The sequence below is a fragment of the Bacillus sp. FSL W8-1143 genome, assembly GCF_037965155.1.
In the GTDB taxonomy this organism is placed as follows: domain Bacteria; phylum Bacillota; class Bacilli; order Bacillales; family Bacillaceae; genus Bacillus; species Bacillus pumilus.
The window spans coordinates 3,112,806-3,170,476 of the sequence record NZ_CP150182.1 but is presented as its reverse complement, the minus strand read 5'-3'; the positions used below and the strand labels follow the sequence as shown (position 1 = coordinate 3,170,476).

The following is a 57,671-nucleotide window of genomic DNA, read 5'->3' as shown; positions in this document are numbered from 1 at the left end:
GAGATTTGTTCATCACGCCTATCATCATCTCATGCAGCAGGATCACTTGTGATTGATCACCAGTATACGTCACAAGCATGTCTTCAATCATAGCCGATAAAATGACTTGAGGTATGACAATATCAAAATGATCATCGTATGCTTGTATATAAAAAGTCTTTAATTCTTCGAAGCCGACCATGGCGTCTTCTATGGTCATCGTTTCCTTCATTTTATGATCGAGTTTTTCGTAAAAGGGAAAGAAATTTTTCTCTAAAATCTCATACATACGTTCACTTAAATGCGGAAATAACTCAAATATGCTCTCATCAAAAACTGGTGCAGCTTCTGCACTTGCTTCAGGCAGTGACGGTGATGAATACAGGTGACCTCTATAAAGCTTGATATCTTTAATATTCAGATCAGGCACTTGATATTTTTCACCATTTTTCTTCATACCGCTTTTTAATGCTGGGATGATCAGGCTTGAAAAGAGAGGACTTGTTGGGCCCGGCAGATGATCGTCCATTGAGATCCAGAAATCCTGCAGCTCGTCTGGCTGCATTTGAAAAGAAGCGCCCGCTGTCTCATCTGCTGCTTTTGAGAGGGCTGCGGTAATCGGCCTGGCTTGAAGTAAATAAAATGTGCCATTTGCTATTCCAAATTCGATATCGACGCTATGACCATAAAGTGCTTCTACTTGTTTGGTGATTTGCGTGATTTCTTCTAATTGGTCATCATTCAGACAAAACTGACCAGCCATTTCTTCCGTTACTGCTTGTTCAATGACACCTTCTTGATAAGGGATAATTTGCAGCTCTTTCGTTCCAAGTGATTTTTCAATAAAAAGTGTCTCTTTGTCTATAACAAATGTGTCAGGCGTCACAAGCCCGGAGACGATTGCTTCTCCTAGTCCATAGCTTGCTGTGAGCATCATTTCATTTGTTTTTCCTGTTACGGGATTCTCGCTAAAGATGACACCGGAGACGTCAGAATGAATCAATCCTTGAACGACAACAGCCATGAGCGGCATCTCTTCCTCGTTTTCATCCATCTCTTCCTCGTTTTCATCCATCTCTTCCTCGTTTTCATCCATCTCTTCCTTATATTCTGTCACTCTTGCTCCAAAATAAGAAGACCAGCATTCTTTGACAGCCTGTAAGAATTCTTCATTTGTTTTGATATTTAAATAGGTCTCGTACTGTCCTGCAAATGAGGCGCCTTCGAGATCTTCAGCAACAGAAGAGGATCGAACTGCAACTGAGGGATAAGTCTTCCGCAATGATTGAAAGGACGAAAGGAGTTCTGCTTCCATTTGAGAAGGAAACGATGCTTTTTTGATTTTGTCAGCAAGGTTTTGTTCAGTTGGATGCAGGTTGTGATATGAAAGAAAGCTTGAAAAGCTGTTGGTTTTGATAATAAATCCATCTGGGACTGGCAGGCCGTGATTGTTTAATTTGATTAAATTCAGGCCTTTTGCCCCTGCGAGTGCTGCGGATTCTTCAGCCGCATGAAATAAAACTGAATACATGGGAATGCCCCCTTATCCAAATAGCCAATGGTTTGTCTGTCTCTCTATCGTTTCTAAAATGATAGTGCGCACTATCATTTTAATCATAGGATTTATTGGATGTTACTGTCAAAGACGGAAAGACCTATCTTTACAAAGGGGACATTCTCACTAATTTCCTTCTATATCTATAACAAAAGTCTCCGAACAGAAAGAAAAATAGGTGAAATTGAAAACTGTGAATTGTTCAATATGCCAATCTTTACTATAATCAAGGGAGTAGACCAAGAAGAGGGAGGGTTTTTGTGATTACAAAAGCCATATTTGCACTTGTTTTTCCTTTCCTGCTCGTTATTTTATTTTCAAAGGTTACTTATAATCATTATGTGGGCATTGCATTAACAGCAGCGCTTTTATTTGCCTCGTACATGAAGGGCTATACAGAAACCTACTTTATTGTGGGATTAGATATCATTTCTTTAGTAGCTGGGGCATTATATATGGCTAAAAAAGAAATTGAAAAGAGAGAAAAGGCTGAAAAAAATCATTGATATCATCATCAAGAGCGTGTTAGGCAGAAAGATGACGTTTTATAAGCTGTGCTTACGAATTCTAGTGAGTGCAGCTTTCTTTTGTTCTCTTTTTCTGCTCATCGAATATCTCTCACCAAAATGTTCCATACTGAAAGGAAGGTTTTCGCAAGAGGGTTATTTGGTATTGAAGAGAGGGTATGACTGTATTGGAAATAAAAATCAAGTAAGAGCCGAACTTTAGTTCGTATTTTTGTGTTCTTTTATGATAATATATTCATTAGATAGATTTCGTAACGAAACGGAGGCTTTGATGTGAGTGACCGCTTTGAATTAGTTTCTAACTATCAGCCCCAAGGAGATCAGCCGAAGGCAATTGAAAAGCTTGTTGAGGGGATCCATCAGGGGAAACAGCATCAAACGCTGTTAGGTGCTACAGGTACGGGAAAGACCTTTACTGTATCCAACCTGATCAAAGAAGTGAACAAACCGACACTTGTCATTGCGCATAACAAGACACTTGCCGGTCAGCTATACAGCGAGTTCAAGGAATTTTTTCCGAATAATGCTGTCGAATATTTTGTGAGTTACTATGATTATTACCAACCAGAGGCGTATGTGCCTCAGACTGATACATTTATTGAAAAGGATGCCAGCATCAATGATGAGATTGATAAGCTGAGACACTCCGCTACGTCCTCGTTATTTGAGCGGAGAGATGTCATCATCATTGCCAGTGTCTCCTGTATTTATGGCTTAGGTTCGCCAGAGGAATACCGAGAGCTTGTGCTGTCTTTACGTACTGAAATGGAGATTGAACGCAATCAGCTTCTTCGTAAGCTGGTGGACATTCAGTATTCTCGTAATGATATAGATTTTCAGCGCGGAACCTTCCGAGTACGAGGAGACGTCGTTGAAATTTTTCCTGCTTCACGTGATGAACATTGTATCAGAGTGGAGTTTTTCGGTGATGAAATTGAACGTATTCGTGAAGTGGATGCACTCACTGGAGAAATACTCGGTGATCGTGAGCATGTGGCTATTTTCCCAGCATCTCACTTCGTCACAAGAGAAGAAAAAATGGAAAAAGCGATTATTAATATTGAACAAGAGCTTGAAGAGCAGCTCGAAAAACTTCGAGATAATGGAAAATTGCTAGAAGCGCAGCGCCTTGAGCAGCGGACAAGATATGACCTTGAGATGATGAGAGAAATGGGCTTTTGTTCAGGAATCGAGAACTACTCAAGGCACCTGACCTTGCGTCCTCCTGGTTCAACACCTTACACATTGCTTGATTATTTCCCGGATGATTTTATGATTGTTGTTGATGAGTCACATGTGACGATCCCGCAAATCCGTGCGATGTACAACGGGGACCAAGCAAGAAAGCAAGTGTTGGTTGATCACGGATTCCGTCTGCCTTCAGCACTTGATAACAGACCGCTCACCTTTGATGAGTTTGAAAAGCATATTAATCATATTGTGCATGTATCTGCCACTCCTGGTCCTTATGAGCTTGAGAAAACACCTGAGGTTGTGGAACAAATTATTCGTCCAACAGGTTTACTTGATCCAATCATTGAAGTGCGTCCGATTGAAGGGCAAATTGATGACTTAATTGGAGAAATTCATGCGCGGGTTGAGAAAAATGAACGTGTGCTTGTGACGACGCTGACGAAGAAAATGTCTGAAGATCTTACAGATTACTTAAAAGAGATCGGAATCAAAGTTAATTATCTGCATTCAGAAATTAAGACCCTTGAGCGGATTGAGATTATTCGCGATTTGCGTCTTGGAAAATATGATGTGCTTGTGGGAATCAACCTTCTTCGTGAAGGACTGGATATTCCAGAGGTCTCGCTCGTGACGATTTTAGATGCAGATAAAGAAGGCTTCTTACGCTCTGAAAGATCCCTCATCCAGACGATAGGCCGTGCCGCGAGAAATTCGGAAGGCCGGGTCATTATGTATGCAGATAAAATGACCAAATCAATGGATATTGCGATTCAAGAAACGAAGCGAAGACGAGAGCAGCAAGAGGCGTATAATGAGAAATATGGAATTACTCCGCAAACCATCCATAAGAAAATTAGAGATGCCATTAAAGCAACAAAGATACATGAAGAATCGGAAGAATATGAAACAAATGCAGCACCAAAGCTGTCAAAAATGAGCAAAAAAGAACGAGAAAAAGTGATCGAAAAGGTCGAGATGGAAATGAAAGATGCAGCAAAAGCGCTTGATTTTGAAAAAGCAGCAGAATTAAGAGATCTATTGCTAGAGCTAAAAGCGGAAGGATGATTGCCTGATGGCTATGGAACGAATAGAGGTGAAAGGTGCTAGAGCCCACAACCTTAAAAATATTGATGTGAATATCCCGCGTGACCAGCTAGTGGTCATCACGGGTTTATCTGGTTCAGGAAAATCGTCTCTTGCCTTTGATACCATTTATGCAGAGGGTCAGCGCAGGTACGTTGAATCTCTTTCAGCGTATGCGCGCCAATTTCTCGGTCAAATGGATAAACCGGATGTAGATGCCATTGAAGGTCTTTCTCCGGCGATTAGTATTGATCAGAAGACGACGAGCCGGAACCCTAGATCAACAGTTGGAACCGTTACTGAAATCTACGATTATTTACGACTCTTGTATGCTCGAGTTGGGAAACCTATTTGTCCGATACATGGGATTGAAATTACGTCCCAAACGATTGAGCAGATGACAGATCGTATTTTAGAATATCCAGAAAGAACGAAATTGCAAGTGCTTGCGCCGGTCGTATCTGGCCGCAAGGGAACACATGTTAAAGTACTTGATCAAATTCGAAAGCAAGGCTATGTGCGAGTAAGAGTCGATGGAGAGATGGAAGATCTATCAGAAGAGATCGAGCTTGAAAAGAACAAGAAGCATTCCATTGAAGTCGTGATTGACCGAATCGTGGTGAAGGAGGGCGTTGCGGCTCGGCTGTCTGACTCCCTTGAAACGGCGCTGCGACTAGGTGAAGGCCGTGTGATGATTGACGTGATTGGACAAGAAGAGCTGTTATTCAGTGAACATCATGCCTGTCCGCACTGCGGATTTTCTATTGGTGAGCTTGAGCCGAGAATGTTTTCATTTAATAGTCCTTTTGGTGCATGTCCGAGCTGTGATGGGCTTGGCTCTAAACTAGAAGTTGACCCTGAGCTTGTCATTCCTAATAAGGATTTGACATTACGACAGCATGCCATTGCCCCTTGGGAGCCGCAGAGCTCACAATACTATCCTCAGCTTCTTGAGGCAGTATGTACACATTACGGCATCGACATGGACATTCCAGTGAAAGATATACCGTCGCATTTATTCGATAAAATTTTATATGGTAGCGGCTCTGAACGGATTTATTTCAAATATGAAAATGATTTTGGTCAGGTACGTGAAAATGAAATTGAATTTGAAGGTGTTCTTCGTAACATTGAACGACGCTATAAAGAAACCAGCTCTGATTATATTCGTGAGCAAATGGAGAAATATATGGCGAACCAGCCATGTCCGACATGTAAAGGATATCGTCTGAAAAAAGAGACGCTTGCGGTTCTGATCAATGGCAAACATATTGGAGAAATCACTGATTTGTCTGTCTCTGATGCCCTTGATTTATATGGTGAAATCGAGTTGTCTGAGAAAGATTTGCAGATTGCTCAGCTCATTTTACGTGAAATCAAAGAGCGCTTGTCCTTCTTAAATAATGTGGGATTAGATTACCTCACATTGAGCCGTTCGGCTGGCACACTATCCGGAGGAGAGGCGCAGCGGATTCGTCTGGCGACTCAAATCGGGTCAAGGCTGACAGGTGTTCTTTATATATTAGATGAACCATCTATTGGTCTGCATCAGCGTGATAATGACCGATTGATCGGGACATTGAAAAACATGCGCGACATCGGGAATACCCTCATTGTCGTAGAGCATGATGAAGATACGATGCTAGCCGCTGATTATTTGATTGATATTGGACCTGGAGCAGGAGTTCATGGAGGAGAAGTGATTTCAGCTGGAACGCCGGAAGAAGTCATGAAGGACAAGAAATCTTTAACAGGACAATATTTATCTGGAGAGAAATTTATCCCGCTGCCGATCGAAAGAAGAAAGCCTGACGGCCGCTATATTGAGATCAAAGGTGCAAAAGAAAACAACCTGAAAAACGTCAATGCGAAGTTCCCTCTAGGCGTCTTTACAGCTGTGACTGGGGTGTCTGGTTCAGGGAAAAGTACGCTTGTGAATGAAATTCTATTAAAATCACTTGCGCAAAAACTGCACAGAGCGAAGGCGAAGCCAGGACAGCACAAAGAAATCAAAGGAATGGATCATTTAGATAAGGTGATTGATATTGATCAATCTCCAATCGGCCGTACGCCAAGATCCAACCCTGCCACGTATACAGGTGTATTTGACGATGTGCGGGATGTGTTTGCACAAACCAATGAAGCAAAGGTACGAGGGTATAAAAAAGGGAGATTCAGCTTTAACGTCAAAGGTGGACGCTGTGAGGCATGTCGCGGAGATGGCATCATTAAAATCGAAATGCACTTTTTACCTGATGTGTATGTGCCTTGTGAGGTGTGCCACGGGAAACGGTATAACCGCGAGACACTTGAGGTCACATATAAAGGGAAGAACATTGCTGATGTGCTTGAAATGACCGTGGAGGACGCACTCCAATTTTTCGAGAACATCCCGAAAATTAAGCGGAAGCTTCAAACGATTTTTGATGTTGGACTAGGGTACATTACACTTGGACAGCCTGCGACGACATTGTCCGGGGGAGAGGCCCAGCGTGTGAAATTGGCATCTGAGCTTCACCGCCGTTCAAACGGAAGGTCTCTTTATATTTTAGACGAGCCGACAACAGGTCTGCATGTGGATGATATTGCCCGTTTATTAAAAGTGCTTCAGCGTTTGGTCGAAAACGGAGATACGGTGCTAGTGATTGAGCATAACCTTGATATTATCAAGGCTGCTGATTACCTCGTTGATCTCGGACCAGAGGGCGGTGCTGGCGGCGGAACGATTATTGCCTCTGGGACTCCTGAGCAAATTGCAAAAGAAAAAGCTTCTTACACTGGTCGATACTTAAAGCCTATTTTAGAGCGTGACCGTAAACGAATGAAACAGTTGGTCAAAGAAACAGAAAGTGTGACTTCATCATAAAAAAACCCCTCGTTAAGAGGGGTTTTCTTTTATTGCGCATCTTCCTTTGGCATTAAATGACTGAGCTGCGTTAAATCCTTTAAAATATGCGTGCTGCTGCTGTCGAGCAGTACTTTTAAATAACGGATATCACCATACTGTGGATGAGACGGATGAATGGTCTCAAGCTCCCTGATCATATCGCTGTTCATGCTTTTTTGTTTCTGTATAAGGTCTAAAAGCGTTTGAGCCGTGTGGTTAGTATTATGATGATCTGTCAAAATAATTACCCCCTATAATGATAATCACCATCTTTTCAACATATTTTAAAGGGTAATCCGTGAAGAATCTACACTTAGGTGCAAAAAGATGTAATTTGTGTCTAAGGTCATATGTAAATTGAATGATTTTGAAACTTTTGATACGCAATAAACGTATGAGTTAGAAAGGAATTTTCATCATGAAGGAGCGAATATATATGAATAGAGATCAGTCGATCATTGCATCAATTTGTTATTTCAGTGTATTTTTTATGCCGTTTATTGTACCGATCGTGGCATATTTTGTAGTCGACCAAAAGGAACCGAAACGGCACGCGTTGCGGGCATTATGGTCACATGTTTTGCCAGTCGCAGCGTGCGTGTTGCTGGTTTTTGGGTCTATCCCATTTTTATTGTCGACACAGGCAAGTGACTCACTTATGCCAGTGATCACGATGCTCATCTTGTCCTTTTTAGTCGCTATTGGCTTTTTGATCTCTGTCATTTGGAATATCATTCAAGGTATTAAAGTACTTCAATCCATCAAATCGTAGGAGGGGCTTTGTATGAATGAAAAAGAACGCATTTTAAAATTAGTAGAAGACGGGACATTATCTGCAAAAGAAGCGATTACGCTGCTTGAAAAATTGGAGGAAAATCCATCTGTTTCATTAGAAAAATCAACGGTTGATCACACCTTTCATGAAGAAAAAGCAGGCACGGAGAGCAAAGGAACTGGTACAGAAAATCTTGGTGCAAAGCTGTTTGGCTGGTTAGATTCTGCGGTGAAAAAGGTGAAAGACGTAGATCTTGATTTGAACTTTGGACAGTCGGTCGACGTTGAGCACATTTTTCAGTTCAAAGACGCCTCACTTTCTCATTTAGATATTCAATTGGCGAACGGCAGTCTCAATGTGATGCCTTGGGACGATGGCGATATTCGAGCAGAATGCCATGCGAAAATCTACCGTGCAGAAGACGGAGAGCAGGCAAGACAGCAATTTCTCAATCAATTGGACTGTGGCCTCGAAGGAGATAAATTTTTTATCCGGACCGAAAAGAAGACAATGAAAGTCAATGTCACTTTATATGTGCCACGTATCCAATACGATAAAATCAAAGTTAAGCTGTTTAATGGTCCGATCCGCGGGGAAAAGCTAAAGACAAAAGAACTTACTGCGAAAACCACCAATGGTGTTGTCTCTTTTGCCTCTTTACAGGCGGAAAAGGTTGGAATTGAAACAGCAAATGGACAAATTAAACTGGCGGATCACGAGTGTGGTATGATTGAAGTAGAAACCATTAATGGGCTTATTGACCTGCGCGGGAAAAGTGAGTCAATTGATGCCCAAAGCTTTAACGGAAACATTGCTGTTCAGCTGTCGGATGAGAAGTGCCGTTCCATTTATGCGAAAACGACAACAGGCAGTGTGGACGTCCAGATCCCGCGTGCTTGTGCAGTGACCGCTGAGCTGAAAAGCAATCTTGGGTCTATTTCTCACGATTTGCTTGATGCAGAGATGATTAAAGAGAAAAATGAGACATTACAAAAAGAGAAAATGATCAAAGCCAACCAACAGGCAGTGAACAGTATATCCATTTTTGCAGAAACAAAAACAGGTTCAATACAAGTAAAGCACCAATCAGACAAGGAGTGATTCTACATGAAGAAGCTTTATCGTTCAGCAACAGATAAAAAAATAGCGGGTGTTGTTGGTGGACTTGCCGAATACTTAAGGGTCGATGCATCTCTGCTTCGCATATTAACGGTCATCATCGGATTTATGACAGCATTTATGCCGATTTTCTTGGTCTACTTCATCTGGTATTTTGTTGTTCCGGAAGAAGGCACTAACTAAATGCTTAGATGGATCGTCAGTATTTTAGTCAATGCATTACTTTTAATCGTCATTGCTGGATATTTTGATTCAGGCATTCTGCCAGGGCTTGGGAGCGTATATATTGAAGGGTTTGGCGCAGCCATTGTGGCAAGTATCATTTTATCCTTGCTCAATATTTTAGTGAAGCCGTTTTTGATCATTTTAACGCTTCCAGTAACCGTTCTTACACTAGGATTGTTCTTATTTGTGATTAATGCCATCACACTTATGATGACATCAAGTTTTATGGGCGATAGTTTTAATATTGATGGGTTTGGAACGGCCATTTGGATGGCTGTCATCTTATCCATTTTCCATCTGTTGATACAAAAAGGAATTGTGGAGCCGTTAGCGAAAAAAAGCTAACGGTTTTTTTTTGACCCATTTTGTATCGATTCTCCGTTTCATCTGACATAAAAACTTCCTTCAGGAGACACAATATCCGAAGGGAGGCGGTGCACGATGGTGAACGTGAGCAGACAAATCATGCTTTTATGTTTTTTTATCATTCTTTTTTGTTTCAATCAGCCTGCTTCAGCAGGGCCTTTTATTCAAACACAGGTCAATATACCGGACAAGCCTTTTTCTCCTTTTATCTTTGATCCCTTTCATGTGGATGTCCGTCCAGTTCTAGGGGAAAAAAGCCGTGATCTCCAGTTTCGTGCGTCGATTACGGATCCGGAACAAATTTTGTCTGCGAACTTGTATTATAAACAAAGTGATGAGCTAGGGTACCGTTTGATCCCAATGGAACGGCTGCCAGGTATGAAGCCAGAATTTACCGCGAAAATTCCGCCAGATCAATTATGGAATTCAACCGTTCGTTACTATACAGAGTTTCTTACGCAAAAGTCCGTGATCAAAACGGCAGAACAATCTGTCCACTTAAATGGATTTGAAGAGGATCTTTCGCGCATTCCGGACTTAGTCATCACAGAAATTGTTGTCAATTCAAAAAATCGCAAAGGCAAAGATGCATTTGAATTTATTGAGGTATATAACACAACACATGAGCCTATCTCTCTTAAACATTATCAGCTTCGCTACCGCAATCCTGCACAAGGAACCGAAATGGATGATGTGTATTCCTTTCACACAAATCCAGTCACTCTTTCACCTGGAAAACCGTATGTTTTCTGGCTGAGGAAAAAAGGACAGGAGCATTTAACTGTAGCGGACTTCAATGCCATGTACAAAAGTCAATTAAAAGAGGGAGAGCATGTATCTGTCATCGAAAGCAAAGGGCTGTCCAACTCTAAATCTCGTCTTGTTTCCATTACAACGAATATAGGGGAGGAGATTTCTTCAGCAGCATTTCGCTTGAAGCCATCATGGTTTAGTGAGCATAAATCTTTGCTGTTCAAATATCCAATGGACGGTACTTCGCAAATGAAGCTAATCTCGAAAATTGAAGAAGAGCCTACGCCTGGCAAAGTGCTAAAAGCACAAATTCCATCTGAGAAAAAAGAAATTTCTCAAGATATCCATAAACCTGTGATTGAAGATATGACAGTGAGGAAACCAGTGAAACCAACTGAAAGCATAGAGATTAAAGCAGATGTACAGGATGATCAGGTCGTCAAAACCGTCAAGCTTCGCTATCGAACAAATCGAAAAGATGATTTTAAGGAAATACTGCTTCAAAAAGATCATAATGACCGATTATTTCATCATATTATTTACTCACCTGAGTTGATTGGTAAAGAACAATTGGAATATCAGCTTGAAGCGTCAGACGGTGAAAATACAGCAATGACGATGAAAAAAATGATTGATGTGGAGCAAGTTAGCAAAGCTCATGGCCTTCGATTCAATGTAGAAGAAGGAGATACGGTTTCAGGATTATATCCATTAAAAGCAACGTCTGATCAGAAAAAAAGCATTGAATTATTGATAGATGGAAAGCGGAATCAGCAAGTGTTTTCTGCCCTTGAAGCAGATCCATATATTGCATTTGATGTCAAAGGGACAAATTTATATTTTAAAAATGGTGTGTCCATAGGTAAGCACTTACTTTCAATTTTTGATGATTCGACAAAAGTGTATCGTACCTATACAATGCCAATACCAGAAGCAGAGATGAAAAAAGCAGGTCTCCAATCGATCTCCTTCCATGCAGGAACAAAATCTTCTCCAGTTGATCGGTTGCCTGGTGAGAATCACGATGATTTTGAACTAAAAAACGTCCGGATGATTTTATCGAATGGAACTCAAATTCCTCCAATCAATGCAAAGCCGGAAAAAGAATGGAGAATGGGAGACAGCGGTAACGCCAAAAAGGTCAGAACATTTCAATTTGAAATACCAAAAGAAGCTTATGTTTCAACGTTTATGAAGTGGGATACAAGAAAGTTGAAAGAGGGGCCGCACCTGATTGAGGCCAAAACATCAGACGAGCATGCATCTGTACATGTGATGGTCGATAATACGGGTCCAAAAATTAAAACCAACGTCCAAACAAAGGATCCATATAAAGGAGCCTTTACGTTAAAAGCAAAGGTAACGGATCGTTGGAGTAGCATAGAAGAGATGAAAGCATATGTAGATGGCAAGCCAATTTCCTTGCCATACCAGACGTCCTCTAGCGAATTAAACCCGGGGGAGCACACGTTGACAATTAAAGCAAAGGATGCAGCGGGAAACATGTCAACGTTGAAAAAGGAATTCAAGACGGTACATGAACATCCTGAGCCACCAGAGCGTGTAGCAGATAAGACGAAAATGAAATCGTCAAAGCAAACTGTGCTCACCAAGGATCCAACGAATGATAAGCTGGATTATTCCTTTTACCGTGCGTATCAATATACATCGTTGCATCCATCAATGAACATTTTGAAATATGCAGCGGAGACAGAACCGCCAAAGAGCTTTAACGAAAAAGGAGAAATGATCTTTTCTCATGAAGAAAGGAATCGCATTGCATTTGCTGATGGTAAGTCAGTTGAAACGAAGGATTTACATCGTTTTCCCTATCATCGTTTTCAAATCAAGGTTCATCAAGATGTACGTGAAAAGGATGTCGTCGAAGCGATATGGAAAGGGAGTTCATTGACAGGGAGAAAGGTGACCATGTATGCATGGAATCATCAGCAAGAAAAGTGGGATAAAATTACTCATCATTTTGCTAAGGATCAAAAGGAATTTTACCTGAAAGGACTGCTGTCCGTCAGACAGTACATGAAGAATCATACGTTTGATTTGCTTGTACAGGATGAAATCAGTAAAGCGCAAAAGCCATATAAGATGGTTTGGATGTCTGACACACAATATTATGCAAAGAGCTATCCTCATATCTTTAAACAAATGGTCGAGTGGATCAGAGACCAGAGAGAAAAGTTAAACATTCAATATGTGTTCCATACAGGTGACATTGTGGATGATTCAAAAGATAAACAATGGCAACGAGCCGATACGTTTATGCGCGTGTTAGATGAGCATCAGATTCCTTATGGTGTTTTAGCAGGAAATCATGATGTTCGACATAAGGACGGTTTTTATGCGGAATATGGGAAATATTTCGGTGAGAAACGCTTTGCAAATAAACCGTACTATGGTGAATCCTATCAAAACAATCGAGGTCATTATGATCTCATCTCTGCCAGTGGCAATGATTATATGATGGTATACATGGGCTGGGGGATTAAGCAAGATGAAATTGATTGGTTGAACCGTGTGATTTCTGAGCATCCAGACCGTATCGTCATTTTAAATTTCCATGAGTATTTGTTGGTCAGTGGCAACCGCAGTCCGATTGGCGACCTCATCTTCCACCAGGTAGTGAAACGCCATCCCAATATAGTGGCGGTATTTAGCGGTCACTATCACGGAGCGAGCAGGAAAGTAGATGAGCTTGACGATGACAAGGATGGTAAAGTAGACCGGAAAGTATATCAAATACTCGCCGATTATCAGTCAGGGCCTGAAGGTGGACAAGGGTTTATGCGATTGATAACAGCCGATCAAGAAAAAAACCAGCTTCATTTTACGACATACTCACCTTACATGAATCAAGAGCATTTCTACGATCCTAAAACGTATGGAGATCAGGATGAATTTTCAATCGATGTGGATTTGACGCCGAAAATGAAATCTGTCAAAACCAACTATTTTGAACTCAATGTGTACACAAATGTTTTGTTAGGAGAGGCGCGCGGCGTAAAAAGCGGCAAAAAAGCAAGCTTTGAGTGGAAAGGCTTAAAGCCAAACGAAGATTATTATTGGTACACCGTAGCAAAAGATCGTTTTCAAGGAAAAGCGATTTCACCGATATGGAAAATTCATACAAAAAATGATCGTGAAGAAACATTTCTTAGGAAATAAAAACAGTGCTCCTTTTATAAGGGCACTGTTTATCTTTCCATTGTATGAATGAGCTTGTAACGATCTCCTCTATAAACGGAAAGAACATATTCAAACGGAATATCATTCTGAAAATAAGTCGTTCTTGCGATTGAGAGCACGGGATCGCCTGTTGAAATAGACAGCACGTGTGCTTCTTCATTTGAAGCCACATTCGCTTCAAGCTCTTGTTTTGCATGAGCAATTGTAAGGCCTGTTTGAGTCTCTATATATTCATATATAGAGCCAGTTAAATGTTCCCTTGTTAAATCTCCTGCAAATGCTTCAGGGATATAGCTCGTTTCAATCGCCATCGGTTCATCATTTGCGAGGCGTATCCGTTTGAGTTCAAATATAGCATCGCCATTTGACAGTTGTAAGACAGGCAGCAAGTGATCTGGACAGACGGTTTTTGTGAAATCAATCAGCTGGCTTGAAGCTTTAAGACCACGCTGACGCATATCCTCTGTAAAGCTTGTTAAACCTTGAAGCGGCTGTTCAAATTTTTTTCGGCTCACAAAGGTGCCTTTTCCTTTTTGTCGATACAAATATCCTTCATTCACAAGGTTCGATAAGGCTTGTCTGACAGTCATTCGACTTATACCAAAGCGTTCGGCATATTCTCTTTCAGAAGGAATGAGTGTATCAGGTGCTAATGTTCCATCCTCAATCTGTTTTTTCAAGTTCTCCATAATCTGATGGTACATCGGAATAGGTGACTGCTTATCAATAAACATGTGAAAATCCTCTCGTGTTTAGCTTTAGCGTAGTGACCCAGCTTCTCGATCAATCAAAATCGTCACATCTTCATGAAGTTTCAGAGCAGATGCTGGGAAGTCTGGATGTATCTCAGTCTGTTCTAAATATTGTATCACTTTCGCTTTTGATTTTCCTGATGCAAGAAGGAGAATCTTTTTACTAGAAAGAATGCTCGCAATGCCCATGGTGATGGCATGTGTAGGCACTTCATCAATAGAAGAAAAGTATCTTGCATTGGCCTGCCGGGTATTTTCATCTAGTTGCACGACATGAGTCTTTGAGTTAAACGGGGTACCGGGCTCGTTAAAACCAATATGTCCATTTTGACCGATTCCAAGAAGCTGAAGGTCGATGCCGCCTATGTCTTGAATGAGCTGATCATATCTTAAGCATTCCTTTTCTAAATCAGGTGTAGCGCCATTTGGAAGGAAATACTGATCCTGTGGAAGATCAATATGATCAAATAAATGACGTTTCATATAGGTCATATAACTATTTTCATGATCTGGATCAAGGCCTGCATATTCATCTAAATTGACTGTTTTTGTTTGTTTGAAAGACAATTGTTGTGATTGATGAAGGTGAATTAACTCTTGATACGTATCAAGAGGTGTACCGCCCGTTGCCAGGCCGAGTACGGCATCTGGTTTAGAAGCGATTGTGCGCGCGATCAGGGCTGCTGCTTCTTTTCCTAATTGTTCTTTATCTTCAAATTCAATGATGTTCATTAGTGGTTGGCCTCCTTTTTCTCAAAGACGATTTGTCCATGGCAGATCGTCATCATTAGTTCACCAGACTCATCCCAGATCACAAGGTCTGCTTGTTTTCCAACTTCAATCGAACCAAGCTGCTGATCAAGTCCTAGCTGAATGGCTGCATTAGTTGAGGTCATCTTTGCGATCTCTGTCCATTCGCAATGTGTGATCTGTTTCATCCGTTTGACGCCATCTTTCATTCGCAGAATCGATCCTGCAAGTGTACCATCTGCCAGTAAAGCTTGTTCGCCGCTCACTGTGACTGTTTGACCCCCAAATTCATACGTGCCATTTCCAAGTCCTTTTGCGCGCATCGAGTCTGTGATCATCATTAAACGATCACTTCCTTTTGCCAAATACGCAAGCTTGATGGAAAGTGGGTGGGAGTGTATCCCATCCGTAATCAGCTCAGTATGGAGATCCTCGTTTGTAAGAGCCGCTCCTACAGCGTTTGGTTCACGATGCTGAAACGAACTCAGTGCATTATAAAGATGCGTGACATGGCGTGCACCATGCTTTGCTGCTAATTCAATCATGTCATGATGGGCATTCGTATGTCCAATAGAAGGAATAATGTTTTTTTCTTGCAACAAGGAAAGAAAAGCAAAATCAGGGTCTTCCTCAGGTGCGAACGTGACAATTCGAATAAGCCGTTCAGAAGCATCCAACCATTTTTCAAAAAGAGGGCGATCGGGCTGCTGTATCCATTGAACAGGCTGTGCCCCTGCTTTATCTTTAGAAATAAAAGGACCTTCAAGATGGATACCTAAACATTGTGCCTGAACGCCTGCTTGTTCTTCATTGTATTGTTTCCACTTGGCGACATTTTTAAGTGCTTGCTCTATCTCATGATGGTTTTGAGTGATGGTTGTGGCTAAAAAACTTGTCGTTCCTTCTGACGGTAAGTTGTCAGCGAGTGTATTCATGGCTTCTGATGTCGCATCCATCATATCTGCTCCATATCCGCCATGGATGTGAATATCAATCATTCCGGGAAGTAGATAAAAGTTTTCCCGGGAAATATATACTTTTTCATAATTTCCTGTCGGTGGTGTTGTTGAAATATAGTCAATCTTGCCGTCGCGTAAACCGACAAAACCGTTTGCAATCATTTCAGTCTTTGTCACAATATGAATATTGGAGAGCAATAAAGAGCTGCTCATGGTTGTGCCCCCTTATTCGTTGTCTTTGAATTTAGTTTACCCTTTTTAAGTATAGTTGTCTATACCAGTAAATGAACTGAAACAGGATCAGGATAAAATACTGTTTTGGGATCATCATTGAAAGTGATAAAATAGAGCTGTATTTCTGAATCGCCTGTGATAAAAGGAGGAAGAAGCGTGCCGAAAGTTCGTACGAAGGACATAATGGAACAATTTCATCTTGAACTGGTAAGTGGGGAAGAAGGGATTAATCGTCCCATTACAATCAGTGATCTTTCCAGACCAGGTATTGAAATGGCTGGTTATTTTACATATTACCCAAAAGAAAGAGTTCAACTTTTAGGGAAAACAGAGCTTTCTTTTTTTGAACAGCTCCCAGAACGCGAACGAAAGCAGAGAATGATGTCTCTTTGTACTGATATTACCCCTGCAATTATTTTGTCACGAGATCGTGAAGTGCCGAAGGAATTAATTGAAGCTTCAAATGAAAATGGTGTACCTGTGTTACGTTCAAGCCTAAAAACGACAAGACTTTCGAGTCGTTTGACCAACTTTTTAGAAAGTAAGCTTGCACCAACGACCGCAATTCATGGTGTGCTCGTAGATGTATATGGTGTAGGAGTATTGTTAATTGGAAAAAGCGGAGTAGGAAAAAGTGAAACAGCCTTAGAATTAGTGAAGAGAGGACACAGGCTGGTCGCAGATGATTGCGTGGAAATCCGTCAAGAGGATCAGGATACGCTAGTCGGAAGCGCACCAGAGCTGATTGAACATCTTTTAGAAATCCGCGGGTTAGGCATCATTAATGTGATGACCTTATTTGGAGCTGGGGCTGTCAGAAGCTATAAGAGAATTACGATTGTCATGAACCTTGAGCTTTGGGAACAAGGCAAACAGTACGATCGTTTAGGACTTGAAGAAGAGAAGATGCGAATCATCGATACAGATGTACCGAAGCTGACCATTCCTGTCCGCCCTGGTCGAAACTTAGCGGTTATCATTGAGGTGGCTGCGATGAACTTCAGGTTAAAACGCATGGGACATAATGCGGCGGAACAATTTACAAGTAAACTAGCCGATGTCATTGAAGACAATGGCCAAGATGAATAGGAGTTGTCTATATGAACGAAGCGATTCAGCCAATTGATCCGATTGCTTTTCAGCTCGGACCTCTTTCGGTTCATTGGTATGGTGTGATCATTGGGGTCGGAGCCTTACTAGGACTCTGGCTCGCACTGAGAGAATGTGAGAAAAGAGGAATCAATAAAGATACGTTTATTGATTTAATCTTATTTGCCATTCCAATAGCGATTATTTGTGCACGAATTTATTATGTATCCTTCGAATGGGATTACTATCAGCAGCACCCAAATGAAATCATTAAGATTTGGCATGGCGGAATTGCCATTCATGGCGGGCTGATAGGTGCTGTGCTGACAGCGATCGTCTTCACAAAAGTGAAAAAGGTGTCCTTCTGGAAAATAGCCGATGTAGCAGCACCTAGTATTTTACTAGCGCAGGCCATTGGACGCTGGGGGAACTTTATTAATCAGGAAGCGCATGGTGAGGCTGTTTCAAGAGCCTTTTTAGAGAATTTGCATTTGCCTGAGTTTATCATTAATCAAATGTATATTGATGGGACGTATTATCACCCAACTTTCTTATACGAATCATTATGGAATCTTGCCGGTGTTGTGATCTTGATTTTATTACGTAGAACAGCGATGCGCAGAGGCGAAATCTTCTTGTCTTATTTAATTTGGTATTCAATCGGTCGTTTCTTCATAGAAGGTATGAGAACGGACAGTTTGATGCTGACAGAACATCTTCGAATCGCTCAAATGATTTCGATTGCCATTTTTGTAGTGGCTATTCTGCTGCTGATCTTTAGAAGAATAAAAGGTCACGCATCGATCCCGTATAAAGAGAACAACTCATCGAATTAAAGCAGGGGGGATCAGAAAGATGCAGGAGACATGGAAAAACGGCTTAAAAGCAGGGCTATCGACAACTTGGACACTTGGAAAAGTCATCTTTCCGGTTACCATTCTCGTCAGTATCTTGCAGCATACGCCTGTTATGGATTGGATCATTCAATTCATACGGCCATTTATGGGATTGTTTGGTCTTTCAGGAGAAGCAGCCATTCCGCTTGTGTTAGGAAATGTGCTGAACTTGTATGCGGGCATAGCGGCCATTTTGACTCTAGATCTTCCTGTGAAGGAAGTGTTTATTTTGGCCGTGATGCTGTCCTTTTGTCACAACCTGATCATCGAATCGACTGTGGCAGCAAAGGTTGGACTGAGAGTGTCTGTCATTTTGCTGGTCAGAATCAGTCTTGCTGTTGTTTCGGCTATTGTCATTCATCTCGTTTGGCAGGGAGGCCAGGAGCCGGCACAATATGGACTGCTGACAGCAGCCCAAACGGCTGATGTGCCTTCCAGCTGGTACATGATCGTCCTTGTCGCTTTACAAAAAGCCGTACTCGGTGTGCTCCAGCTCGCCTGTATCGTCATCCCTCTCATGATCATCATTCAATTCATGAGAGATTTAGGATGGCTCCATACGCTGTCTAAGTGGCTGTCTCCATTTACGAGAATGCTTGGAATGAAAGAAAATACGTCGATGACGATGGTCGCTGGGTTAACCATTGGTCTAGCATACGGAGCTGGCGTGATGATGAAGGCAGTGGAAGAGGACGGCGTGAGTAAAAAGGATTTAACCCTTGCTTTCATTTTCCTTGTTGCCTGCCATGCAGTAGTCGAAGACACGCTGATATTTATTCCACTTGGGATTCCTGTGTGGCCGCTTCTTGTCATCCGTCTGATATCTGCTATTTTATTAACAGCTGCCATTAGCTATATTTGGCGAAAGCGCGAGCTCGCAGTTGTTAGAAAGGAAGCCATATGAACGAATCAACTGTTAACACCGTGCTATTTGATTTAGATGGCACATTAATCAATACGAATGAATTAATTATTGCTTCATTTCAACATACGCTTGATCATTATTACCCTGATCAGTACAGCCGTGAAGAGATCCTCCATTTCATTGGTCCGTCATTATTTGATACATTCTCTGCGATGGACCCTAATCTAACGGATGACATGATTCAGATGTACCGTACGTTTAATCATGAACAGCATGATCTGCTCGTGACTGAATATGAGACTGTTATAGATACATTGAAGGTTTTGCAGGATCGAGGATTTAAGCTTGGAATTGTCACAACAAAGATACGTGACACAGTGTTAATGGGATTGAAGCTGACCGGTTTAGAGCCATTCTTTGAGGTGATTGTGACGCTCGATGATGTCCAAAATGAGAAGCCGCATCCGGAGCCAGTCCAGCTGGCATTATCCAAGCTTGGCAGTGATCCACATGAAGCGGTGATGGTCGGCGATAATTATCACGATATTTTGTCTGGTCAAGCGGCAGGGACAAAAACAGCAGGTGTTGCTTGGTCAATTAAGGGAGAAGAGGCCCTTTTAAAGCATCGCCCTGATTTTATGCTAAAGAAAATGAGTGATCTTCTGGCGATTGTTGGAGCTGATTGAGTTGAGAAAAACAGATCGATATCCTGTAAAAGGGGTCAATTCGTTACGACAAGTCTATCGGACGGTCCCCTTTTTCAAAGTGGTGAAAAACTTTATTTTCATTCAAATCGCACGGTACACGCCTTTTATGGGAATGAAAAATTGGATATACCGAACCTTTCTTCGTATGAAGGTTGGCGAAGATACAGCGTTTGCCTTAATGGTCATGGTGGATCTCATGTTTCCTGAGAAAATCACGGTCGGTCGAAATTCGGTGATTGGCTATAACACAACCATTTTGACCCATGAGTATTTGATTAAAGAATACAGACTTGGGGAAGTCTATATTGGGGATGAAGTCTTAATTGGAGCCAATTCCTCCATTTTACCTGGTGTGACCATTGGGGATGGGGCGATCGTGTCGGCTGGTACACTTGTTCATAAGGATGTTCCAGCAGGCTCATTTGTTGGAGGAAATCCAATGCGCATGATTTATACGAAAGAAGAAATGAATGCACGTCAATCTACGTCTGCTGAGTAGCTCGGCAGACTTTTTTGTTGACAATATGTTATGGTGTAACTATAATGATTACAACAGAGGTGAGAAAACATGAAAATCAGCAGCAGATTTACTGTCGCTGTCCATATTCTGGCCTTGCTATCACTTGAAAAAGGATCATTACAGACATCGGAGGATATCGCGGGAAGTGTAAATACAAACCCAGTGGTCATCCGCCGTATTATGAGTAAATTAAAAAAAGCAGGCCTAATCTCAACGAGTCTTGGCAAAGGCGGTTCTCAGCTGAACCGCAGTGAAGACGATATCACGCTGCTTGATGTGTATAAAGCGGTTGAGGTGGTGGATGAGGGAGAATTGTTTCAAATCCATGAAAGCCCAAATCCTGACTGTCCGATCGGTGCAAATATCCAGGCTGTGCTTGAGTTAATCTTGTGCCGCGCTCAAAGTGCGATGGAGCAAGTGCTTGCTGAGATCAAATTAAGTGAACTAACGCAGGTGTTAATCAAAAAAATTGGATGATCTATTCAATTTTTTTTACCTCTGTTGTAACTAAATCGGTTACACCTTTGTTTATTAAATAAAATCATTTTACAGGAGGAATTCATATGAAAATCGGCATTATTGGCGCTACAGGTAAAGCAGGACAGGAAATTGTAAAAGAGGCTCAATCAAGAGGACATGAGGTAACAGCCATCGTTCGAGATGCGAAAAAAGTGACAGATTCATCCGTAGCTGTTATTGAGAAGGATGTGTTTCATTTACAAGCAGAAGACATCAAAGGCCTTGATGTCTTCGTCAATGCATTTGGCGCACCTGCTGGACAAGAGCACCTTCACGTAGAGGCAGGGAAAAAGCTGATTGATATTTTGAAAGAGGTACCCGGTACCCGTTTAATCGTTGTGGGCGGAGCGGGCAGTCTTTTTGTTGATGAAGCCAAAACAACAAGACTTGTTGATACACCGGAATTTCCAAAGGAGTATGTGCCTACTGCTTCACAGCAAGGTGAAAACTTAAAAGACCTTCAACAAACCGAAGGATTAAAATGGACTTTCCTCAGCCCTGCTGCATTCTTTGATCCAGCTGGCAAACGCACAGGTTCTTATGTGAAAGGGAAAGACCAACTGATTGTCAATTCTAAAGGTGACAGCTATGTGAGCTATGCCGACTACGCCATTGCGCTTGTCGATGAAATTGAGCAGGCTGCCCATGTTGGAGAACGTTTTACCGTTGTATCTGAAGCAGAATAAGCGATTCGTTGCCGCTAAAAACGATGAGTGGGGAGTTTAACGATCAAGAATTATCTCTCATTTTTATTAAAAAAGGTTGAATGCTTCAGTGTAGGCGGAGGAGTAATGACAGCTGAAAAGCTTGAGAACAGTCTGAAGGAAATACTATCATCATGAAAAACCCATCCTCTATTCGGATAGAGGATGGGTTTTCATGTTTTCAAAGAGAAATTGTTCTATGCTTTAATGATAATCGCCTGCCTGCCCATCTGTTCCCAAGAATCTTCAAACTGATCGCGATCGACTTTTTGATTCTTTTCTCCATATGGGTTATTTAAGTAGACATGCTCCTTGTCATAGCCTGTGATGACCACGCTATGCATATTAAAGCTTACATCTATTTTGCCATTTGGTGTATTCCATGTTTCGATGTTATCTATTTTGTCAAAGGTGGATGTGGTAATCACCCAAACAGGATACCCTTTTTCAAGTGATTGATAGATGGCCTTTTTGACAGGTTTTCCGCTTAAGTCGACGACTTGAGCGCCCGCATATTTTTTCGCAAGCTGATAAATAGGTTCATGGTATACACCAAGACCTGGTCCATTCTCCATATCGCCTACAAATCCGTCATGGGGGTCTCCTTTTAAGCCATTTTCATAATTGAGTGGAACACGTTTAATTTCATTTGCCAATGCGTCTTTCGTCACTTGCTCGTAGCCGCTGTAATGAAGAAGCATCGCTAAGCTTGTAACTTCGCATCCATTATAAAGCTTTGGGGCATCCATTTGATTGTAAAGGATGACGTCCATGGCTTTTTTGCTTCCTTTTAAGGAAGAGTAGGTGGTGTCTGTTTTTTTCGTTGATCGTGTTTCTTCAGCTGCGAGTGCTGTATCGTTTTCTTTTTCTTTGGCTGCTTCGTGTGGTGAAGCTGTCTTTTTGACTTGGTCGATTTGTGTCACGTATATAAAGCCGAAATAAACAAGGCATGCGCACAACAAAGTTAAGATTAATGTCTGGATGAACTTCACTGTAATCTCCTGTTTTATTCAATATTTTTATGTATTATAGCACGTTCTTTCATCGAACATATAGAAAAGGGACAGGTGTCACTTGAATGTAATAATTCCACTAATTTTTCATGAAAATAGAGAGAAAATAAAAATGATTGATTTAATCACTTTATTTTGTTAGCATATTATCATATTAGCGAACTAAAGGATTCGGAATTTTTTGTTTTAATGTGTTGGAGGTGCAGAAGAACATGTTTATGTTTGAGAAACCATATGGTATGCGGGATTCATTACCAGGATTGTATGAGACGAAGAAAAAAGTGAGACATTCCTTAACAGAGGTCATGAATGGTTGGGGTTACCGGTTGATGGAGACACCAACGCTTGAATTTTACGATACAGTCGGTGTTCAATCGGCGATTACAGATACACAGCTCTTTAAGCTTTTAGATCAGAACGGGCAAACCCTTGTACTCAGACCTGATATGACGGGACCTATTGCGAGAGTGGCAGCATCAAAGCTTCATGAACAGGCGTATCCGCTTCGCGTTGGGTATGCGGCCAATGTGTTCCGGGCACAGGAAAGAGAAGGCGGAAGGCCATCAGAATTTGAGCAGGTCGGAATTGAGTTAATTGGAGACGGTTCGATTAGTGCAGATGCTGAAGTGATCGCGCTTGTCGTATTCGCATTAAAAAATGCTGGGCTCAAATCCTTCAAAATCGCGATTGGGCATGTCGCTTTAGCAGAGACGTTATTTGTAGATGTACTGGGAAATACAGAGCGTGCCAACGTTCTTCGCCGATTTTTATATGAAAAGAATTATGTAGGGTACCGTCAGCATGTGAAGCAATTGCCACTCTCCTCCATCGATAAAACGAGGCTGTTACAGCTTTTAGAGTTAAGAGGCGGCCAGGAAGTCACAGAGCGGGCAGAGGAAATCGTCGTTTCACAAGAAGGAAAAGAGGTGCTTACGCAGTTAAAGTCGCTTTGGGAGACACTTGAAGATTACGGCTGTACAGAATATATCCGTCTAGATTTAAGCATGGTGAGTCATATGAGCTACTACACGGGTATTTTGTTTGAAGTATTTGCAGATCATGTTGGGTCAGTCATCGGAAGTGGCGGCAGATATGACCAATTGCTTGCTCATTTCGATGCACCTGCGCCAGCTACAGGATTCGGACTTCGATTAGATCGTCTGCTTGAAGCACTTGATGCAAAAGAAATCAATGAACCGCAGGAGGCAGTGATTTTTAGTAAAGAACAAAGACTGGAAGCTTTTGCTTTTGCAGAAAAGGAGCGGTCAAAAGGGAAAAAGATCGTCTTGCAAGACTTAGCAGGGATTGAAAATATTGACGCGATGACCAAGGCATTTGAGCAGGTGACTTATTTTATCGGCGCTAGAAAGGGAGAACAAAATGGGTAAAGTGTTGACGATGGCGATGCCAAAGGGCCGAATATTTGAAGAAGCCGCAGGGCTGTTAAGGCAGGCAGGATATCAACTGCCAGAGGAATTCGAGGATTCAAGAAAGTTAATCATCGATGTACCGGAAGAAAACCTCCGCTTTATTTTAGCGAAGCCAATGGATGTGACGACTTATGTAGAGCACGGTGTAGCAGATGTTGGCATTGCAGGAAAGGATGTCATGCTCGAAGAAGCTCGTGATGTGTACGAGGTGCTTGATTTAAACATCAGTAAATGCCATTTAGCGGTTGCCGGATTGCCGGGAGCTAGCTGGGGCGGTGTCGCACCGCGTGTGGCAACAAAGTACCCAAATGTTGCATCTTCCTATTTTAGAGAGCAAGGGGAGCAGGTGGAGATCATTAAGCTGAATGGTTCCATTGAATTAGCACCGCTCATCGGACTCGCCGATCGTATTGTAGACATTGTCTCTACAGGTCAAACACTCAAGGAAAACGGACTTGTTGAAACGGAGCATATTTGTGATATTACGTCACGGTTTATTGTCAATCCTGTGAGCTATCGGATGAAGGATGCGGTGATCGATGAAATGGCGCAGCGCCTTGCAAGAATCATTGAAGGGGAGGAAACATCATGAACATCACCTATATACAAGAAGGTGAGACAGAGACACTCTCGCTCAAACGGACTTTAGATACAGGCACGGAAGAGCAGCGCCTGGCTGTTCAGCGGATTATACAAGAAGTGAGGCTAAATGGTGATCAAGCGGTACAGTCTTTTACAAAGCAATTTGATGGGGTGCTGCTTGAAGATCCGCTTGTCACAGATGAGGAAATGACAAAAGCCTCCGAACGTTTGGACCCAGCCATGATTCATGTGATCCAAACGGCTATCCGTCATATTCGCACATACCATGAGCGTCAGCTGACATCCTCTTGGTTTTATCACCAGCAGGATGGCTCGATGCTCGGACAAAAGGTGACACCACTTGATGCAGTCGGTGTGTATGTCCCCGGCGGAACAGCTGCTTATCCATCATCTGTTTTGATGAATGTGATTCCCGCGCTTGTCGCTGGTGTTCAGCGAATTGTCCTTGTGACACCCCCAGGGAAAAGCGGCTACCTCTCTGACGCTGTACTCGTTGCTGCGAAGGAGCTCGGCATTACAGAGATGTATAAAATGGGCGGTGCACAGGCGATTGCGGCACTTGCCTATGGAACAGAAAGCATCCAGCCTGTTGATAAAATCACAGGTCCAGGCAACATCTATGTCGCACTGGCAAAGCGGGAAGTATTTGGTCAGGTAGACATTGATATGATTGCCGGTCCTAGTGAAATTGCGGTTCTAGCAGATGACACGGCCATAGCATATGAGGTGGCGGCCGATCTACTTTCTCAGGCAGAGCATGATGCGCTAGCATCTAGTATTTTGGTGACCCCGTCTAAGACACTTGCTGAAAATGTGCGAGCTGAGGTGCAAGCGCAGCTGGACACCTTGCCAAGAAAATCAATCGCTGCACAATCCATACAACATCATGGCCGTATATACGTGACAGATTCCATGGATCGTGCAGTAGACGTCGTCAATCAGTTAGCGCCAGAGCATTTAGAGGTGCTGACAGCATATCCAGAATCATTTCTTGGTCAAATCAAGCATGCAGGGGCGATTTTTTTAGGGCGTTATAGCCCTGAGCCGGTGGGAGATTATTTTGCAGGACCGAATCACGTGCTGCCAACCAACGGAACAGCCAGATTTTCTAGCCCGCTTGGTGTGACGGATTTTCAAAAGAAAACAAGCATTATTTCATATAGTCAAGAAGCCTTTGAGACACACAGGGATAGCATTGCGGCTTTTGCTAGGTTAGAGGGGCTCGAAGCACATGCAAGGTCGATTGAATCGAGAAAGCGGGGGGAATCGTCATGAGACAGGCGGAAACAGCGAGACAAACAAATGAAACGAATATTTCGTTATCGTTAGAGATTGATGGGGAAGGAACAGCGGATATTCAAACAGATGTCCCTTTTATGACACACATGCTCGATCTATTTACGAAGCATGGACACTTTAATTTGACCGTCGATGCGAAAGGAGATACAGATGTTGATGATCACCACACAACAGAAGATATCGGCATCGTGCTTGGGCAAATGTTTAAGGAAGCGTTAGGTGATAAAAAGGGAATCAAGCGATATGGCTCCAGTTTTGTTCCAATGGATGAAACGCTTGCTCAGGTCGTGGTCGATTTAAGCAATCGTCCTCATTTAGAAATGAGAGCGGCCTTTCCAAGTCAAAAGGTCGGTACCTTTGATACAGAGCTCGTACATGAGTTTCTTTGGAAGTTTGCGTTAGAAGCTCGTATAAATCTTCATGTAATTGTTCACTATGGAACCAATACACACCATATAATTGAAGCTATTTTTAAAGCGATGGCACGTGCTTTAGATGAAGCAACAACCATTGATCCACGTGTGAAAGGGATTCCTTCAACAAAGGGGATGCTCTAATGATCGGAGTCATTGATTACGGAATGGGAAATTTGTTCAGCGTATCAAAAGCACTGGAACGAGCAGGTGCCCGTTATATCGTCTCCTCTGATGTGGAGGAGCTCAAAAAGGCAGATGCTTATATTTTGCCTGGGGTCGGTTCGTTTCGTGATGCGATGCAGCTGTTAAAACAGACAGGGCTTGAGGCGTTTATCCACCAAGTAGTGGAGGAAGGAAAGCTGCTATTTGGCATTTGTCTTGGGATGCAGCTATTATTTGAAGAAAGTGAAGAGGCAGGGTGTACGAAAGGTTTGGGGCTGCTAAAAGGTCGTGTCGTTCTTTTAAAGGATCGTGACCAGAATGGGCAAAGGCTTAAGGTGCCTCATATGGGGTGGAATGAGCTCACATTTCATCAGCCCTCCCCATTGTTTGACGGGGTACCGGAAGGATTTGCGTACTTTGTTCACTCTTACTATGTGAGGGATATGAATCCAGAAGAACAATTAGCAAGCGCAGACTATGGCGTTCAAGTACCAGCAGTTGTTGGCAAGGGAAATGTGCTAGGCGCACAGTTTCACCCTGAAAAAAGCAGTACAACGGGCATGGCGCTGCTCAAACAATTTATTCAATTAGCAAACGAACAGAGGGTGAACAAATGAGTGAATTTACATTGTATCCAGCGATTGATATGAGAAATGGCAAATGTGTACGGCTCGTGCAAGGAGATTATGATCAAGAAACCATTTATGGAGATTCGCCGCTCGATATGGCGACGCGATTTGCAAATGAAGGAGCAAAGTGGATTCATCTCGTTGACCTAGATGGTGCGAAAGCGGGGAATCGCGTCAATCATGAGCATGTGCTGGCGATTGCTTCATCCTTAGAAGTAAATGTACAAATTGGTGGCGGCATTCGAACAGAAGAAGACGTTGCCTTTTATATAAACAATGGTGTAGCTAGAGTCATCCTTGGCAGCTCGGCTGTTTCTAACCCTGCCTTTGTGAAAAAAATGCTTGCGCAATATGGGGAGAAAATAGCGATTGGCATCGATGCGCGAAATGGCTTTGTATCGACTGAGGGGTGGCTTGAAACGTCGAAAGTGAAGGCGGAGGATCTCGGCAAAGAATTGGCAAAGGAAGGCGCGGAGGTCTTTATTTTCACAGATATTCAAATGGACGGCATGCTGGCTGGTCCCAATGTAGAAAGTACAGTTCGCTTAGCAGAAGCTACTGGCAAACAAGTCATTGCTTCAGGCGGTATCAGTTCGGTAGCCGATCTCCAAAAGCTGTCATCACAAAAACAGTCAGGCGTTTCTGGTGCAATCATTGGAAAGGCACTTTATACGGAGCGGTTTACTTTAGCTGAAGCAATTGAAGGGCTTGACCGCGTATGATGACAAAACGAATCATCCCATGTCTCGATGTGAAGGAAGGTCGTGTGGTCAAAGGGGTGCAATTTCTCGGTTTAAAGGATGCTGGTGATCCGGTAGAATTAGCGCAGATATATGATGAGGAAGGGGCGGATGAACTCGTCTTTCTTGATATTTCTGCCTCTCATGAAGGCCGGAAAACGATGGTGGATGTGGTCAAGCAAGTGGCGTCCACTCTTGCCATCCCTTTTACGGTAGGCGGCGGAATTAATCACCTTGATGACATGAAGCGCATATTAAGAGCGGGTGCAGACAAAGTATCTGTGAATACAGCGGCAGTTTTAAGACCAGAACTCATTTCAGAAGGCGCCGATTTTTTTGGTTCCCAGTGCATCGTCGTCGCAATAGATGCAAAGTACGATGAAGAGAAAAAAGCGTACATGGTTTATACACACGGAGGGCGTCGTCAAACGGATATAGAGGTTAGCGATTGGGCAAAAGAAGCCGTGCTGAGGGGGGCAGGAGAGATTTTGCTGACAAGTATGGATGCCGACGGTGAGAAAAAGGGCTTTGATCATCAATTAACAAAGCTTGTGTCAGAAGCTGTCACCGTACCTGTCATTGCTTCAGGAGGCGCTGGCAATGCTCAGCATATGCTGGAGGCATTTACAAAAGGAGAAGCGGATGCAGCTTTAGCAGCTTCCATTTTTCATTATAAAGAGACTTCAATTCAAGAGGTAAAGACATACTTGAGAGAACACGGGGTGAAGGTCAGATGAAACAGGCAAACGAATTATCCTTTAATGAGGCAGGCCTGATACCTGCGATTGTACAGGATGCTCAAAGTAAGGAAGTATTGACATTGGCGTATATGAATCAAGAATCCTATGAAAAAACACTAGAAACAGGAGAAACATGGTTTTACAGCCGGTCAAGAAACGAGCTTTGGCACAAAGGCGCCACATCTGGACATACTCAGCGAGTCACATCCATTCGATATGACTGTGACAAGGATGCTCTGCTTATTCTTGTCACACCAAGTGGACCAGCGTGCCACACTGGCAGCTATAGCTGCTTTTCGGAAGAAGGCGTGAAGCGTCAAACGGAAGAGCAGGATCGTTTTGCTATTTTAAATGAACTTGAACAGGTGATTGCGAAACGTCAGGCAGAAATGCCAGAAGGCGCTTATACAACCTATCTATTTGAAAAAGGGGTCGATAAAATCCTGAAAAAGGTAGGGGAAGAAGCGTCAGAGGTCATCATTGCGGCAAAAAACCGGGATCAAGAAGAATTGAAATGGGAAACAGCTGATCTTCTGTATCACCTGCTTGTGTTATTACGTGAACAGCAATTGCCGCTTGATGATGTATTAAAAGTATTAAAAAAACGTCATCAAAGTGAGTGAAAAGCCGGGGGCACCTCTGGCTTTTTATTTCCCAAGTGAAAAACAAATCCTTCCTTTTCTTTTGTTCTATGTGACGACTCTTGAAGTATGTTATACTACACACGGTACACTGTTCGAAATGGAGGGTATCAGTGAGTAAATACACTTCTCAAAATAATCACACACAAGTCGTCCAGCTATTCCAAGATGGGCATTACTTTTTTCATAAAGGTCTAAAAGCTTATAGAGAAAGAAATCTATCTAAAGCGAGTAAGCTCATACAGCGGGCTATCGTACTTGAGCCTGAAAATGTAGAAATGCTGTCACAGCTTGCTATTATTTATACTGAAATGGGTCATTTCCAACAATCAAATGAACTGCTTGATTTCATCCTTGAACATATTGATGAAAATATGTCTGAGTGTCACTATTTTAAAGCCAATAATTATGCGAATCTAGGACTCTTTCAAGAGGCATATAAGTCAGCGACTGCCTATGCTTCACTAGAAGAGAACGGGGAATTTGCAGATGAAAATGATGACCTTCTCGACCTGCTCGATATGAGTGACGAAGAGGACGAAGATTTTCCTTACGATCAGGATGACCTGATTGTGAAGCAGGATCAAGCAAATCACTTACTGGAAAGCGGCAGGCTTGATGAAGCCATTGAGATGCTGGAACAGATGATTGTTGAGTATCCAGAATTTTGGTCAGCGTATAATAATCTCGCATTGGCCTATTTTTATTCTGGTCAAATCCATCAGGCAAAAGAGATGCTGAACCGGGTTCTACATGAAAATCCGGGTAATCTGCATGCCCTTTGCAACCAGCTAGTCTTCTATCATTATGAAAAAGAAGAAGAGAAGGTCAATACGTTAGCAAAGCAATTAACGCACGTGTATCCAATATTAAGTGAACAGCGTTATAAGCTTGGCGCAACATTTGCCCTAGTTGGAGAATTTGAATGGGCCTTTAAATGGCTTTATTCTTTGTACAAAACAGGCTTTCAAGGAGATAGTACATTTTTATACTGGCTCGCAAGCGCAGCTTATTATACAGGTCACAAAACGCTTGCACAGACGGTTTGGGATAAGATGGTCGAAGAAGATATCGATGCAGATGAAATCAAGCCGTGGCAGGATAAACCTGAGGAGACTGAGCCAATGGTCTCCATTGAGGAGCGGCTGACGGCGTACTATGTAAGCAAACAAAAAGGGGAACGTGACGTTCTTCAATCTGTCCTTGATGCACGCGCAGCGAAAACAGCTTTTGAACAGCAATTCATTGAACTGCTCTTATACGAAGATGAAATGGAAGAACGGTCTTTTTCAGAAGATGCGGTTTTCGCAAAACAGGCGGCATCCAGCTTGGAAGAAGCTGTTCAGCCTGACAGCCATATGCCTTATTTTTGGTTATTCCATATTATTCAGCAGGCACGTGCTTCTGGCGTAGATAAGAAAAATGCGCCTGCATGGGCAGCAGCATCTTATTATTTATGGATACAGGAGCAAGAAGAATCTATGAGCAAAAAAGAGATCGCAGCCTCTTTTCAAATCAGTGTTCAAACACTGTCTAAATATGAACAAGTCATTTGTACATTAATTGATTAAATAGGTAAATAGATTTAGAAGATTGCAGCATGGCCGAAAAGGTCATGCTTTTTTCTTGGATAAAAAGGTGGGATTTGCAAGGATTTGGCGAAGTATGACAATCACGACATGTTTTTGAAACATAAATGTAATAAAAATATTAGCTCATTTTGTCGATGTCTCATGTATAATGAAAATCGTGGATTAAAACAAAGACATATATTTAGATATTTTACTATACATAATGAAACACCTAGTGATAGAAACAATCTGGTCAACATCTGACTGATCAATCAGGAAGAAAGACATAGATAGCACAGATTGGTCGCAGAGAATTTGCTGCTTTCTCATGTCGCTTGGAAATTGTCAAAGGAGGAACTATTCGTGAAAAAGTTTATTACTTTCGGTTTAGCTTCGGTCATCGGAGCGAGCAGTTTATTTATCCCATTTACTCATGAAGCAAACGCACAGAACTTTGAACAAAAGAAACAAGAGCTGGACAGCAAGCAATCTGAGGTCAACAAAAACCTTCAAAAGAAAAAAGATGAGCTTTCAAAGCTTGAAGCAAAACAAGAGGCACTTGCACTAAAGCTAAAAGAAATTGACGAGAAAGCTTTAAAAACAAGTGATCAAATCGAAGAAAAACAAAAAGAAAATGAACAAACGAAAAAAGAAATCAATGCACTGAAAAAAGACATTGCTGATACTGAAAAACGTATTGAAGATCGAAACAAATTCTTGAAAAAGCGTGTACGTGCGCTTCAAGAAAGCGGCGGTTCTACGAAATACATAGATGTATTACTAGGAGCGAAAAGCTTTAGCGATTTCATCAGCCGTGCAGGTGCAGTATCTACACTCATCAACGCAGACAGCGAAATCATTAAAGAGCAAGAAAAAGACAAAGCTGAGCTCCAAAAGTCTGAAAACGAATTAAACACAAAGCTTGAAGATGTTCAAAAGACACTTACAAAGCTTGAAACACTTCAAACAGACTTGAATAAACAGCTTGATGAAAAAGACAAGCTATTCAAGCAAGTGAAAAAGCAAAAAGGAAGTGCTTCTTCTCAAATTAGCGAGTTAAACAGTGAGGCTAACAGCATTGCATCTGAAAAAGACGCAACAATCACTGCTCAAAAACAAGCTGAAAAGGAAGCAAGAGAAGCAGCTCAAAAAGCAAAAGAAGAAAAAGTACAAAGACAACAGCAGCGTCAAGCTAGTGTTCAAGCAGAAGACAACAGCTCAACGAACGACAGCAGCTCGTCTTCAAATAACAGTAACAGTGGATCTTCAAACAACAATAATAACAACAGCAGTTCACCAAGTAAGAAGCCATCTACTGGCGGTGGATCACCTGTCAGCAGTAACGTAGGCGGAATCGAAGGTGCAATCAGCACAGGTTCTTCCATTGTTGGACAATCTCCATATAAATGGGCTGGTGGCAGATCACAAGCTGATATTGACGCACGTCGTTTTGACTGTTCTTCATTCGTTCGCTGGGCATTTGCATCAGCAGGCATCAACCTTGGACCAGTTGGCGGTACAACAACAGATACGCTTGTAGGTAAAGGAAGAGCTGTAAGTGCATCTGACATGAAACGCGGAGACCTTGTGTTCTTTGATACGTATAAAGTAAATGGACACGTTGGTATTTACTTAGGAAACGGTACATTCTTGAACGATAACAGCTCTCGCGGTGTTTCAGTTGACTCTATGAGCAATGTTTACTGGAAAAAAGCATTCAATGGCGTTGTAAGAAGAGTCGTTGAATAAATCATTACTTACTATATAACCGTAAACAGGCTTCCTTAAACAGCAGTTTAAGGAAGCTTTTTCTTTTTTTGAACATATGAGCAAATGATTCGCTTATTATCCGCAGATTTAATAGGATATGGGTAAGGAATAAAAATAAGAGTGGAATGGATGCTTTCTGTCATGAATGGAAGCATCACCCAAGGGCATTCTAATAAGAAATGCTAGCAGCAATTGAAGAGGGAGTGACAGTTGTGTCAGAAGAAAAAATCTACGATACGATCATCATTGGAGCGGGACCTGCCGGAATGACAGCCGCTGTTTATACATCTCGTGGAAATCTTTCAACATTGATGATTGAAAGAGGGATTCCAGGCGGTCAAATGGCTAATACGGAAGATGTCGAGAACTATCCTGGCTTTGAAAGCATTTTAGGGCCAGAACTTTCAAATAAAATGTTTGACCATGCGAAGAAATTCGGTGCTGAGTATGCATATGGCGATATCAAAGAAATCGTAGACGGTGAAGAGTACAAAATCGTCAAAGCCGGTTCAAAAGAATACAAAGGACGCTCTGTCATTATTGCAGCAGGTGCGGAATACAAAAAAATCGGTGCACCAGGTGAAAAAGAACTTGGTGGTCGAGGCGTCTCTTACTGTGCAGTATGTGACGGTGCTTTCTTTAAAAACAAAGAGCTCGTCGTCATTGGTGGAGGAGACTCTGCGGTAGAAGAGGGTGTGTACCTCACACGCTTTGCGTCAAAAGTAACGATCGTTCATAGACGCGACAAGCTTCGTGCCCAAAGCATTTTACAAGCACGTGCTTTTGATAATGAAAAAATCGACTTCATGTGGAACAAAACCGTTAAACAAATTAATGAAGAAAACGGTAAAGTCGGCAGTGTGACTTTGATTGATACGGTGACTGGTGAAGAAGAAGACTTTAAAACAGATGGCGCCTTTATCTATATCGGAATGCTGCCACTGTCTAAACCATTTGAAAATCTCGGCATTACAAATAAAGAAGGCTACATCGAAACAAACGAAAGAATGGAAACGAGAGTGGAAGGCATTTTCGCCGCTGGTGATATTCGTGAAAAAACACTCCGTCAAATTGTGACAGCAACAGGTGACGGAAGTATTGCCGCACAAAGCGCACAGCATTATGTAGAAGAGCTTGCTGAAAAACTTAAAGCAACGAAATAAAAGGCTGTCGTAAATCCTTAATATAGCGTCATGGGCTTTTAACTGGAATGTAACACGGGTGAAACAATTTTCCGTTATGATAAAACTAGTAATTGACCCCCTTTTATAAGGAATACATGTTTGGCACGGATGAGAATCCGTGTCCTTTTTTTTGCTTAAAATCAGAAATTCATGAGATGTTCACAAATGACGCATGGAGAACCATTGGTTGCTGTAAAATAAAGAGTAGAGAAATTGCCCGCCACTCCTTTCAGACGAAATTCGGTCTGTTTTCGGTGAAGAAGGGGCATGTTCATTGTGGACGTCAGGATGAACCTGTATAATAAGTTAAAGACATAAAAGAGTAGGTGACAGCTGATGCAACGAGTAACCAATTGTGTGCTGCATCACGAAGATCAAGTTCTCTTGCTGCAAAAGCCAAGACGAGGCTGGTGGGTAGCGCCGGGCGGAAAAATGGAAAGCGGAGAATCGGTCAAGGATTCAGTCGTGCGAGAGTATAGAGAAGAAACAGGAATTTATATTTTAAATCCACAGTTAAAAGGTGTTTTTACCTTTATCATAAAAGAAGGCGATCAAATCGTTCAAGAGTGGATGATGTTCACCTTTATGGCAGATTCATTTACTGGAAAAAACGTGACAGAGTCAGAGGAAGGCATTTTAAAGTGGCATGAAGTAAAGGATGTGCCGCATTTACCGATGGCACCAGGGGATTCCCATATTCTTGATTTCATGCTAAAGGGAAAAGGACTTCTTCACGGTACTTTTACGTATACACCTGATTTTGAATTGATTGCTTATCGGTTAGATCCTCAAGGAGACTAATACATGAACCGTTTTTATAAAGAAGGAGAGGAAGCAGGCATGAATACGCACAAACAAGAAGATATTCAGCTTGTGATTATTACAGGAATGTCAGGTGCGGGGAAAACCGTTGCCATTCAAAGCTTTGAAGATTTAGGTTACTTCTGTGTAGATAACTTGCCGCCATCACTTTTACCAAAGTTCCTAGAACTCATGAAGGAATCGAATTCGAAGATGAGTAAGGTTGCCCTTGTGATGGATTTGCGCGGACGAGAATTCTTTGACAGCTTGATTGCAGCCTTAGATGAAATGAGTGATCTTGGCTGGATCACACCAAGAATATTATTTCTAGATGCAAACGATAAGGTGCTTGTCTCAAGATACAAAGAAACGAGACGTTCGCATCCTCTTGCGACTACAGGTTTGCCGCTCGAAGGAATCGCAATGGAACGCGATCTGTTAGAAGAGTTAAAAGGTCGGGCTCAAATGATTTTTGATACATCGGATTTAAAACCAAAACAGCTTCGAGAAAAAATTGTCGCGCACTTTGCCACGACCCAAGGGCAGGTGTTTACAGTGAATGTGATGTCTTTCGGTTTTAAATACGGTCTGCCGATTGATGCTGATCTTGTATTTGATGTGAGATTTCTGCCGAATCCTTACTATATTGAGAGCATGCGTCCACAGACTGGAAACGATGAAGAAGTGCGCTCCTATGTAATGAAATGGAGCGAGACACAAAAATTCACAGAGAAATTAATTGACCTTCTCAGCTTTATGCTTCCGTCCTATAAACGAGAAGGAAAAAGCCAGCTTGTGATCGCTATTGGCTGTACAGGCGGGCAGCACCGATCAGTGACGCTAGCGAACTACTTATCGGAGTATTTTAAAAATGACTACTACACTCATGTCACTCACCGGGACATTGAAAAGAGAAGCAGAAAATAGATGACGACACTTCCAAAGGTGGTCATTCTTGGCGGGGGCACTGGCTTATCTGTTTTGCTCAGAGGGCTAAAAACAAAGCCAGTGGACATTACCGCTATTGTAACGGTTGCTGATGACGGAGGCAGCTCAGGCAGACTGCGGCATGATTTGAATATTCCGCCTCCAGGCGATATTCGAAATGTCCTTGCAGCTCTCTCTGATGTTGAACCGCTTGTAGAAGACTTATTTCAGCACCGTTTTAACAAAGGGAATGACTTAACAGGCCACTCTCTTGGCAACCTCATTCTTGCGGCCATGACAAATATAACCGGTGATTTTTTTCATGCCGTCACAGAAATGAGCAAGGTCTTAAATGTGAGAGGAAAAGTCTTGCCAGCAGCGAATTCAAGTGTTGTTCTACATGCTGAATTAGAAAATGGGCAAGTGGTAACAGGAGAATCAAAAATCCCAACATACGGTGAGCGAATTAAACGAGTGTTCCTCACACCTGATACGATTGAGCCGCTCCCAGAATCGATTCAAGTCATTCGTGAAGCCGATTTGATCGTCATTGGACCTGGCAGCTTGTATACAAGTATCTTGCCAAACTTGCTTGTACCGCATATTGGCGAAGAAGTGATTCGTTCTAAGGCGAAAAAAGTGTATATTTGCAATGTCATGACGCAGCCAGGGGAAACGCTTTCCTACAGTGCAGCTGATCATGTGCAGGCATTAAACGATCATATGGTTCGTCCATTTATTGATACCATTTTTGTAAACAATAAAGAAATTCCAGAAGAGATCAAAGCAAAATATGCAGAAGAACAGGCACAGCCTGTACAGTTCGACACAGATGTACTCAAGGCAATGGGACTGGAAGTCATCCCTGGGGAAATCATTACATACGACCAGCATGTGATTCGTCACGACACGCTGAAAGTAGCCGCGCTGCTTGTCGACCTGCTGCATAAGAAAAAATAGGAATGGGGGTGGCAAGGATGTCATTTGCATCCGAAACAAAAAAAGAGCTGACTAATCTGGACGTGAAGGACTGCTGCACAAAAGCAGAGCTTTCTGCCCTCATCCGTATGAACGGTTCATTATCTTTCTCTAATCGAAAATTAATTCTAGATATACAAACAGAGAACGCAGCCATCGCAAGACGGATTTATACGCTGCTAAAAAAGAAATATGATGTCACAGTCGAGCTGCTCGTTCGTAAGAAAATGAGATTAAAAAAGAATAATGTGTATATTGTCAGACTGGTAGAACGAGCGAAAACCATTTTAGAGGATTTGAAAATATTAGGTGAGCAATTTGTATTTGAGCGTAACATTTCAGAAGAGCTTGTAAAGAAAAGATGCTGTAAGCGCTCCTATATGAGAGGTGCTTTTTTAGCAGGCGGTTCTGTAAATAATCCAGAAACGTCTTCCTATCACCTTGAGATTTTTTCACTATATAAAGAACACAATGATGCCCTTTGTGAGCTGATGAACCAATTTCATCTCAACAGTAAAACACTTGAGCGTAAAAAAGGCTACATCACATATATGAAAGAAGCCGAAAAAATCACCGAATTCTTAAGTGTTGTAGGTGCGCATAATTCACTTCTTCGCTTTGAAGACGTTCGAATCGTCCGTGATATGCGGAATTCCGTGAACCGGCTCGTCAATTGTGAAACAGCAAACTTGAATAAAACGATTGGTGCATCCCTGCGCCAGGTCGAGAACATTCAATTCATTGATGAAAAAATTGGACTTGATGCCCTGCCAGATAAGCTGCGAGAAATTGCAAAGCTGCGAGTCGACTATCAAGAGGTCACGCTAAAGGAATTGGGAGAAATGGTGGAAAGCGGCAAGATCAGCAAATCAGGCATTAATCACCGCTTAAGAAAGCTAGATCAAATTGCAGAACAATTACGAAACGGACAAGCTGTTACACTTAAATAGGAGAATGAAAAAGGGAGGCAGATCATATGGTGGAAAAAACGGTCACCATCCAGTTGAAAACAGGCTTGCAGGCACGTCCCGCTGCTTTGTTCGTACAGGAAGCGAATCGCTTTGGGGCTGAAATTTTTCTAGAGAAGGACGGAAAAAGAGTCAATGCGAAGAGCATTATGGGTCTCATGAGCCTTGCGATCAGCTCTGGGATCACTGTCAAACTGATAGCAGATGGTGCGGATGAACAAGAAGCCATTGATGCGTTAACTGATTTTATCAATCAAGAAAACTGAGTCTCTTCACAGACTCAGTTTTTTTAGAAGGGAATGAACATGATGCAATCAGCATTTTTACAGAAGATCGGATACGAAGGACAGTCCATCACCTTTGATGACCTGCCTGCATTATTAAAAAAGATGGCCTACACCTTTCCATTTGAAAATAGATCTGTGCTGAACAAACAATCCTATGCCTTGAATCAAGAAGGATTGAAGCAGCACCTTCTTGAAGGAGGCAGAGGAGGTCTTTGTTACGATCTCAATCCTCTTTTATATTATGTGTTAAAAGAGGCAGGACTCGCTGTACAGCTCGTTCAAGGGACCGTGTATAACAAGGAAGCGGGCACATGGGCAATCGATGGCACGCACGTAGCCATGACGTTGAATCATCACAACGAACGGTATCTGATTGATGCGGGTTTTGGTGTGAATTTACCTCTTCAGCCTGTACCCTTTACTGAAGAATGGGTCGAAGGAGCGTCTATTCGGTTTCGAGTCAAAGAAGAGAAAACCGAAAAAGGTACGCATCTTGTCCAATTAGATAGAGGAGAAGGCGCTGAGACAGGCTATGCATTTACATTGGAAGAGGTGAGTGAGCCTACATTGGTCCAAATGAGAAAGCAGATTTATGAAAATGAAGCCTCTCCTTTTAACAAAAGACCGCTTGCTTCAAAGCTCACACCAACAGGACGTGTAATCGTCACCGAGGATCATGTCACCATACATGAACATGAAGAAGTGTCGAAAAAACCGCTGCCTCTGCCTTTTGAGGAATACGTGAAAACCCTGCTGCCATAAGTAGCATCAAAAAAACAGCCCTGCGTCAAATGGGGCTGTTTTTTGATTGATTATCGAATACGTGTGAATGTAGCGTAATGGTCTGTTGTTTTGTAAATGAGCCAGTCGCTTGAATACAAGAGGCGGTCAGCATTGCGGAAGCCTGAGACGTAGTTGATATCTGCCTCACGCCATGTGCGGCCGCTTGCTGAAGGAAGACGTCCCTCCCGGTTAGAGAAAACATCTCCACCGATGCTTTTGCCTGGGGCAACCTCTGCTAGATTTCCCTTTGATGCCACCCATCCAAGAGCACTTGCTTGTGATTTTGTGATGTAGTTATCAGGCAGTCGTTTGTAGCGAATCAAATAATCGGCTACACCATCAAACGTATTAATGACGGCAAGGGTATGAACATCTGATGTCAGTTGAACAGAAGCTGTTTCATTTGTGGCGGTCGGTGTAAGTGGTGTTTCGGCATAGGCTTGCTGCGGAATAAAACCAGAAAACAGAATAGCAGCGATCAGAGCAAACATAGTAAAAACCGAACTGATTTTTTTCATCTTCATCCTCCTATTAAGGAAATCGGAAGCTGTCCTCTTGATGCTTGTCTACCTCATATTATAGCACCCGAATATGAAGGAAATGTAAAGAAACAGGATCTTTGCTAAAATGAGGCTTTTTTCCTGATATCCTTCTATTGAAATAAATAAAAAGACGCAGCTCTGAATCCTGCGTCTTTTCCGATTAAGATGAAGCAAGCTCCTTCACAATATCTACAGGGGCTTTGCCATCAATTCCATGAATCACATTATGAATGGCTCGTTTCAGCATAAGATCCCGTGTTGTTTCAGTAGCGGAACCGATGTGGGGAACAAGGGTGACATTGTTCATTTCTTTGAAAGGATGATTCTCCTGAAGCGGTTCCTGTTCAAACACATCAAGACCTGCGCCTTTGATCCATCCCTCTTGAAGCGCTTGAATGAGGCTTTTTTCGTCCACTGTTTTCCCGCGGGAGATGTTTACAAATAAAGCCGTTTGCTTCATTAACTTCAATTCTCGTTCGCCAATCATATGATACGTTTCATCGGTCAGCGGTGTAATCAACACAATGATATCAGCTTGCTTTAGCAGGTCATCAAGTGTGCAATATAAAGCGCCATATGCTGATTCAGCCTTTTCATTCCGGCTGCGGTTATGATACAGAACATTCATATCAAAACCATGTGCAGCTCGTTTGGCGACTTGCTCTCCGATTCGTCCCATGCCAATAATGCCAAGCGTTTGATGATGGACATCGATGCCAAAGATATCCTCTTCCTGTACAAATTTCGTCCATTTCCCCTCACGGATCAAACGATCAAGCTCGGCAATTCTTCGCGCAGAGGAAAGAATGAGTGAAAATGCAAGGTCAGCCACAGTATGGTCGAGTGTATGAGGCGTGTGCGTACCAATTACGCCTCTTTGCCTCATCAATTCTATATCGAAATTGTCATAGCCGACAGAGTTATTGCTCACTACTTTGAGTTTTGGTGCGTGATCTAATAGCTCTTGATCGATTTTCGTCCCAGACGTTAAAAGACCATCAGCATGCTGCAGTTTTTGAAACAAAATATCTTTTGGAATGGGGTCCTTGGATTGCCACACCTCGTATGTACAATGTTCCTTTAGTATTTCCTCAAATGAAGCAGGTAATGGTTTGGCGACAAAAATGTGTGGTTTCATTGTCAACTCGCTCCTTTCACATGATCATCTTGCTCCTTTTATTATAAAGCAACCATTTCGGCTGAACACGTTTGAAGGTTATCTGCTCAATATTTAATATACTAAAATAACGGAAAAGAGAGACATTTTCTTAGTGAAAAAGGGTATTCATATGCCATCTGATGCATTTTTTACTTAGATGAAAATCAGCTAATAGGAGTTGTGACATATGAAAAAGCCGGTTTTTCTGAGAGATTATCTGACAAACTGGAAAATAGATCGAGATTTTTTGATAGAAAAATGATTATATTTGAAACATATTAAACGGGAAGGTCGTTTTCTACTAAACCATTTCATCGTCTTTTGGCGAGTAGAGAACGATAGATTGAAAGGAAGACCGCGTCCCCCTTGCGATGAAGCGTAAATGAGAGAAAATGATCACATTTCTTCTCATCGTTTTCTCATTTTTTTCTTTTTTTTCTATCATTTTTCATCTTTATGCTTGAGAACACACGAAAGAAAAGGAGGACAGGCATGAGCTTACGTGACTTATAAAAAGATGGGAGATGGCAGGATGGGATCAAAATTAGAACAGATTCTTCAGCACAATTCAAAGTTCGTACAAGAGAGACATTATGAGCCTTACAAAGCGGGGAAATTTCCTGAAAAGAAACTCGTCATATTAACTTGTATGGATACACGTCTTTTGGAATTATTGCCGCAATCCATGGGGCTACGTAACGGTGATGCGAAGATCATTAAAAATGCGGGCGCCATCGTCACACATCCTTTTGGCAGTGTGATGCGGAGTATTCTGCTAGCAATCTATGAGCTAAAGGCAGAAGAGGTATGCATTGTAGGACATCATGAATGCGGAATGGCAGGTCTTGCGGCAGATCCTTTACTTGAAAAGGCGAAAGCGCGTGGCATTGAAGAGAAATGTTTGAGCATTGTGAAAAACTCAGGAGTTGATTTAAAGGGATGGCTGACAGGCTTTGATTCGGTTGAAGAGAGTGTGTCCCAAAGTGTGAAATTGGTTAAAGAGCATCCATTGATGCCAAGTGATGTGGCTGTTCATGGACTTGTCATTCATCCAGCAACGGGAAAGCTGGATGTCGTTGTGAAAGATAATCAGATTGATGCGCAGTATACCTAAATCATCTACACATACTTGAAGGAGGCCAACACATACCATGCGTTTTTATGGAAGATTTGAAGGATATGATTCATCAAAATTTAGACGTGATTTAATCGCTGGGCTTGTCGTGGGCGTTGTGGCAATTCCTTTAGGCATGGCTTTTGCCATTGCATCTGGTGTCGGACCAGAATATGGATTATACACAGTCATCGTTGCCGGCATTTTGATTTCATTGTTTGGTGGTTCAAAGTATCAGATCGGCGGGCCGACTGGGGCGTTTGTTCCGATTTTATTTGGTATCGTCAGCCAATACGGTATCGAAAACTTACTCATTGCCGGTTTTATGGCAGGGTGTATGCTTGTATTATTCGGGATATTCAAACTAGGGAAGCTCATGAAATTTATTCCTCGTCCGGTTATCATCGGCTTTACTGCTGGCATTGCTGTCATTATTTTTTCAGGACAGATTGCCAATTTCCTCGGATTAAAGGGTGTTGAAAAGCATGAAAGCTTTTTCCTCAATATGAGAGAAATTGTGGTCCATCTCGGTACCGCAAACAGTCTTGCCATCATCACAGCTGTTATTGGGCTTATTGTGATTTTGGTGGCACAAAAATACATTCCCAAAATACCTGGTGCTCTATTAGGTCTATTGGCTTCAACGTTTCTAGCTGTTCTCTTTTTCCAAGGACAAGTTGAAACGATCGGCTCGGCATATGGGGAAATTCCTCGTCAGCTGCCAAGCTTTGCTTTTCCTGAATTAACGATTGAAAAAATGATCTACCTCCTCCCTCCAGCGATTGTCATTGCGCTTTTAGGCGGAGTAGAATCGATCTTGTCCGCAATGGTTGCTGATAATATGAAAGGCTCTAAGCATGATAGCAACAAGGAGCTTGTCGGACAAGGGATCGCCAATATGGCGGCACCGCTGTTCGGAGGAATTCCGGCGACTGGGGCGATTGCCCGTACGGCAACAAACATCAAAAATGGCGGAGCAAGCCCGATTTCAGGTGTTGTGCATGGCGTCGTCGTGCTGCTCATCTTAATGCTCTTTGCGCCATATGCGTCGATGATTCCACTTGCTGCGATGGCACCGATTTTAATGTTTGTGGCTTGGAATATGAGTGAGAAAAAAGAGTTTATCAATATTGTAAAAGTGAAAAATGCGGATTCCCTTGTACTTGTTGTGACCTTCCTGCTTACGGTCATCGGTGATTTGATTATTGGCGTCACCGCAGGTCTCATTTTAGCCTTTATCGCTTTCATCAAAAAAATGAGCCAGACGACCAGCATTCATCCAAACGTTGCGGTTCCCCAGATGGAAACAGCAGCTGCTTTAGAAAAACAGACAGACCAGCAAGGCATCAGTATGTACGCCATTGAAGGGCCGCTGTTTTTCGGAACAACAGATTCACTCGAAAATTCGATTCTTGACCATGTTCAGACAAAGCCGAAAACGCTCATTCTGCTCATGAATAAAGTCAACTATATGGACACATCAGCAGAAGCGGTGCTGATGAATATCTCCAATCGGTTAAAGCATCATAATGGCAAGCTGATGATTGTCGGACTTCAATCACAGCCGAAAGAGCTTTTGCACAGAACAGGTCTTTTCCATCATATTGGAAAACAGCATTTCTTTGAACGAACAGATGATATCTCACCACAGCAGCTATAAAGGTGGAAAAAAGCACGTGACGATGTGGTCACGTGCTTTTCAGTTCTGAAAAACGCTTTGTGAGTTTCTGTTGATGAGAGGAGAAAATCTCTTCTACTGTGACATCATAGAGATCGGCTAAAATAAGTAGATTCGCTAACACATCTCCCATTTCTTCAACGAGTTCTTTCTTCAACTCAGATGATTTTTGTTTTTGCTCGTCAGGCCGGTCACGTCCGATCTCGATGGCTCTAACAGCGCGAGCGAGTTCTCCTGTTTCTTCCATCAGGAACCCTAACCGGATAAACGGTCCGTATTCTGTCCAATTTCTCTTTTTGTAAAAATCCTTGATCCATTTCTCCATCTCATTTGTTTGCATTCTCTTTATACAGCTCCTTATATGGTGTGTACCTTTTGATTTTACACTATATATAGATGAAGCGGCTGTTTTTTTAAAAACAATTATAGTAGAATGAGTGGGTGAAGAAATCATAGAGAGAGATGGAGCTGTTTTGATGAAAACGATTTGTGTGTTTGCTGGTTCAAATCCAGGTGTGAAGGACGTCTACAAAGAAAAGGCTGTAGAGCTGGGGACTTATATGGCAGAGCATGACATCCGTCTTGTATACGGCGGTTCACGAATTGGATTGATGGGTGCCATTGCAGATGAGGTCTTAAGACATGGCGGGCAAGTCATTGGAGTTATGCCTAAGGGGCTTTTTAGAGGAGAAGTTGTACATCAAGAGCTGACAGAGTTAATTGAGGTAACGGGAATGCATGAACGAAAAGCGAAAATGAGTGAGCTGGCTGATGGATTTATTGCGATGCCAGGCGGCTTTGGTACATATGAAGAATTATTTGAGGTGCTATGCTGGGCACAAATCGGCATTCACCAAAAGCCAATCGGCTTGTATCAAGTGAATGACTATTTCAATCCGCTCATTGACATGGTGAAGTTTAGTGTACAGGAAGGTTTCTCGAATGAATCACACCTCCAATTGTTACATGCCTCCAGCGAACCGGAGGAATTAATCACGCAGATGGCTTCTTATCAAACACCATCTCTTCAGCAGAAATGGACGGAGCTGTCTTAAAGTAAAGCGTATTTCAACCACAAAAAACCGTCTGTTCAAGGAGCAGACGGTTTGTTTTGTCATATTATTTTTGTTCTTCTGAATTACGGGTCAAGACTTTGTCAATGAGTCCGTATTGAAGTGCTTCTTCTGCTGTTTTGAAGTTGTCACGATCTGTATCGCGCTCAATGACTTCGATTGGCTGACCAGTACGTTCAGCAAGTACTTGGTTCAGTTTATCGCGTAAAGAAAGGATTCGTTTTGCCGCAATTTCAATTTCTGTTGCTTGACCTTGGGCACCACCTAGTGGTTGGTGAATCATGACTTCACTGTTTGGAAGAGCATAACGCTTACCTTTTTCACCAGCAGCAAGCAGGAACGCACCCATAGATGCAGCCATACCAATACAAATGGTTGATACCTTTGGTTTAATAAATTGCATCGTATCGTAAATGGCCATACCAGCTGTGATTGAACCGCCAGGGCTGTTAATGTAGATAGAAATATCTTTTTCTGGATCTTCAGCTTCTAAGAAAAGCAGCTGTGACACGATGGAGTTGGCAACATTGTCATCGATCGCAGAACCAAGCATGATAATACGGTCTTTTAAAAGACGAGAATAAATGTCGTAAGCTCTTTCCCCACGATTTGTTTGTTCAATGACTGTAGGTATTAAATTCATAATGTTCCTCCTTCACCTTTTAGGTAAGTATGTAATTCAATGATACATTTTTGGTCAATAAAGGTCAAACAAAACGCAATCAAAAAATTCGACAGCCACATGTTATTTTTCCCAAAATTTATTTTTCTTAAACCATGGAAAAGTTTTAAAAAAATATGGTAAAACTTTCTGTTATGAGGTAATATTACCTATGTTATTATTATATATAGTCAGAAAGAAGGAAGAATAGTGGATAATCTTTTGGAGAAAAGTAGTTTGACTGATCAACAGCGTATTGTTGTATCAACTGAACTTCAAGCCAAAAAAAAGTCGAAATTAGTTGTATTTATTTTGTGGTGGTTCCTTGGAGCTATTGCCGTTCATCGTTTTTATCTTGATGAAAAGAAAGGCTATGCAGTGACCATGCTTCTACTAGGATGGTTGACATTGTTCATTTGGCCATTTATTGATGGGATCATTTGTCTTGTCAAAACAGTGGATGAAGTAAATGAAAACATGGAACGAAAAATTATTGCATCTGTTAAAAGTGCATAAGTCGACATGTCTGCATCTTTTCGGTGCAGGCTTCTTCTTTGAAGTCATCAGAATATCATTGCTTTCTTGCAGCATTTCCCTTATAATTTGATATGCTGACGTTCAAAAAACATATCGTGCGCTCGTAGCTCAGTTGGATAGAGCGGTGGTTTCCGGTACCACGTCTGCCGGGGGTTCGAATCCCTCCGAGCGCGTCTATACTATCCGATAGGATTCGTTTTATCAATTATGAAAAAAGCTGAAAACCCTTTGAAATAAAGGGTTTTTTGTTTTTTTATGAGCGGTATTGTGTGAGTAAATTGAGAGGAACTTCACTATTTATCATCGTTTAAGTGAAGTAGTTCATTTTGTACCAAAAAGCACGGAGTAAAATTGTTAAAAAGACAAATTTTTTTTATGATAGTGATTAAGTAAAGTTAATCTATAATTGGAGTCTAAAATCATTGAATCAACAATATTCTCAAAGCTTGTTCAACTAAAAGGGCAGAATCCTTTAATAAGGAGGCACTCATGAATTGTGAAAGTGTTTTACATCAAATTGAAGTAGCTGTTAAAACATTAATAGAAATAGTAAGTCAATTAGAAGAAGATGATTTACAAAAAAAACCAACTCCTCATAAGCAGTCTATCGGAGAGTTGCTGGAACACATTGCGATCATTTGTGAAGCGGACTGGCGTATTGCTAATGAGGCTACCCAAGAAGAGATGGAAAAGTTTTATGCTAATGTATCATATAGAACTTTAAAGTCGATAGAAAATGGCTTAATGACTAATTTTCATTCATTAAAAAATAATTATATGAAATTATCGGACACAGAACTACTGTCTCGTACCACTTCATATTGGGGTGTGACATATACAAGGTATGAATGGTTGTTAGAAATATTAGCACATGTATATCATCATAGGGGACAATTACATGCTATGCTTGTTCACTGTTACAATAAAGACCTCAAAATTTTAATGTTTGAATAATGTTCTTCAACTTCAATCAATGAATTTATCTATGCTGATCCGATCTCTATTGAAAACAGTCTGCTGCGTTTAAACAAATGCTGCTCAAAAAATAATAGAAAAAGGACAAAGCACTTAACTTGGGGCTTTGTCTTTTTTCTTCTAGTCATCTCTTAAAATACTAGCCATAAGACTCATTTCTTCCCTTTACAGGCGTATTTGTTGAGCCTGCTGGCTGTATATGATTAACATGGAAGAGAATTGACAATGAGGAGGGATTTCTTGTGGCGAAGATTTTATTGATTACATTTCCCGCTGAAGGGCATGTGAATCCTATGTTAGGGATCATCAAAGCTTGGGCGGATCGTGGAGATGAAGTGCATGCGGTCACAACTGTACATTATGAGGAACGAATCAAACGCTTAGGCGCTCACGTACATAAACATCCAGACTATATTCGGACATTACACGTGGATGAAGGAAATCTCGATTCCATGCAGCCATTCTTTCATGCCATGCTGCAAACATCATTTGATATTTTAGAGGTGGTGGAAACACTTTCTCAGCAGCATTCATTTGATTTTGTCTATTTTGATATGTTTGGGGCAGGGGAGCTTGTTCGAGATTATTTACAAATTCCAGGGATCGGTTCAAACCCATCTTTTGTACTGCAAGAGGCGCATTTTGATACACCACTATACAGAAAAGATGAGAAAGCCGATCATCTGTTAGAAAGCATACAAGAGCGCTTTGGCGTTCAGCCAACGCGTTTGATGCAATTCATGAAAAATCGCGGAGAACTGAATATCGTGTATACAAGTGAGTATTTTCAGCCGTCTGTCGATGCAGTGAACGATTCATTTGTTTTCATTGGACCGAGCTTTCTAAAAAGGGCAGATCAGCATGATTTCCCGCTGGAAGCACTTGAGCAAGATAAAGTCGTCTTTATTTCGATGGGCACCGTTCTTGGGGATACAGAAGCATTTTTTAATATGTGTATTGATGCCTTTGCCGATTTTGATGGAAAAGTGGTGCTCGCAACAGGTGAAAAAGTGGATCGGTCTCTCTTGAAAGAAGCACCTTCTCATTTTCTGATCGAGCCTTATGTGCCGCAGCTTGAAGTGCTTGAGCTGACAGATGTGTTTGTGACGCATGGCGGAATGAACAGTGTCAATGAAGGCATTCATTATCACGTTCCGATGGTTGTCATTCCTGTCGACAAAGATCAGCCGATGGTCGCACAAAGACTGACCGAGCTATCTGCTGCCCGTGCACTTGATAAAGAACAGCTGACAGCAAAGCAGCTAAGAGAAACCGTGGAATCTGTTCTGGGAAGTAACACGTACCGTGCTGGAATCGAAAAAATTGAAGAAAGCTTCCAAACAGCAGGTGGAACAGAAAAAGCATTGCGGGTGATCGATCAATTGTTGCAAACGAAACAGACTCAATCGTGAGTCTGTTTTTTTGATAAAAAAGAGATTGTATTCCCCATTCCTGTATGCTATTATTCATTTCGTAATCATTTCGATTAATAATCGTAATGATTACGATAATATAAGATTTGGGGGAAGTACATATGAGTGATCAGCCTGTTTACATAAAGAAAAAGCAATCCTATGTGACATACACCTTGATGCTGTTTTCAGTCATGGCTTGTTTTTTATTGGCATCATGCTCTGATAACAAAGCGTCTTCCGGTATGAATGACAGAGAAGAAGATGAGCTAGTGTATGCAAGTACAAAAGATATAAGGGATATCAATCCCCATTTATATGCTGGAGAAATGGCCGCTCAAAATATGGTGTTTGAATCGCTTGTTGTCAATACTGAGAAGGGCGTTCAGCCTGCCTTAGCGAAAAGCTGGGACATTTCAAAGGATGGGAGAACCTATACCTTTCACCTTCGAAAAGACGTAACTTTTTCAGACGGTGAGCCTTTTAATGCAAAAGCAGTGAAAATGAATATGGACGCCATCGTTAAAAACATTGAAAAGAATGCTTGGCTGAATCTTGTATCCGAAATCAAATCCACAAAGGCGGTGGATGACGATACATTTGTTCTTACGTTAAAAGAGCCATATTACCCTACGTTAGAAGAACTGGGCTTAACACGTCCCTTCCGTTTTATTTCTCCAAAAAGCTTCATTGATGGAACGACTGCCAAAGGAGTTCAAAGCTATGCAGGCACAGGTCCTTACGTGCTAAAGGAACATAAAAAAAATCAATATGCCGTTTTTGAAGTGAATGACCACTACTGGGGGGAAAAGCCAAAAATCTCAACAGTGAAGTGGAAAGTCATGCCGGATCACCAAACGATTTTACTTGCCCTGCAAAAAGGAGAAATTGATCTCTTATTCGGTGCAGATGGTGACATGATTGACGGAGACTCATTCCAGGCTTTAAAGGAAGCAGGTCAATACGGTGTGACCGTGAGTCCACCTGTTGGTTCGAGGTCAATCGTCATCAATTCAAATCAGCCAATGACAAAAGATCCGAAAGTCAGAGAAGCGTTTCAATATGCCATTCAAAAAGAGATGATCACAAAAGGCATTTTAAATGGAACGGAACAGGTGGCACATACGCTGCTTGCCCCGTCAGTCCCTTACGCAGATATCCCGCTGAAAAAGAAAACCTATCAAAAAGAGAAAGCAGAGGCATTACTGGATGAGGCAGGCTGGAAGCTGAAAAAAGACGGCTACCGCTATCAAAATGGCAAAAGGCTGAGTGTCGCCATTTACTATAATTCCGATAATGCAGGCGAAAGAACGATAAGTGAATCGATCCAACAAGATTTCAAGCAAGTTGGGATCAAACTGGATATTAGAGGAGAAGAAAAACAGGCATTTTTAGACCGCCAGAAAACAGGGAAATTCGACCTGATGTACTCGCTATCGTGGGGACTTCCTTATGATCCACAAACCTATGTTTCTTCGTTCCGCGTAGCATCACATGCTGATTATCAAGCTCAACTAGGGTTGAAGAAGAAAAAGTGGCTGGACGAGACGATTACGAAAGTATTGGTAGAACGAGATGAGCAAAAGCGGAAACAAATGTATCGAGACATCTTGACGTATATTCATGATGAAAATATCTATATCCCAATCTCTTATTCTGTGACAAAGGCCGTCTATAATAAGCGCCTGAAAGGTATTGGTTTTCATGTGTCACAGTATGAAATTCCCTTTGACCGTATGTATTTTTCGTCATAAAGAGGGGGCGGAGACATGACACGCTATCTCTTAAAACGAATATTGCTGCTTTTTCCGCTCATGATGTTCATTACTTTCTTTGCCTTTGTCCTGCTGACGATGCGGGCAAGTGATCCAGCTGAGGTTGCTTTGCGGGTGAATCAAGTGACGCCAACAGAAGACATGATTGAATCGATGCGGCAGGAGCTAGGCTTAGATCAGCCATTTCTTATACGATATGTCACATGGCTCAAAGATGGACTAACAGGGGATTTTGGCAGGAGTTATGTTACACAGGAGCCAGTTTTTGATCTTATCATGGAGGCGCTGCCTGCCACATTGCAGCTTGCAGGAGCAGCGCTCTTTTTCATCATTGTATTGAGTTTGTTACTCGGAGTGATCTGTGCATATGCTGCGCATACATGGGTGGATCGAGTACTGCGCGCTTTTGTATTTATCGCTGCTTCAATGCCTAGTTTTTGGTTAGGGATTTTGTTTATTTGGCTTTTTTCTGTCAAATTCAATTGGGTCAATACGAGTGGAATGGAAGGGTTCAAATCAATTATTCTCCCAGCTGTCACACTATCGCTGGGCTACTTATCGACCTATGTGAGACTCATTCGCAATCAAATTCTGAAATTTCAGCATGAGCCATTTGTTTTTTATGCAAGAGCTCGCGGATTAAAGGAACGGGCTGTTCAATTGAAAGTGATGAGACATGCGCTTCAATTAGCGGTGACAGCACTTGGTATGTCTATCCCGAAACTCATTGCTGGCACGGTTATTATTGAAAATCTTTTTGCTTGGCCAGGGGTTGGCCGGTTGTGTGTAACAGCTATTTTCCATGCCGATTTCCCTATTATTCAAGCCTATTTATTTGTGATGGGGTTCCTTTTTGTTGTGTGTAACCTCATGGCTGATGTTGTGCAAATGACCATGAATCCGCAGCTGCGAAAGGAGGCCTGAGAACGATGATAGGGTGGAGTCAATTAAAAAAAGACCGCATGGCGGTTCTTTCTATCTGGCTGTTAGTACTTGTCGTTTTAGCAGGACTGTTTGCACCAGTATTAGCACCACATGATCCAACAGAAACAAACATTCTTCAAAAATATGCCGGCATCAGCCTGACTTATCCGCTCGGAACGGATCAGCTCGGAAGATGCGTATTATCACGGCTTTTATATGGGATTCGGACCACAATGCTTGCGGCCATGCTGACGATGTGTCTGACGATGCTCATTGGCACCTCACTTGGACTCATGGCGGGCTTTTTCCGAGGAAAGGTGGACGGCTTGTTGATGAGGGCGTGTGATGTCATGCTCTCCTTCCCAGCAGAAGTGATGATTCTAGCGGTTGTCGGGATACTGGGGCCTGGACTGTTCAATATTATTTTGGCAAATGTCCTAGCGAAATGGGCCTGGTATACAAGGATGATTCGTTCATCTGTTCTGCAATATGCGAATGAACCATCTGTTCAGTTTGTAAAAGTATCTGGCGGCTCCCCATTTTACATCCTGAGAAAGCATTTATTTCCTCGCATTTCAGGAGAAATAGCTGTTTTTGCGACACTTGATGCGGGTTGGGTCATTTTAAATATATCGGCCCTGTCTTTTCTGGGATTAGGTGTGAGCGCACCTACCCCGGAATGGGGGATGATGCTCAACGAAGCGAAAAATGTCATGGTGACCCATCCAGCCCATATGCTTGCGCCTGGGCTCGCCATCTTATTTGTGGTCATGGCGCTGAACTTTTTAGGAGACAGCCTGCAGCAGGCTACGACCCCTGCGATGTATTATCACAATAAGAAGGGAGCGAGACCATTTGCCTTTCATCGACGTAAAAAACCTGTCCGTACATGATCCAGTCCAGCAAAAGAGTATCGTGGCGAACATGACATTCTCCCTACAGCAGCAACGCTGTTTAGCCATAATTGGAGAAAGTGGAAGCGGAAAATCAACCGTCGCAAAAGCGTTAATTGGCTTGATTCCACCTTCGTTAGAAGTGGAGGGAGCGATCATGTTGGATGGCGAGTTATTGACAACTCAGACAGCTGAGCAGTGGAGAGGCAAGCGGATTGGCTTCATCTCACAGGATGCGATGAATGCGTTCAATCCTATCGAAACCATTGGTCATCAAATGATGGAAACGTTCCAGCGGCATTTGGGCTTACGTGGAAATGAGGGGAAAGCACATGCCATCGCTGGACTGGAGCGTGTTCATTTGAAAAATCCAAATGAATTGTTGAAGCAATATCCTCATGAATTATCTGGCGGTATGCTTCAGCGAGTGATGATTGCGATCACGATGATGCTTTCTCCTGATGTGATCATTGCCGATGAACCAACTGCGTCGCTTGATGCGTATAATCGGCGTGAAGTCATCATTCAATTACAGAGCCTAAAAGAAGAAACAAGTGCCGCTTTGATCATCATTTCGCATGATTTAGGCGTTGTTCAGGCGATCGCTGACGAGGTGTTGGTGATGCATCAAGGGGAGATGCTTGAACATCGCCCAGCTGATAAGATATTCACAGCAACTGAGCATCCACAAACGAAGCATTTACTTGAGACGAGGCGCCGATTATCTGCGCCCCTAGAAACGCTGCGGCAGCATAGAGTGAGGGCATTTCCATGTTGATCACAGCTGATAGCCTCATCAAACATGGAGAGAAGAAAGGTTTCTTTTCTCGGCAGATGCGGTCAAAACCACGCATTTCAAACGTCTCGTTTGAAATCGATAAGGGACAATGTGCTGGGTTAGTTGGTGAAAGCGGCAGTGGTAAAAGTACATTGGCACGAATCCTGCTTGGTTTAGAAAAAATAAATAGCGGCAAGGTGCAGATTGATGGGAAGTCAGCTGACATATGGCGGAAAATGAACCGTGGAAAAATGAGTGTGGTCTTTCAGGATTATCGATCTTCAGTTCACCCTTCCTTTACGGTGAAAGAGATCGTTGCGGAGCCTATGCGATTGTTAAAGCAGGAAAAAAATGTGGATCAGAAGATTTTATCGTTGCTTGAACAAGTCAGACTACCCTCTTCTTTACTAAATCAGTATGCTCATCAGCTAAGCGGCGGTCAGCTCCAGCGAGTGTGTATCGCACGAGCCATATCAACGCACCCATCCATTCTCATACTAGACGAAGTCCTGAGCTCACTAGATGTCTCTGTTCAGGTGCAAATATTGGAGCTGCTCGAGACATTAAAACAAGAGCTAGACATGACCATCCTTATGATTACTCATGATATAGAAGCGGCAGTGTATCTATGTGATCGTCTCCTTTTTTTACATGAAGGAAGCATAGTGGAAGAATGCAAAAAGGATGAACTGCTTGATGCGGTCCATCCATTTACGCTGAAATTAATGGATTCACTTATGCCATTTCAGCTTGACAAAAAATAACCAATCTTTTATTGTAAACGTAACAAACGACGGAAGGGTGACCCAATGCAATGAAGTACTAATCCTATGACCTGTAAGCAAAATGAAAAAACGAAGGCAGTGAGCAAACGATTGGTTTGCCATGTTTGCTGCGTTTTCATTTTTTAGCTTCGGAATAGGATGGTACAGCTTGGGAATCAAAGAATGAGAAGATTGATACGGGGGATGTGTGTGTTCAGATAGGAACGGCACGTCATCTGGAATTGATCCGCTTATTTTTGTACACCATTTTGCCTCCTATTCTGAGAATGGGAGGCTTTTTCATGTCTCCTGATACGAAAGGAGAGGGTTGGATGTTAGTAAAAGCCAATCAGTTAAAGGTGTTTCGAAAAGATCGATTGTTATTTGATATCGAGGAGCTTGCCATCCATCAAAGTGACCGCATTGGACTTGTCGGGGCAAATGGAAGCGGGAAAACGACGTTATTGCATGTGCTCGCGGGGCAAGAGACACCAGACAGTGGCACGTTTGCCGCCACAACGACCTGCACACTGCTTCCTCAGCTAAAACAAGCGGATGGCACACAGAGTGGTGGTGAGATGACCCAGACTTATATTGAAAGCGCGTTAAACTGTCCTTCTGCCCTTTTATTAGCAGATGAACCAACGACTCATTTAGATACAGAGCACATTGAGTGGCTGGAAGAGAAGCTGAACAATTATCAAGGAGCCCTCATTGTCGTTTCACATGATCGTGCTTTTTTAGATGCGGTATGTACGGAGATTTGGGAGCTGGATCATGGACAGCTCAATCAATACAAAGGCAACTACACGCAATTTGCACAGCAAAAAGAGCTGGCGCATCGTCAGCAGGTGGAAGCGTACGAAGCTTATACCCAAAAGAAAAAACAGTTAGAGCATGCGCTAGAAAAGAAAAAGAAAAAAGCCGACAAAGCGACAAAGCCATCCCAAAAGCTGAAATCCTCAGGGCCAAAAATTGCAAAGCCCTACTATGCAAATAAGCAAAAAAAGCTGCAAAAAACAGCCAAATCGATTGAAACAAGGATGGAGAAATTAGAAAAGGTTGAGAAAGTAAAAGACATTCAGCCCATTCAAATGACGCAGCACACAATGAAGGAAGTAGCGAGCCGTACCATTTTGCGAGTGAAAAATGTAGATGGCAAGGCGGGCGATCAATTGCTTTGGAAGCAGGCGAATGTGGAAGTGAGAGGCGGGGACAAGGTCGCCATCATTGGCAAGAATGGGAGCGGGAAAACGACATTTCTCCGAATGCTGGTAAATGGACATCCCGGAGTTTCTCGCTCAGAAGCTGTCAAGTTCGGCTATTTTCGTCAGGATCTTTCAGGATTAAAGGTAGATGAATCGATTTTACAAAATGCGCTGAAAGAGGCAGTTCAAGATGAGACAGTGGTACGAACGGTTTTAGCGAGACTTGGGTTTCGAGGGGATGACGTGTATAAACCTGTCGGGGTGTTAAGCGGAGGAGAACGGGTGAAGACCATGCTGGCGTCCTTGCTTGTCAGCGATGCCAATGTTCTCATGCTGGATGAACCGACGAACTTTCTAGATCTGGCGGCAGTTGAAGCGCTTGAAGGTCTATTGAAGGATTACTCGGGTACGGTTGTGTTCGTTTCCCATGATCGCAGACTGATTGAGAATGTGGCGACTCGCATTTTCCATGTTCATGAAAAGCGTATTGAAGCTTTTTGTGGAACATATGAAGCGTATAAACAAAAAGGCGACAAACCAGCTGTGACCCAAAGAGAAGAGGAGCTTCTGTTAATTGATTTACAGCTGTCTGAAGTGCTCAGCCGGTTAAGTATTGAGCCGTCTCAGGAGCTGGAGGAGACATTTCAAGCATTATTGAAACAAAAGAAATCTTTGGAGTCATAAAGAAAACCCCTGTGTTTATTGCACAGGGGCTTGTTCATGTCGTTCTTTTTTTAATTGATCAAGCTCACTGACGGTGACGAGCTGATAGCCTTGTTTGGTGAGTTCATGAATGATCTTCACTGCTGCTTGAGCTGAGCTGTCATAAATATCGTGCATTAACACCGTTCTGCCATCTGCTGCATGTGAAAGAACGTGGTTTGTGATCTGCTGGCTGTTGCGAATTTTCCAATCCTCAGGATCAACATCCCATAAAGAGACCTTCATCCCAACTGCTTGATTGATGTCTTGATTTGTCCCACCATATGGCGGTCTAAAGTGCGTAGGTGTATACCCGCTCGCTTTCTCAATCAGCTTCTGAGTATCCTTCACTTGTTTTACCGCCTCCTTTAAAGGCAGTCTTGTTAATAAAGGATGACTGTAAGAATGGTTTCCGATTTCATTCCCGCCTTTTAGAATATCGGCAAGCATACTAGGATAATACTGCACCCTGCTGCCTAATACGAAAAAGGTCGCATGTCCTTTATTTTCCTTCAGTGCTTCTAAAATCTTTGAGGTGGTCGCTGGGTTCGGACCATCATCAAATGTGAGGGCGATGGCTTTTTTATTTGGATCAAGCTTTGATTTTTGCGGCAGCTTGACGGCTTTTCTTTTTGGATTTGGTTCTTTCATTTCATTTTGATTTTTGGTTTTATTCATATATTCTGGCTTCATTATATCTTTCAGCAGCGTTTTTTTAATCGCAAGTGTTTGGGGACCAAGATCCTCGCCGGCTACTTGAGATGCTGGGAAATAAAATTCTACATATTTCTCTTTCAAGGCAAATTGACTGAAGTTTTGGGCAGTAGGGGCTGTTCCTTTCTGAAGGAGCGTCTGATCCTTAGATAAGGTTTTGTCCTTTTGAAGCTCTGAATATGTAATGTAGGATAATTTCTTTAAAAAGTTGGTTTTAGGTAGAAATAAATCTTTTGTGTCAAGAAAGGTTTTTTTCTGAAAATCATAGTTGATTGTGAGATGATTGGTGGTCCCATTTTGCTGACCTGTATAGGTATAAGTCGTAAAGCGAATAGCAGCCGACTGCTTCGCATAATGCACCATATCATAATCAATATTCAGTTCAAAGCGTTTGTTTTCATCGACGTCCTTGGCTTCACTAAACGTCTTTTTGAAATGCTCTAAAGCTGAATTTGCGTAGCTTTGAATCTTGTCATCTAGCTCTTTTTGATGAAAAAGAGGATAGTTGACTGCATATCTCATAAATTTCCCGTCATTTACGAGAGTAACGATTTCGACGTTTTTATAGTTCGTATCCTGCTTTACATTTTTCTTCTCGGTCCCACTTGCTTGTTGATTCTGAAAGAAAGCAACGACTCCAATGACGATCGCAAGTGCAAATAGGCCGATACTCCATTTTCCCTTTAATGACACAACGTTCAAATCTCCTCTCAAGACGGGTCATTCTTTATCAGTTTGACATCTGTTTGTAATATTTTTATAACATTTGACTTACTTTTGTCATTTTAGAGGATGTTCAGGCGGAATGTCAACTATTTTCCTATTAAACTATGAGAAAAAATGATAGGCCATTTCAAACGAGCAAAGACACTGTATGACACTGTCACCTGCATACCTTCATTAATTAAAAAATGAGGTGTACATTGATTTTTGAGAGGCAGGCAGATATAATTTTGATGATTATGATTCTCATTTTCAAACAGACTTTTAATGAAGAAAAGGATGACACCGATTTTGCAGGATAAGCGAACACCTCAACAAAAACGATCATCATATATTCTGTTCTTTTTGATATTTTTTCTCGCCGTCCTTGGTTTGGCGGCTGCCATGTTTTTGGCTGTGTCATATGGTGCCAAAACATTGTCTCTGCAAACGGTTTGGACAGCTGTATTTGACTATCAGTCAGATGTCACAGAGCAGCAGATCATCCATGAGTTAAGACTTCCTCGTGTTTTAGGAGCAGCTCTTGTTGGAGCGGCATTTGCCGTAGCGGGTGCGCTCATGCAGGGGATTACAAGAAACCCGCTGGCCGATGCGGGAATTTTGGGCATCAATGGCGGTGCGATGTTTGTGGTCGCTCTCTGTTTTGCTTTTTTCCCAGGCATCCCTTATTCGGCACTTATGTTGTTTTCCTTTTTTGGTGCAGTGCTCAGTACGCTGCTGATCTTTGCGATTGGTGCGGCTGGCGGCGTTTTGACACCGCTGCGCTTAACTGTAGCAGGAGCCGTTGTGGCTGCATTGCTTCATGCACTTAGCTCTGGAATCGCGATTTATTTTGACTTAAGCCAGGACCTTGCGTTTTGGTATGCAGGCGGAGTGGCTGGTGTGAAATGGCCGCAGCTGACAATTCTTGCTCCGGTCATTCTCATAGTGATCGTATGGGCGATGCTATTAGGACGGTCACTGTCGCTACTGTCGCTTGGTGAAGATGTAGCGGCAAATCTAGGGGTGAAAACGCGACAAGTGCGAATACTAGGAATGGTAGCTGCTGTATTATTAGCAGGGGTTTCTGTGTCAGCAGTCGGCTCCATTGGGTTTGTCGGTCTTGTCATCCCGCATATCGCACGAAAGCTGGTTGGTGTAAACTATCGTTTCGTCATTCCGATGTCAGCGATATTAGGCGCGGTGCTGCTTGTCTTTGCTGACCTTGCCAGCCGCACCGTTAATCCGCCGCGAGAGCTTGCCATTGGCGTGATGGTGGCACTTGTCGGTGTTCCTTTCTTCTTGTATATTGCCAGAAAAGAAGGGAGGAACCTGTCATGAGAGAGAAACAGCGGGCTCTTGTTGTGACAGTCGTTTTGCTTTGTTTAAGTGTGGTTGTTGTGCTGTATAGCTTAAATACCGGTACGCTGAAACTAAATCCTCTTGTGGTCGTCAAAAC

56 protein-coding genes, 1 tRNA gene and 1 pseudogene (2 of these 58 cut by a window edge) are annotated in these 57,671 nt (G+C 42.3%); 47 read left to right on the top strand and 11 right to left on the bottom strand.

Features of this window, described 5'->3' with window-relative positions; genetic code table 11:
* On the bottom strand, nucleotides 1-1,510 hold the 5' portion of the coding sequence (locus tag NSQ36_RS16300; protein WP_339206127.1) for a PEP/pyruvate-binding domain-containing protein. It extends 1,064 nt beyond the left edge of the window; only the first 1,510 of its 2,574 coding nucleotides appear in the window; its start codon is at nucleotides 1,508-1,510; its stop codon lies beyond the left edge, outside the window.
* Between the two features lie 284 nt (nucleotides 1,511-1,794).
* Between NSQ36_RS16300 and NSQ36_RS16295 the strand changes: the two genes are divergently transcribed.
* The 3 genes from NSQ36_RS16295 (at nucleotide 1,795) to uvrA (ending at nucleotide 7,204) form a co-directional block, all read left to right on the top strand.
* A complete protein-coding gene (locus tag NSQ36_RS16295) occupies nucleotides 1,795-2,040 on the top strand; it encodes a CsbA family protein (RefSeq protein WP_003212837.1) in 246 nt (81 codons plus the stop codon).
* 294 nt (nucleotides 2,041-2,334) lie between these two features.
* A complete protein-coding gene (uvrB, locus tag NSQ36_RS16290) occupies nucleotides 2,335-4,320 on the top strand; it encodes an excinuclease ABC subunit UvrB (protein WP_050944300.1) in 1,986 nt (661 codons plus the stop codon).
* 7 nt (nucleotides 4,321-4,327) lie between these two features.
* Nucleotides 4,328-7,204 (top strand): excinuclease ABC subunit UvrA, encoded by a 2,877-nt coding sequence (gene uvrA, locus NSQ36_RS16285; RefSeq protein WP_050944298.1) that lies wholly within the window; start codon nucleotides 4,328-4,330, stop codon nucleotides 7,202-7,204.
* Between the two features lie 29 nt (nucleotides 7,205-7,233).
* On the opposite strand, the gene NSQ36_RS16280 is transcribed toward uvrA, so the two are convergent.
* Nucleotides 7,234-7,464, bottom strand: coding sequence for a hypothetical protein (locus tag NSQ36_RS16280; RefSeq protein ID WP_003213489.1), 231 nt, complete (start codon nucleotides 7,462-7,464; stop codon nucleotides 7,234-7,236).
* A gap of 197 nt (nucleotides 7,465-7,661) precedes the next feature.
* On the opposite strand from NSQ36_RS16280, the gene NSQ36_RS16275 reads away from it, so the two are divergent.
* The 5 genes from NSQ36_RS16275 (at nucleotide 7,662) to NSQ36_RS16255 (ending at nucleotide 13,643) form a co-directional block, all read left to right on the top strand.
* Nucleotides 7,662-7,997, top strand: a complete 336-nt coding sequence (locus tag NSQ36_RS16275; protein ID WP_012011387.1) for a hypothetical protein — start codon at nucleotides 7,662-7,664, stop codon at nucleotides 7,995-7,997.
* Nucleotides 7,998-8,009: 12 nt separating this feature from the next.
* Nucleotides 8,010-9,101: a DUF4097 domain-containing protein gene (locus tag NSQ36_RS16270; protein WP_050944296.1), complete on the top strand. Its 1,092-nt coding sequence runs from the start codon at nucleotides 8,010-8,012 to the stop codon at nucleotides 9,099-9,101.
* A gap of 6 nt (nucleotides 9,102-9,107) precedes the next feature.
* Entirely contained in the window at nucleotides 9,108-9,302 is a 195-nt protein-coding gene (locus NSQ36_RS16265) for a PspC domain-containing protein (RefSeq protein WP_003213763.1), read from the top strand.
* Entirely contained in the window at nucleotides 9,303-9,689 is a 387-nt protein-coding gene (locus NSQ36_RS16260) for a phage holin family protein (RefSeq protein WP_003213568.1), read from the top strand.
* Between the two features lie 96 nt (nucleotides 9,690-9,785).
* Nucleotides 9,786-13,643 carry a metallophosphoesterase gene (locus NSQ36_RS16255; protein WP_339206123.1) on the top strand — a complete coding sequence of 1,286 codons (3,858 nt, stop codon included), beginning with the start codon at nucleotides 9,786-9,788 and terminating at the stop codon, nucleotides 13,641-13,643.
* 29 nt (nucleotides 13,644-13,672) lie between these two features.
* On the opposite strand, the gene NSQ36_RS16250 is transcribed toward NSQ36_RS16255, so the two are convergent.
* Genes NSQ36_RS16250 through nagA form a run of 3 tightly spaced genes read right to left on the bottom strand, consistent with a single transcriptional unit; the run spans nucleotide 13,673 to nucleotide 16,338 of the window.
* Entirely contained in the window at nucleotides 13,673-14,398 is a 726-nt protein-coding gene (locus NSQ36_RS16250) for a GntR family transcriptional regulator (protein WP_050944292.1), read from the bottom strand.
* A 24-nt stretch (nucleotides 14,399-14,422) separates the two neighbouring features.
* On the bottom strand, nucleotides 14,423-15,148 hold the full coding sequence (gene nagB / locus NSQ36_RS16245; RefSeq protein WP_321999531.1) for a glucosamine-6-phosphate deaminase: 726 nt from the start codon (nucleotides 15,146-15,148) through the stop codon (nucleotides 14,423-14,425).
* Nucleotides 15,148-16,338, bottom strand: a complete 1,191-nt coding sequence (nagA, locus tag NSQ36_RS16240; protein ID WP_310425607.1) for an N-acetylglucosamine-6-phosphate deacetylase — start codon at nucleotides 16,336-16,338, stop codon at nucleotides 15,148-15,150. Before nagA ends, nagB begins: the two co-directional genes overlap by 1 nt.
* A gap of 177 nt (nucleotides 16,339-16,515) precedes the next feature.
* Here nagA and hprK point away from each other — a divergent pair, with 177 nt between their 5' ends.
* The 7 genes from hprK (at nucleotide 16,516) to NSQ36_RS16205 (ending at nucleotide 21,641) form a co-directional block, all read left to right on the top strand.
* A complete protein-coding gene (gene hprK / locus NSQ36_RS16235; RefSeq protein ID WP_003212943.1) occupies nucleotides 16,516-17,448 on the top strand; it encodes an HPr(Ser) kinase/phosphatase in 933 nt (310 codons plus the stop codon).
* A gap of 11 nt (nucleotides 17,449-17,459) precedes the next feature.
* A complete protein-coding gene (gene lgt, locus NSQ36_RS16230; RefSeq protein WP_335365201.1) occupies nucleotides 17,460-18,284 on the top strand; it encodes a prolipoprotein diacylglyceryl transferase in 825 nt (274 codons plus the stop codon).
* A gap of 19 nt (nucleotides 18,285-18,303) precedes the next feature.
* On the top strand, nucleotides 18,304-19,248 hold the full coding sequence (locus NSQ36_RS16225) for a nucleoside recognition domain-containing protein (RefSeq protein ID WP_003213258.1): 945 nt from the start codon (nucleotides 18,304-18,306) through the stop codon (nucleotides 19,246-19,248).
* The gene (ppaX, locus tag NSQ36_RS16220) at nucleotides 19,245-19,895 is read left to right on the top strand and encodes a pyrophosphatase PpaX (RefSeq protein ID WP_212045572.1); all 651 of its coding nucleotides are present in this window, start codon (nucleotides 19,245-19,247) and stop codon (nucleotides 19,893-19,895) included. Before NSQ36_RS16225 ends, ppaX begins: the two co-directional genes overlap by 4 nt.
* Before the next feature lies 1 nt (nucleotide 19,896).
* Nucleotides 19,897-20,415 (top strand): acyltransferase, encoded by a 519-nt coding sequence (locus NSQ36_RS16215; RefSeq protein WP_310425612.1) that lies wholly within the window; start codon nucleotides 19,897-19,899, stop codon nucleotides 20,413-20,415.
* Between the two features lie 69 nt (nucleotides 20,416-20,484).
* A complete protein-coding gene (locus NSQ36_RS16210; RefSeq protein ID WP_003213266.1) occupies nucleotides 20,485-20,913 on the top strand; it encodes an Rrf2 family transcriptional regulator in 429 nt (142 codons plus the stop codon).
* A gap of 86 nt (nucleotides 20,914-20,999) precedes the next feature.
* On the top strand, nucleotides 21,000-21,641 hold the full coding sequence (locus NSQ36_RS16205; protein WP_339206116.1) for an NAD(P)-dependent oxidoreductase: 642 nt from the start codon (nucleotides 21,000-21,002) through the stop codon (nucleotides 21,639-21,641).
* 215 nt (nucleotides 21,642-21,856) lie between these two features.
* On the opposite strand, the gene NSQ36_RS16200 is transcribed toward NSQ36_RS16205, so the two are convergent.
* Nucleotides 21,857-22,651, bottom strand: coding sequence for a C39 family peptidase (locus NSQ36_RS16200; RefSeq protein WP_050944278.1), 795 nt, complete (start codon nucleotides 22,649-22,651; stop codon nucleotides 21,857-21,859).
* 233 nt (nucleotides 22,652-22,884) lie between these two features.
* Here NSQ36_RS16200 and NSQ36_RS16195 point away from each other — a divergent pair, with 233 nt between their 5' ends.
* The 17 genes from NSQ36_RS16195 (at nucleotide 22,885) to NSQ36_RS16115 (ending at nucleotide 38,580) form a co-directional block, all read left to right on the top strand.
* A complete protein-coding gene (locus NSQ36_RS16195; RefSeq protein ID WP_106029371.1) occupies nucleotides 22,885-24,060 on the top strand; it encodes an ATP phosphoribosyltransferase regulatory subunit in 1,176 nt (391 codons plus the stop codon).
* Nucleotides 24,053-24,694, top strand: a complete 642-nt coding sequence (hisG, locus tag NSQ36_RS16190; RefSeq protein WP_003213329.1) for an ATP phosphoribosyltransferase — start codon at nucleotides 24,053-24,055, stop codon at nucleotides 24,692-24,694. Before NSQ36_RS16195 ends, hisG begins: the two co-directional genes overlap by 8 nt.
* Nucleotides 24,691-25,980, top strand: coding sequence for a histidinol dehydrogenase (gene hisD, locus NSQ36_RS16185; RefSeq protein WP_339206113.1), 1,290 nt, complete (start codon nucleotides 24,691-24,693; stop codon nucleotides 25,978-25,980). Before hisG ends, hisD begins: the two co-directional genes overlap by 4 nt.
* Nucleotides 25,977-26,561, top strand: coding sequence for an imidazoleglycerol-phosphate dehydratase HisB (gene hisB, locus NSQ36_RS16180; protein WP_309215988.1), 585 nt, complete (start codon nucleotides 25,977-25,979; stop codon nucleotides 26,559-26,561). Before hisD ends, hisB begins: the two co-directional genes overlap by 4 nt.
* A complete protein-coding gene (gene hisH / locus NSQ36_RS16175) occupies nucleotides 26,561-27,199 on the top strand; it encodes an imidazole glycerol phosphate synthase subunit HisH (RefSeq protein WP_137054362.1) in 639 nt (212 codons plus the stop codon). Before hisB ends, hisH begins: the two co-directional genes overlap by 1 nt.
* Entirely contained in the window at nucleotides 27,196-27,933 is a 738-nt protein-coding gene (gene hisA, locus NSQ36_RS16170; protein ID WP_339206111.1) for a 1-(5-phosphoribosyl)-5-[(5-phosphoribosylamino)methylideneamino]imidazole-4-carboxamide isomerase, read from the top strand. The genes hisH and hisA overlap by 4 nt, the downstream gene beginning before the upstream one ends.
* The gene (hisF, locus tag NSQ36_RS16165; RefSeq protein ID WP_050944267.1) at nucleotides 27,930-28,688 is read left to right on the top strand and encodes an imidazole glycerol phosphate synthase subunit HisF; all 759 of its coding nucleotides are present in this window, start codon (nucleotides 27,930-27,932) and stop codon (nucleotides 28,686-28,688) included. Before hisA ends, hisF begins: the two co-directional genes overlap by 4 nt.
* Nucleotides 28,685-29,314 carry a bifunctional phosphoribosyl-AMP cyclohydrolase/phosphoribosyl-ATP diphosphatase HisIE gene (gene hisIE / locus NSQ36_RS16160; protein WP_251190783.1) on the top strand — a complete coding sequence of 210 codons (630 nt, stop codon included), beginning with the start codon at nucleotides 28,685-28,687 and terminating at the stop codon, nucleotides 29,312-29,314. Before hisF ends, hisIE begins: the two co-directional genes overlap by 4 nt.
* Before the next feature lie 131 nt (nucleotides 29,315-29,445).
* A complete protein-coding gene (locus NSQ36_RS16155) occupies nucleotides 29,446-30,903 on the top strand; it encodes a tetratricopeptide repeat protein (protein ID WP_268459222.1) in 1,458 nt (485 codons plus the stop codon).
* A gap of 363 nt (nucleotides 30,904-31,266) precedes the next feature.
* Complete coding sequence (locus NSQ36_RS16150; RefSeq protein ID WP_137054366.1) at nucleotides 31,267-32,652, top strand: C40 family peptidase; 1,386 nt, start codon at nucleotides 31,267-31,269, stop codon at nucleotides 32,650-32,652.
* Nucleotides 32,653-32,885: 233 nt separating this feature from the next.
* On the top strand, nucleotides 32,886-33,836 hold the full coding sequence (trxB, locus tag NSQ36_RS16145) for a thioredoxin-disulfide reductase (RefSeq protein ID WP_034620189.1): 951 nt from the start codon (nucleotides 32,886-32,888) through the stop codon (nucleotides 33,834-33,836).
* A gap of 357 nt (nucleotides 33,837-34,193) precedes the next feature.
* Nucleotides 34,194-34,658, top strand: a complete 465-nt coding sequence (locus tag NSQ36_RS16140) for an 8-oxo-dGTP diphosphatase (protein ID WP_003213484.1) — start codon at nucleotides 34,194-34,196, stop codon at nucleotides 34,656-34,658.
* A 39-nt stretch (nucleotides 34,659-34,697) separates the two neighbouring features.
* The gene (gene rapZ / locus NSQ36_RS16135; RefSeq protein ID WP_034620188.1) at nucleotides 34,698-35,585 is read left to right on the top strand and encodes an RNase adapter RapZ; all 888 of its coding nucleotides are present in this window, start codon (nucleotides 34,698-34,700) and stop codon (nucleotides 35,583-35,585) included.
* Entirely contained in the window at nucleotides 35,586-36,545 is a 960-nt protein-coding gene (locus NSQ36_RS16130) for a YvcK family protein (protein ID WP_012011357.1), read from the top strand.
* A gap of 17 nt (nucleotides 36,546-36,562) precedes the next feature.
* Entirely contained in the window at nucleotides 36,563-37,513 is a 951-nt protein-coding gene (gene whiA / locus NSQ36_RS16125; RefSeq protein ID WP_003213321.1) for a DNA-binding protein WhiA, read from the top strand.
* A gap of 26 nt (nucleotides 37,514-37,539) precedes the next feature.
* Nucleotides 37,540-37,797, top strand: coding sequence for an HPr family phosphocarrier protein (locus NSQ36_RS16120; RefSeq protein WP_003212821.1), 258 nt, complete (start codon nucleotides 37,540-37,542; stop codon nucleotides 37,795-37,797).
* Nucleotides 37,798-37,836: 39 nt separating this feature from the next.
* Nucleotides 37,837-38,580, top strand: a complete 744-nt coding sequence (locus NSQ36_RS16115; protein ID WP_050944257.1) for an arylamine N-acetyltransferase — start codon at nucleotides 37,837-37,839, stop codon at nucleotides 38,578-38,580.
* Between the two features lie 50 nt (nucleotides 38,581-38,630).
* Here the strand turns inward: NSQ36_RS16115 and NSQ36_RS16110 are convergent.
* Nucleotides 38,631-38,969 (bottom strand): annotated as a pseudogene (locus NSQ36_RS16110) (ribonuclease); the annotation flags it as partial.
* Between the two features lie 334 nt (nucleotides 38,970-39,303).
* Complete coding sequence (locus tag NSQ36_RS16105; RefSeq protein ID WP_050944255.1) at nucleotides 39,304-40,281, bottom strand: D-glycerate dehydrogenase; 978 nt, start codon at nucleotides 40,279-40,281, stop codon at nucleotides 39,304-39,306.
* 553 nt (nucleotides 40,282-40,834) lie between these two features.
* Between NSQ36_RS16105 and NSQ36_RS16100 the strand changes: the two genes are divergently transcribed.
* A complete protein-coding gene (locus tag NSQ36_RS16100; RefSeq protein ID WP_003213318.1) occupies nucleotides 40,835-41,416 on the top strand; it encodes a carbonic anhydrase in 582 nt (193 codons plus the stop codon).
* Nucleotides 41,417-41,453: 37 nt separating this feature from the next.
* Nucleotides 41,454-43,076: a SulP family inorganic anion transporter gene (locus NSQ36_RS16095; protein ID WP_310025426.1), complete on the top strand. Its 1,623-nt coding sequence runs from the start codon at nucleotides 41,454-41,456 to the stop codon at nucleotides 43,074-43,076.
* Between the two features lie 28 nt (nucleotides 43,077-43,104).
* On the opposite strand, the gene NSQ36_RS16090 is transcribed toward NSQ36_RS16095, so the two are convergent.
* A complete protein-coding gene (locus tag NSQ36_RS16090; RefSeq protein ID WP_003213115.1) occupies nucleotides 43,105-43,434 on the bottom strand; it encodes a MazG-like family protein in 330 nt (109 codons plus the stop codon).
* A 136-nt stretch (nucleotides 43,435-43,570) separates the two neighbouring features.
* On the opposite strand from NSQ36_RS16090, the gene NSQ36_RS16085 reads away from it, so the two are divergent.
* The gene (locus tag NSQ36_RS16085) at nucleotides 43,571-44,149 is read left to right on the top strand and encodes a TIGR00730 family Rossman fold protein (protein ID WP_034620142.1); all 579 of its coding nucleotides are present in this window, start codon (nucleotides 43,571-43,573) and stop codon (nucleotides 44,147-44,149) included.
* A 64-nt stretch (nucleotides 44,150-44,213) separates the two neighbouring features.
* Here the strand turns inward: NSQ36_RS16085 and clpP are convergent, their stop codons facing one another.
* The gene (gene clpP, locus NSQ36_RS16080; RefSeq protein WP_024719872.1) at nucleotides 44,214-44,810 is read right to left on the bottom strand and encodes an ATP-dependent Clp endopeptidase proteolytic subunit ClpP; all 597 of its coding nucleotides are present in this window, start codon (nucleotides 44,808-44,810) and stop codon (nucleotides 44,214-44,216) included.
* A gap of 228 nt (nucleotides 44,811-45,038) precedes the next feature.
* Here clpP and NSQ36_RS16075 point away from each other — a divergent pair, with 228 nt between their 5' ends.
* The 10 genes from NSQ36_RS16075 to abc-f all read left to right on the top strand — a co-directional run bounded on the left by NSQ36_RS16075 (nucleotide 45,039) and on the right by abc-f (nucleotide 54,778).
* The gene (locus NSQ36_RS16075; protein ID WP_050944247.1) at nucleotides 45,039-45,344 is read left to right on the top strand and encodes a TM2 domain-containing protein; all 306 of its coding nucleotides are present in this window, start codon (nucleotides 45,039-45,041) and stop codon (nucleotides 45,342-45,344) included.
* Nucleotides 45,345-45,462: 118 nt separating this feature from the next.
* Nucleotides 45,463-45,538: transfer RNA gene (locus NSQ36_RS16070), tRNA-Arg, on the top strand.
* 316 nt (nucleotides 45,539-45,854) lie between these two features.
* Nucleotides 45,855-46,319 carry a DinB family protein gene (locus tag NSQ36_RS16065; protein ID WP_050944245.1) on the top strand — a complete coding sequence of 155 codons (465 nt, stop codon included), beginning with the start codon at nucleotides 45,855-45,857 and terminating at the stop codon, nucleotides 46,317-46,319.
* Between the two features lie 263 nt (nucleotides 46,320-46,582).
* Nucleotides 46,583-47,752 (top strand): macrolide family glycosyltransferase, encoded by a 1,170-nt coding sequence (locus NSQ36_RS16060; RefSeq protein ID WP_335352029.1) that lies wholly within the window; start codon nucleotides 46,583-46,585, stop codon nucleotides 47,750-47,752.
* A 122-nt stretch (nucleotides 47,753-47,874) separates the two neighbouring features.
* Nucleotides 47,875-49,506: a nickel ABC transporter substrate-binding protein gene (nikA, locus tag NSQ36_RS16055; RefSeq protein ID WP_327839761.1), complete on the top strand. Its 1,632-nt coding sequence runs from the start codon at nucleotides 47,875-47,877 to the stop codon at nucleotides 49,504-49,506.
* Between the two features lie 15 nt (nucleotides 49,507-49,521).
* On the top strand, nucleotides 49,522-50,451 hold the full coding sequence (opp1B, locus tag NSQ36_RS16050) for a nickel/cobalt ABC transporter permease (protein ID WP_148959631.1): 930 nt from the start codon (nucleotides 49,522-49,524) through the stop codon (nucleotides 50,449-50,451).
* 5 nt (nucleotides 50,452-50,456) lie between these two features.
* Nucleotides 50,457-51,344 (top strand): nickel/cobalt ABC transporter permease, encoded by an 888-nt coding sequence (gene opp1C / locus NSQ36_RS16045; protein ID WP_310425637.1) that lies wholly within the window; start codon nucleotides 50,457-50,459, stop codon nucleotides 51,342-51,344.
* A complete protein-coding gene (locus tag NSQ36_RS16040; RefSeq protein ID WP_327839766.1) occupies nucleotides 51,307-52,122 on the top strand; it encodes an ABC transporter ATP-binding protein in 816 nt (271 codons plus the stop codon). The genes opp1C and NSQ36_RS16040 overlap by 38 nt, the downstream gene beginning before the upstream one ends.
* The gene (locus NSQ36_RS16035) at nucleotides 52,116-52,886 is read left to right on the top strand and encodes a dipeptide/oligopeptide/nickel ABC transporter ATP-binding protein (protein ID WP_310425641.1); all 771 of its coding nucleotides are present in this window, start codon (nucleotides 52,116-52,118) and stop codon (nucleotides 52,884-52,886) included. Before NSQ36_RS16040 ends, NSQ36_RS16035 begins: the two co-directional genes overlap by 7 nt.
* A 332-nt stretch (nucleotides 52,887-53,218) precedes the next feature.
* Nucleotides 53,219-54,778, top strand: a complete 1,560-nt coding sequence (abc-f, locus tag NSQ36_RS16030) for an ABC-F type ribosomal protection protein (protein WP_339207372.1) — start codon at nucleotides 53,219-53,221, stop codon at nucleotides 54,776-54,778.
* A gap of 15 nt (nucleotides 54,779-54,793) precedes the next feature.
* Here abc-f and NSQ36_RS16025 read toward each other — a convergent pair whose 3' ends face one another.
* A complete protein-coding gene (locus NSQ36_RS16025; RefSeq protein ID WP_050944242.1) occupies nucleotides 54,794-56,203 on the bottom strand; it encodes a polysaccharide deacetylase family protein in 1,410 nt (469 codons plus the stop codon).
* Nucleotides 56,204-56,524: 321 nt separating this feature from the next.
* Here NSQ36_RS16025 and NSQ36_RS16020 point away from each other — a divergent pair, with 321 nt between their 5' ends.
* Complete coding sequence (locus NSQ36_RS16020; protein ID WP_189282637.1) at nucleotides 56,525-57,553, top strand: iron ABC transporter permease; 1,029 nt, start codon at nucleotides 56,525-56,527, stop codon at nucleotides 57,551-57,553.
* Nucleotides 57,550-57,671, top strand: the start of a protein-coding gene (locus NSQ36_RS16015) for an iron ABC transporter permease (protein WP_327839773.1). The gene runs 880 nt beyond the window's last position; 122 of the gene's 1,002 nt are visible here — the first part of the coding sequence; it begins with the start codon at nucleotides 57,550-57,552; its stop codon lies beyond the right edge, outside the window. The genes NSQ36_RS16020 and NSQ36_RS16015 overlap by 4 nt, the downstream gene beginning before the upstream one ends.

Coding starts and splice junctions, on each gene's coding strand:
- hisB (WP_309215988.1), top strand. CDS start 25,977: ATGAGACAGGCGGAAACAGCGAGACAAACAAATGAAACGAATATTTCG.
- NSQ36_RS16275 (WP_012011387.1), top strand. CDS start 7,662: ATGAATAGAGATCAGTCGATCATTGCATCAATTTGTTATTTCAGTGTA.
- NSQ36_RS16225 (WP_003213258.1), top strand. CDS start 18,304: ATGCAGGAGACATGGAAAAACGGCTTAAAAGCAGGGCTATCGACAACT.
- nagA (WP_310425607.1), bottom strand. CDS start 16,338: ATGAGCAGCTCTTTATTGCTCTCCAATATTCATATTGTGACAAAGACT.
- NSQ36_RS16205 (WP_339206116.1), top strand. CDS start 21,000: ATGAAAATCGGCATTATTGGCGCTACAGGTAAAGCAGGACAGGAAATT.
- NSQ36_RS16140 (WP_003213484.1), top strand. CDS start 34,194: ATGCAACGAGTAACCAATTGTGTGCTGCATCACGAAGATCAAGTTCTC.
- hisD (WP_339206113.1), top strand. CDS start 24,691: ATGAACATCACCTATATACAAGAAGGTGAGACAGAGACACTCTCGCTC.
- hisH (WP_137054362.1), top strand. CDS start 26,561: ATGATCGGAGTCATTGATTACGGAATGGGAAATTTGTTCAGCGTATCA.
- NSQ36_RS16065 (WP_050944245.1), top strand. CDS start 45,855: ATGAATTGTGAAAGTGTTTTACATCAAATTGAAGTAGCTGTTAAAACA.
- NSQ36_RS16250 (WP_050944292.1), bottom strand. CDS start 14,398: ATGTTTATTGATAAGCAGTCACCTATTCCGATGTACCATCAGATTATG.
- nikA (WP_327839761.1), top strand. CDS start 47,875: ATGAGTGATCAGCCTGTTTACATAAAGAAAAAGCAATCCTATGTGACA.
- clpP (WP_024719872.1), bottom strand. CDS start 44,810: ATGAATTTAATACCTACAGTCATTGAACAAACAAATCGTGGGGAAAGA.
- NSQ36_RS16105 (WP_050944255.1), bottom strand. CDS start 40,281: ATGAAACCACACATTTTTGTCGCCAAACCATTACCTGCTTCATTTGAG.
- NSQ36_RS16100 (WP_003213318.1), top strand. CDS start 40,835: ATGGGATCAAAATTAGAACAGATTCTTCAGCACAATTCAAAGTTCGTA.
- nagB (WP_321999531.1), bottom strand. CDS start 15,148: ATGAACATCATTGAATTTGAAGATAAAGAACAATTAGGAAAAGAAGCA.
- hisG (WP_003213329.1), top strand. CDS start 24,053: ATGGGTAAAGTGTTGACGATGGCGATGCCAAAGGGCCGAATATTTGAA.
- whiA (WP_003213321.1), top strand. CDS start 36,563: ATGTCATTTGCATCCGAAACAAAAAAAGAGCTGACTAATCTGGACGTG.
- abc-f (WP_339207372.1), top strand. CDS start 53,219: ATGTTAGTAAAAGCCAATCAGTTAAAGGTGTTTCGAAAAGATCGATTG.
- NSQ36_RS16130 (WP_012011357.1), top strand. CDS start 35,586: ATGACGACACTTCCAAAGGTGGTCATTCTTGGCGGGGGCACTGGCTTA.
- NSQ36_RS16085 (WP_034620142.1), top strand. CDS start 43,571: ATGAAAACGATTTGTGTGTTTGCTGGTTCAAATCCAGGTGTGAAGGAC.
- hisIE (WP_251190783.1), top strand. CDS start 28,685: ATGAAACAGGCAAACGAATTATCCTTTAATGAGGCAGGCCTGATACCT.
- NSQ36_RS16260 (WP_003213568.1), top strand. CDS start 9,303: ATGCTTAGATGGATCGTCAGTATTTTAGTCAATGCATTACTTTTAATC.
- hisA (WP_339206111.1), top strand. CDS start 27,196: ATGAGTGAATTTACATTGTATCCAGCGATTGATATGAGAAATGGCAAA.
- NSQ36_RS16115 (WP_050944257.1), top strand. CDS start 37,837: ATGATGCAATCAGCATTTTTACAGAAGATCGGATACGAAGGACAGTCC.
- uvrA (WP_050944298.1), top strand. CDS start 4,328: ATGGCTATGGAACGAATAGAGGTGAAAGGTGCTAGAGCCCACAACCTT.
- NSQ36_RS16270 (WP_050944296.1), top strand. CDS start 8,010: ATGAATGAAAAAGAACGCATTTTAAAATTAGTAGAAGACGGGACATTA.
- ppaX (WP_212045572.1), top strand. CDS start 19,245: ATGAACGAATCAACTGTTAACACCGTGCTATTTGATTTAGATGGCACA.
- NSQ36_RS16090 (WP_003213115.1), bottom strand. CDS start 43,434: ATGCAAACAAATGAGATGGAGAAATGGATCAAGGATTTTTACAAAAAG.
- NSQ36_RS16035 (WP_310425641.1), top strand. CDS start 52,116: ATGTTGATCACAGCTGATAGCCTCATCAAACATGGAGAGAAGAAAGGT.
- NSQ36_RS16120 (WP_003212821.1), top strand. CDS start 37,540: ATGGTGGAAAAAACGGTCACCATCCAGTTGAAAACAGGCTTGCAGGCA.
- rapZ (WP_034620188.1), top strand. CDS start 34,698: ATGAATACGCACAAACAAGAAGATATTCAGCTTGTGATTATTACAGGA.
- NSQ36_RS16255 (WP_339206123.1), top strand. CDS start 9,786: ATGGTGAACGTGAGCAGACAAATCATGCTTTTATGTTTTTTTATCATT.
- opp1B (WP_148959631.1), top strand. CDS start 49,522: ATGACACGCTATCTCTTAAAACGAATATTGCTGCTTTTTCCGCTCATG.
- NSQ36_RS16265 (WP_003213763.1), top strand. CDS start 9,108: ATGAAGAAGCTTTATCGTTCAGCAACAGATAAAAAAATAGCGGGTGTT.
- NSQ36_RS16095 (WP_310025426.1), top strand. CDS start 41,454: ATGCGTTTTTATGGAAGATTTGAAGGATATGATTCATCAAAATTTAGA.
- hisF (WP_050944267.1), top strand. CDS start 27,930: ATGATGACAAAACGAATCATCCCATGTCTCGATGTGAAGGAAGGTCGT.
- NSQ36_RS16195 (WP_106029371.1), top strand. CDS start 22,885: ATGTTTATGTTTGAGAAACCATATGGTATGCGGGATTCATTACCAGGA.
- lgt (WP_335365201.1), top strand. CDS start 17,460: ATGAACGAAGCGATTCAGCCAATTGATCCGATTGCTTTTCAGCTCGGA.
- NSQ36_RS16210 (WP_003213266.1), top strand. CDS start 20,485: ATGAAAATCAGCAGCAGATTTACTGTCGCTGTCCATATTCTGGCCTTG.
- opp1C (WP_310425637.1), top strand. CDS start 50,457: ATGATAGGGTGGAGTCAATTAAAAAAAGACCGCATGGCGGTTCTTTCT.